Genomic DNA, 55347 nt, shown 5'->3' with positions numbered 1-55347 from the left:
GCCGGTCACGCTGCCGGTGCACTACGGCGGCGAGGAGGTCGGCGTGCTCACCGTCGACCGCACCGGCGTCACCAACGTTCCCGAGGAGCGCTCCCGGCTGCTGGACGACCTGGTCAGCCTGCTCGGTCCGGTGCTGCACAACAGCAGGCTCGGCATCGAGCTCGAACACCAGCTGCACACCGCGCTGCGCCACGCCGAGGAGATCGCCGCGTCCCGCCGCCGCGCCACCGCCGACATGGACAGCGAGCGGCGGACCCTGGAGCGCAACCTGCACGACGGCGCGCAGCACCACCTGGTCGCGCTGCGGATGACGATGGGGCTGGCCGAGCACGAGCTCACCCACGGCGCCGCCGAGTCGGCCAGGGAACGGCTCGGGCAGGTCATCGCCCAGGTCAACGGCACCCGCAAGGTGCTGGCCAGCACGGCGGCCGGGGTCTTCCCGGTGCTGCTGGCCGACCGCGGCCTGCTGCCCGCGCTGAGCGCCGAGCTCGCCGAGGCCGGGGCCGACGTCGTGATCGACATCGACGAGTCCGTCGGAGAGCGGCGCTTCCCGCTGGCCGTCGAGACCGCCGTCTACTTCACGTGCCTGGAAGCGGTCAACAACGCCTTCAAGCACGCGCCGGAGGCGACCGTGCGGGTGAAGGTCCGCAACGAGTACCTGGGGCTCGCCTTCACCGTGACCGACGACGGCCCCGGCTTCGACCCCGCTCGCAGCGAGGGCGCCGGGCGCGGACTGCACAACCTCGCCGACCGGGCCACCGCGGTGGGCGGCACCGTCACGGTTCGGTCGGCGCCGAACGAGGGCACGACCGTCGAGGGCTTCATCCCGCTCTGAGAGGCTTTCGTTGACCGCGCCTCGCGTGGCGGTGTGGGTGGCAGAACCTCAGTGCATGTTGACGCCGCTTCGAAGATCGAAGACAGGCTCTGACCCCCCGCAACCGCCTTCCGGTCACTGCATCCGCTCCGGCTCACCAGGCGCCGAGCATGCCCTCGCAGCTGCGCACCACGGCCAGGCACACCTCCCGGACGTCCCGCGTCGCCGCGGGGTTCTCGGCGCGCTCGCGCCACCACGCGAGCTGCTGCGCGGCGGCCCTGCGGACCTCCTCGGGCGCCGCGGCCGCGGGCAGCGCGAGCCGCACGTGCGGGTCGGTTCCCGACGCGCCGAGCAGCCGCTCGGCCATCACCCGCTCCTGCTCCCGCAGCGGGACGGCGACCCCGCGCAGCGTGTCGATGACGTCGACCTCGACGAACTCGTGCGCGCCACCGCGGATCCGGTCGAGCTCGTAGGACATCGCCTGCCGGTGCGGGTCGTCGGGCGCGACACCGTGCAGCACCTCCTCGACCGCCCGCAGCGCGGCGCGGGCCCGCCGCACCTCGCTCAGTTCCGCGAACCGCGAGCGCAGCAGGTCGCGCACGGGTTCGATGCCGCTCTCCCGCACCAGCGCCGCCGACAGCTCGGCGCAGCTCTCGGCCTCGCCGTCGCGGACCAGCCCGGCCGCCAGCCGCACCCCGAAGATCCCGAAGCGCCGCAGCAGCGCCGCCCGCTCGCCCGGGCCAGGTGCGCGCGGTGCCTCGGTGCGCGCGAAGTGCTCCGGTGAGCGCAGCAGGTCTGCGACCTCGGCCTCACCGAGCAGGCTCAGCCGGTGGAAGGACTGGTACTCCGGCTCGCGCAGCGTGGCTCCCGACGCCGCCAGCAGCCCGGCGACCGGCAGGATCGCCTGGCACGCCCGCCGCAGCCGCGGGTCGAGCAGGTACTCGGCGACCGTCACGCGCGCGGTGCGCATGGCATCCCCGCCGGCGCCGCCGAACCGGTCGGCCTGGGCGATGACCACCACGACCGGCGAATGCTCGCGGATGCGATCGAGCAGGTCCGGGTGCTCGCTGCCGAGCTCGTCGGCGAGCAGGAGCACGACGTCGGTGCTGCCGACGGAGGTGAGCAGGGCGCGGGCTCTGCCCGCCGCATCGGGTTCGGCGCTGTCCAGGGGCGGCAGGTCGATCAGCGTCAGGCCGCGCAACGCCGAGGACGGCGACTCCACCTCCAGGTGGTCCACCTGGCCGGCCGGCATCCCGGCCGGGTCGATCGCGTTCGCGGTCGGCAGCCTGTGCGGTTCCCCCTCGGTGGGATGGACGGTGACCCCCGGCCTGGTTCCGCCGCGGTAGAGGGTGACGGTCCTCGTCGGCCCCTCCTCGGCTAGGTTGCGCCCCACCAGGGCGTTGACCAGCGTGGTCTTGCCACAGCGGTGGTTACCCGCGACCGCCACCCGCAGCGGCTCGTCGAGGCGGGCGGCCGCCTCGGTCAGCTCCCGCCCGGCGGGCTCGCTCCCGTAGTGCTCCAGCGCGGTGGTGACCAGGGCGCGGACGCGGCCGCGCAGGGTGTCGGGTTCGCGAGCCTCCTCCGGGGCTCGCTCCTGTTCCTCCTCCGCGGGCAGCTCCTCGGTCGTGGCCAGCCCCTCGGGCTGTTCGGCCTCGGGATGCCTTGGCACCAGCGGTTCGAGCCGGTCGGGCAGCCACGCGGTCACCGTCACGCCGCTGGCGGTCTCCCGGCACCGCAGCCCGCCGCCGAGCGCGGCGAGGCGGTCCTGGTCGTCGGCCAGCGCCACCCGCGGATCCACCGCCCCGGGCTGCGGGTCCGGCTCCTCGACCCGCGCGGTGAGCCTGCCGTAGTCGTGGCCGATGCGCACCGCCAGCGGCTCCGCCGAGGGCTGCCCGCCGAACAGCCGCATCGCCGCCGCCGTGGCGAAGTAGATGCCGGACTCGGTCTCCCAGTCGACCCGGTCCCCGAAGTGACCGCTGAGCTGGACCGGCCGGGCCAGGTCACTGGCCAGCTCCTCCAGCGCCGCGCGCGGGCCGTCGTCGCGCAGCACCCCGGGGTACACGCCGCGGACCACCGTGCGGAAGCGGTCGATCACCTCGTCGAGCACCGGGCGCAGCCGCGCCAGGCTCCGCTCGGCGTCCTCGGGGTCGGTCGCGGCCAGCTCCCTGACCTGTTCCAGGCCGGCGCTGATCTCGGCCAGGCTGGCGGTGGTGACGTTGGCGATCTCGGTGACCAGCCGCCTGCGCTCGACGTCGCGCGCGTGCATCAGCCGCTGGCGGGACGCGGTCAGCTCCGCCCCGAGGTCCTCGGCCTGCCGCACCCGCGCCTCCAGCTCGGTGTTGAGCGCGACGCTGCGCAGCAGCAGTCCCGCGCCCCCGGCGATGTTGTGCATCACCCGCAGGTCGCGATCGGTGACCGGCTCCGGCTTGCCGATCGCCAGCGCGCCCCGGCTCAGGTGGGCGTCGACGACGGGAACGGCGTGGTCGACACCGGGCAGGGCGCGCAGACCGTCCAGGTCGGCCACCGCGTGCGTGGCACCGGCCCACGCCGCGGGCCAGGACGCCGCGCTCACCAGCCGGCCGCCCACGGTCAGCCACAGCGACGCGTGGTCGGCGCGGGTCTCCTCGGCGAGCATGCGGGCCATCGTCGGCAGCGCCTGCTCCAGCGACCCGACCGCCGTGAGCCCGCCGGCCACCTCGGTCAGCGCCGCGCAGGACTGCGACCGGTGCAGCCACGGCGTGATCCACCGCTGGAGGGGGAAGTGTCCGGCGGCGGCGATCCCGGCGGCGACGAACGACAGCGCGATCACCGCTTTGCCGTCCCAGCCGAATGGCGCTCCCAGGCCGCCGACCACCACGAGGAAGACCGTGGCGAGGTAGCCGGCGGCCCACAGCCGGCGTGCCGTCAGCACCACGTCGAGCCGCCGCATCACCCGCCCCCGCGCGCAGGGGAGGACCCGCGAGCCGCGCGGTCCGTCGCAACGCCCTCCCACGGATGAGGGAAACGCTAGGGCCGACTCGCCCAGATCACCAGAGGACAAACGTCAGCCGTGAGCCTCAGGTACGACCCGCGCACAGGATGCGTGTGAAAAGGATGACGGAGCCAGCGGGCGCCTGAGGTTCCACCGGAACCGCCACGCGAAGGTCGAAGACAGGCGCTCAGAGGTGCGGATCGCAGCGCCGGCCGTCGCGATCACTCCGCGGCACGGCCTCGGGGGAGGAGTCGGCTGCCGGTGGCCGCACCGTAGCCACCGGCCCGCTGCGCCATCGCGGTCTCAGGTCTCGACCCACCTGGCGCGCAGGTAGGTGAGCACCGCGAGCACCCGGCGGTGGTGGCCGGTGTCGTCGGGCGGGATCCCGAGCTTGGACAGGATGCTCGCCACGTGCTTCTCGACGGCCTTGGGGCTGATGTAGAGCTGACCGGCGATGCCGGGGTTCGAGCGCCCTTCGGCCATCAGCTTGAGCACCTCCTCCTCACGCTCGCTGAGCTCGGAGAGCGCCTTCTCCTCCCGGCCGCGCGGCCGCTCCACCAGCCGCTTGGCCAGCACGGGTTCGATGACGATCTCACCGGCGTGGATGCGCTCCAGGGTGTCGCCCAGCACGTCGACGCTGGCGATCTTCTCCTTGAGCCGGTAGCCGATCCGGTCGGTGCCGATGTCCAGGATGCGCATCAGGTAGTGGGTCTCGGCGTAGTGGGAGAGCAGCAGCAGTCCCATCTGCGGGTGGGCCGAGCGCAGCCGCTCGGCGGTGACCAGCCCGCCCTCGGGCTCCGGCGGCATCCGGATGTCCAGGATGGCCACGTCGGCCTCGGTGCCGTCGCCGAGGCTCTCGATCAGCTCGTCGCCGCCGCCCACGCACGAGACCACCTCGTGGCCAGCCGCGCCGAGCAGCATCACCAGGCCCTCCCGGAACAGCGCGCCGTCCTCGGCAATAGCTACTCGCATGGCATCCTCACCGTGATCACGTCGTCCGGTCCGCGCTCGGCCCCTTTCTTGCGTTCGGCGGCGATGTCGAGCACCAGCTCGTCGCCGACCCGGTCGATCACGACCTCGAGAGCCACCGCGTCGTCGGACAGCCTCGCCACGCTCTCGGCCACCTCGAAGTACGCGGCGGCCTCGACCTCGGCCGAGAACCGTTCGGCGGGTGCCCGCACCGACAGCGGCACCCCGAACCGCTCCGCCATCGCCTCCAGCGCGACCCCCAGTCCCGCCGTGGCCAGCACGGGCGGGTAGATCTGGCTGGCGACCTCGCGCAGCTCCTGCAGGACCGCGTGCAGCTCGTCCTGGGCGCCCGCGAGGCACTCGTGCACCAGCTGCTCGTCACGCGCCCGGTGGCTACACACCCCCAGCCTCAGCGACAGCGCGGCCAGCCGCAACGCAGGCCCGTCGTGCAGCTTGCGTTCCAGGCGGCGCCGGTGCAGCCATTCACTCGCCCCGGGCGAGGGCGCCGGGCACGTGCCCAGCTCGCCGCGTACCTCGCGCCGCTCGGTCATCTCGGAGGTCCCCTTCCAAAGCGGTACGCGCACCATCGTGGTCCGTCGTGGCCGTCGCGGAAATGGGGTGCACCCCCCACCGGGGGTAGGGACTGCCCACCCCGCCCGGGCAGGCCGGGGCCATTGGCCCTGTGGACCCCGCCGGTCAGGGGTTAGCGTGAGTGCGCCGGTGGGCATGCGCAAATGCCTTCAGGGAGCGTGTTCATGGGTTACAGCCTTGGCGTCGATCTCGGCACGACCTTCACCGCGGTCGCGGTGGACCGCACCGAGCGGATCGAGATGCTGACGCTGGGAGACCGCACCGTCGTGGCTCCCGCCGTCGTGTTCGCCCGCGACGACGGCGGGGTCGTGACGGGCGACGCCGCGGTGCGGCGGGCCATGAGCGAGCCGTACCGGACCGGCCGCGAGTTCAAGCGCAGGCTCGGCGACCCGACCCCGCTGATGCTGGGAGGCACGCCGTACTCGGCCGTGGCGCTGCTGGGGTACCTGCTGCGGGACGCCCTGCACAAGGTCACCGAGACCGAGGGCGAGGCACCGGACAACGTGGTGCTGACCCATCCGGCGAACTGGGGCCCCTACCGGCGGGAGCTGTTCGACGAGGTGCCCAGGCTGGGCGGCCTCGACGACGTGCGCAAGGTGACCGAGCCGGAGGCGGCCGCCGCCTACTACGCGGCCAAGCGCCGCCTCGACGACGGCGAGGTGGTCGCGGTCTACGACCTCGGCGGAGGCACGTTCGACGCGACCGTGGTGCGCAAGCTGCCCGACGGCATCGCCATCCTGGGCAGCCCGGAGGGCATCGAACGGCTCGGCGGCGTCGACTTCGACGAGGCGGTGCTCAACCACGTCGACCGCGAGCTCAACGGTGCGATCGGGGAGCTGCCCCCGCAGGACCCGCAGGCGGCGACCGCGCTGCGGCGGCTGCGCCAGGACTGCATCGAGGCCAAGGAAGCGCTGTCGGTGGACACCGAGACCACCATCCCGGTGTTCCTGCCGAACCGGCACTGCGAGGTGCGGCTGACCCGCGTGGAGTTCGAGGACATGATCCGCGTCCCGATCGAGTCGACCATCGAGGCGCTGCACCGCGCGCTGCGTTCGGCGCGCGTCGAGCCCGCCGATCTCGCGGCGGTGCTGCTGGTCGGCGGCTCGTCGCGGATCCCTCTGGTGGCCAGGATGGTCTCGGAGGAGCTGGGGCGGCCGACCGCGGTGGACGCGCACCCCAAGTACGCCGTCGCGCTGGGCGCCGCCGCGCTGGCCGGCGTCGAGACGGGGCCCGCCGGGGTGAGCCTGGAAACCGCGAAGGTCATCCCGGCCGCCCGCTCGAGCGGCAACGGCGGCCTGGCGCGGACCGAGCAGGCGGAGGAGCAGGGCCCGGCGGCCGGTGGCGGGGGCACACCCCCGCCCGAGACCGGCGGACGCGGTGGGGGAGGCGGGGAGCCGGAGGGCGAGCCGTCGGGCCGGCGCGGAGGTCGGGCGCGGGCCGCGGTGACCGGCGTGCTCGGCAAGCCGCGCAACATCATCATGCTCGCCGCCGCGGTGCTCGGCGTGCTGGTCCTGGTGGGGACGCTCAGCCTGTTCGGCGGTGGAGTGGGGCCCGACGTGCAGGCGCCGGGGCCGCGGGAGGCCGAGCCGATCGTGCCCGGCCCAGCGGTGCAGCCCAACGCGTTCGCCGAGAGCCTGCCGAACCCGACCCCGGCTCCCGACATCGGTGTCGCTGCCCCGCGCGGGGTCGCCGTGACCCCCGACGGCCGCTACGCCTTCGTCACCAGCCGGAACACCAGCCGGGTCTCGGTGATCGACGTCGCGAACGGCCAGGTGGTCGCCTCGGTGTTCCTCAAGGTGCCGCCGCAGTTCGTCGCGGTCGCCCCGGACGGCCGCCGCGCCTACGTCAGTGCCTACCCGCCCACGGGGCCGGAGAACCAGGTGGCAGTGATCGACGTCGCCAGCGCGACCGTGATCGCCGAGGTGCCGGTGGGCAAGCACCCCTACACGCTCGCGGTGTCCCCGGACGGCCGGCAGGTCTACGTGCCCGACCACGACTCGGCGGAGATCTCGATCATGTCGACCGAGACCAACGCCGTGGAGGGCGTCATCCGCGTCCCGCGCAACCCGCACTCGGTCTCGTTCAGCCCGGACGGCCAGACCGCCTACGTCGCCAACCACGAGTCCAACCTCGTCTCGGTGGTCGACACCGCGAGCCGCTCGGTGACCGACACCATCCCGGTGCCGCCCAGCCCGCACAGCACGACCATCACGCCGGACGGAACCGAGGTGCTGGTCGCCAGCTACGACGCGGGCACGGTCTCGACCATCGACACCGGCTCGAAGAAGGTCGTCGCGACCACCCGCGTCGGGATCAAGCCCTCCAGCGTCGCGATCGCCCCCGACGGCAGGCACGCCTACGTGGTCAACGAGGGCTCGAACTCGGTCTCGGTGATGGCCACCGGGACGGACCGGGTGACAGCCACCCTGCCGGTGGGAGTGGCGCCGGTCGCGGCAGCCGTCACGCCCGACGGCCGGCAGGCCTACGTCACCAACGTCAACTCGAACTCGGTCTCGGTGCTCAACACCGGCCGGTGATCTTCGCTGTCTCCGGCTCCACCGCTGCCGGCGTCTGCGCGGTGGGGCTTCCATGATCGTCTGACCAGCGATGATCTTGCTCGCGGTGAGTTGTCTCTCATCTCGCGCGCAACGGTTGTTCTTGTCGCCCGTTCGGGTGAGAGAGTGCTCCCGCAGACAGCGGGTCGGTGCGGCCGGGGCAGGGCCGCCGGGGAACTACCAGGTGGTGACGCGGAAGTGCGTTTGTCGTCGTTGGCGCGGTATCGGATGCGTCCGCGAGGGCGTCACAGCGCTGAGGGGAGCGGTGCGCCCCACGTGGCGACGCCGCCGCGGGTGATCGGGTACGCCGTGGTGGCGATCTGCAGCGTGCTGGTGGTGGGCGCGCTCGGCCCGGGTTCCGACGAGGCCGAGTCCGAGTACTCCACGGCTTCGCACCCCGAGCCCGGTGTCCCCTTCCAGGCGGAGGCGCTGGTCCCGGCGCCGCCGCGCTCACCGCAGCCCGGCGGGCCCGAGGCCGGCTCCGCCGCGGAGCGCGCGGGCGCGCCGGTCGCGGCGGCGGTCACCTCGGCGCCGGAAGTCGCGTCGACGCCGTCCCAGCGTTCGGGGCGCACCGAGGAGGAGTCGGCGACCGGGGCGGACAAGCCGGCCACGTCGCGGCCCACCGCCACCTCGAAGCCGAGCGCGCAGCCGGCGCAGACCTCCGCCCCCGGCGGCACCACGCAGCCCGGCGAGACCGGCGGGTCGACCCAGCCGTCGGAGACCTCGCAGCCGGAGGAGCCGACGCAGCCGACGCAGCCCGGCGAGAGCACGCAGCCCAGCGAGCCGACCCAGCCGTCGGAGCCCGAGCAGCCGGCCGACTCGGCGACGCCCTCGCAGCCGGAGCAGCCGCAGCCGGCGGAGCCCTCGGAGCCCTCCGAGCCCCGGCGCCCGGGCCTGCTCCCGGCCGTCGGCGACGCCGTCGGAGACATCCTCGGCGGTCGCTGACCATCCATCGCCGAACCCCGGCCCTGCGCAACGCCGCGCAGGGCCGGTTTTTCGTTCGGGCCACGGCCCCTGCCGCTGATACCGTCACCGGGGTCAGTCCCCGTCGAGCCCGGCGCTTCCGCCGCTCAGGCTCCGGGTGGCTGGTTCGGCGTTGCGCCCCGTTCGGTTCCCGGCGTGTTCCGCGCTCTCCGGCAGTTCCAAGAGCGGTCGTCGGGTGCGCCCGCGCAACGCATGTCCACGCGGCAGGGTCGGTTCGTCTCGATGGGTGTGATGTCGTTGGAGCACGGCTGTTTCGTGGTCCTCACCGGAGGGCCGGGGTCGGGCAAGAGCGCGTTGGCCGACGCACTGGGGGAGAGGGGCTTCGCGCGGACGCGGGAGGCCGGGCGGGCCGTGATCCGCGACCAGACGGCGATCGGCGGCACGGCGCTGCCGTGGGCGGATCGCGAGCTGTTCGCCGAGCTGATGCTGTGCTGGGAGATGCGCTCCCACCAGAGCGCTCCGCGCGACGGCGCGCCGGTCTTCTTCGACCGGGGCATCCCGGACGTCGCCGGGTATCTGCGGCTGGAAGGACGTGCCGTGCCCGCGCACGTGGACGCCGCCGCCCGGCGGTTCCGCTACCACCGCAGGGTGTTCGTCGCTCCGCCGTGGCCGCGGATCTACCGCCGGGACGCCGAGCGCAGGCAGTCGCTCGAGGTGGCCGAGCGGACCTACCAGGTCATGGTCGAGGTCTACGCCGGCTACGGCTACGAGCTGGTGACGCTGCCGCGCGCGTCGGTGGCCGAAAGGGTGCGCTTCGTCCTGGACGCGTTGGGTTGACGCAGATGTCCGATGTGGACGTTCGCTGCGGTTCTGCGGTGGGTTCCGCCGACGCGCTGCCACTCGTCGGCAACGCGGTGACCCCGCACCGCTCAGGGCTTGCGGCCCACGCCGCCGGGCCCGGTCCACAGCTTCTCGTCCCGCGGCTGCTGCTCGGGTGAGTCGGGACGCCATTCGGTCAGGTCGACGAGCCCGGGCTCGACCAGCGAGAGACCGGCGAAGAACTCGGCGATGCGCTCTGCCGGGCGCATGTGGAAGCCGCCGATCCGCCGGGAGTACAGCTCGGCGGCCTGCAGCGTCGACTCGTCCACGTGGTCGTTGCACGCGTGCGAGATCGCCACGTAGCTGCCCGGTGCGATCGCCTCGACGTAGCGGCCGACGATGGCGGCCGGCTCGTCCTCGTCGGCCACGAAGTGCAGGACCGCGAACATCAGTACCGCGATCGGCTGCCGCAGGTCCAGCATCGCGGCGACATCGGGGTGCCCCAGCACCTCGTCGGGGTGGCGCAGGTCGGCCCGGACTGCTTCGGCCCGGTCGTTGCCCTCAAGCAGCGACCGGCTGTGCGCGACGGCGATCAGGTCGTTGTCGACGTAGACGATCCGGCACTCGGGGTTCTCCCGCTGGGCGATCTCGTGCACGTTGCCCACCGTCGGGATGCCCGAACCCAGGTCGAGGAACTGCGTGATGCCCTGCCCGGCGAGGTAGCGGACGGCCCGGCGCAGGAAGGAGCGGTTGGCCCGCAGCACGGCGGGCAGCGTCGGCATCAGCCTGCTCGCCGCCTCGGCGACCTCGCGGTCGACCTCGAAGTTGTGGGAACCGCCCAGGTGCACGTCGTACACCCGGGCGGAACTCGGCTTGTTCAGGTCCACGCCGGCAGCCCACCACGGAGGCTTGTCCATCGTCCACCACCCATGCCGTTGGTCCGGTGCACACATGGTTCGCCGAAACCGCGGGAAAATCGAGGAGCCAGGCCGAACCGACGTCAACGGCTCCGGCGGCACCGGGATTCGAGCACCGCCGCGCCCGGGCGGGCCGTGGTCGGCCTCAGGCGAGTTTCGACAGCAGCGCCGCGAGGTCGGCGGGCCGCGAGAACATCGGCCAGTGCCCGGTCGGCAGGTGGTGCAGGTCGAGGTCGGCCATCGGCGCGAAGACGGGGTTGCCGCTGTCGGCCAGGGAACGGACCACCTCGGGCGGGAAGGTGCACATGATCGCGGACTTCGGCGTGTCGGGGGTCGTCTGCGGGCGGCGCAACGGCTGGCCGGCGGTGCCGAACGGCTGCGGGGTGCCCAGCTCGCGCATCCGGCGCAACTGCTTCTCGCCGAGACCGGCGAGGTTGTCGGCGTCGGTGGCGGGGTCGAAGGGCGGCACCGGGATCTTCCAGCCGCCGCCCTCGGACGAGACCTGCCGCTGGAGTTCCTGCCGGCTGTCGGTGTCGTGGAAGTCGATCTGCGCCATGCCGTCGGGCAGCGGGCCGCTGTCGACGTAGACGATCCTGGCCAGCCGCTCGGGGATGCGGTCCCCGACGCCGGTCACCGGGATGCTGCCGCCGCTGTGGCCGACCAGGACCACCTCGTGCAGGTCCTCGTCGCGGATGACGCTGATGATGTCGTCGATGTGGGTGTCGACGTCGACCTGCGGCGTGGCCTCCGAGGCCCGCTCGGCCAGGCCGGTGAGCGTGACCGGGTGGACGTCGTGTCCCGCCGCTCGCAGGTCGCGGGCGACGTCGTCCCACGCCCAGGCGCCGAGCCAGAATCCGGGAACCAGGACGAAAGTAGCCATCGGGACCTCATCGGTTGTGCGGAGACGTTGGCCCCGAGGATAGGCCCGGTGGCCGACAGCGGCCTTCGGCGCGAAGCCGGGCCGGGCCATCCGCTGGCGGTCCGGGCAGGAGCAGTCGGCACCATTCGGACTGCCGCCAGACGGCTCGGTGGCGTGCCCAGTCCGCCGCGTCGGCCTGAGCCAGCCCAAGCCCGGTGCGGCTGCCGGCGTCAGCCGACCGCCTCCGACCTGCGTGCCGCCAGCAGGCTCGCGTGTGTGGGCGCGTCGGGCACGTGAGCGGGCCGGCGCGCGGCGAACTCCTTGCGCAGCACGGGAACGACCTCCTCGCCGAGCAGGTCGAGCTGCTCCAGCACCGTCTTGAGCGGCAGTCCGGCGTGGTCCATCAGGAACAGCTGGCGCTGGTAGTCGCCGAAGTGCTCGCGGAAGCCCAGCGTCCGGTCGATCACCTGCTGCGGGCTGCCGACGGTGAGCGGCGTCTGCTCGGTGAACTCCTCCAGTGACGGGCCGTGGCCGTAGACGGGCGCGTCGTCGAAGTACGGGCGGAACTCCGCGACCGCGTCCTGCGACCTGCGGCGCATGAAGACCTGTCCGCCCAGCCCCACGATCGCCTGGTCCGCCGAGCCGTGCCCGTAGTGCTCGAACCGCGCCCGGTACAGCTCGATGAGCCGGATGAAGTGCTCCTTCGGCCAGAAGATGTTGTTGGCGAAGAAGCCGTCGCCGTAGTAGGCGGCCTGCTCGGCGATCTCGGGGCTGCGGATCGAGCCGTGCCAGACGAACGGCGGGACGCCGTCGAGCGGGCGCGGGGTGGAGGTGAAGCCCTGCAACGGGGTGCGGAACCGGCCTTCCCAGTCCACGACGTCCTCGCGCCACAACCGGTGCAGCAGGTGGTAGTTCTCGATGGCCAGCGGGATGCCCTGCCGGATGTCCTGGCCGAACCACGGGTACACCGGCGCGGTGTTGCCGCGGCCCATCATCAGGTCGACCCGGCCGTCGGCCAGGTGCTGGAGCATCGCGAAGTCCTCGGCGATCTTGACCGGGTCGTTGGTGGTGATCAGCGTCGTGGAGGTCGACAGCACGAGGCGCTCGGTGCGAGCGGCGACGTAGCCGAGCATCGTGGTGGGCGAGGACGGCACGAACGGCGGGTTGTGGTGCTCGCCGGTGGCGAAGACGTCCAGGCCCACCTCCTCGGCCTTGAGCGCGATGGTGACCATCGCCTTGATGCGCTCGGCCTCGGTCGGCGTCCGGCCGTTGGTCGGGTCGGGCGTGACGTCGCCGACGGTGAAGATCCCGAACTGCATGCCGGCCTCCGCTGGAAATTTGGTGCAACTTTCAAGTACCTCGAACCCTATCGGTCGGCCCCGGTATTCCCGGCCCGGGATGTGAGGCTCGCCGCTCACCTCCCGCTCCGGCGAGTCCTTACCCGGTCTCCCGGGCCGAGCGGCGCGCGTCTCTGCAGGTCGGCGTGGGCACGGACAGACCGGCTCCGGTCGGCTGCGGCCCGCCCGTCACCGGCGCCGCGCGGCTGGTGCAGGATCTCGGCCATGTCGATCGATCCACGGCGAACCGCCGTCCTCGCGCTGCACTGGCAGGTCAACGTCGTCGAACCGGAGGGCTTCTTCGGTCCGATGCTCGCCGAGCCCGTCGCCCGCAGCGGAGTCGTGGCCAGCGCGGCGCACTTCCACGACGCCGCCCGCGAGGCCGGTGCGGCGATCGTGTTCACCCGCTTCACCATTCCCGAGGACGAGGGCGGCCTGGTCCGCAACACGGGCTTCATGAGCGCCGTGGCCGAGGCCCAGGAGGCGTTCCGGCCGTCGGCTCGGGCAACCCGGTTGATCTCGGCGATGCACGTCGACGACGCGACCGACCTCGTGGTGGACAACCAGAAGCTCTCCGGCCTGGCCGGCAGCGACCTGCCGGATGTGCTCGCCGCGCGCGGCATCGACACCGTGCTCGTCACCGGCGTCGCGACCAACCTGACCGTCGAGCAGACCGCCCGGCACGCCACAGACCTCGGCTTCACCGCGCACGTGGTCAGCGACTGCGTGGCGGCGGCCGACGAGAGCGCGCACGCCGCCTCGCTGGCCAACCTCGCCCTCACCACGGCTGGCTGCCTGACCGCGGAGGAGGCGCTCGCCGAGCTGTCGTCAGCGCGGTGAGATGATCACATGGAGGGTGGCGGCAGCGGTCCGGACTTCGGCGTCGACGACGGACCGAACGGGTCGCCCTGCGCACCGGCTCCCACCGCGACGGCCAGCATGGCGCGGAACTGGGAGGTGATGTCGCGCCGGTTGCCCTCCAGCACCGGATCGGTGATCTCGGTCGAGTTCGCCGGGTCGAACCGCAGGATCGGCGTGTGCACGTGGCCGCCCGGGATGTCGGCACGCAGCGCGTCTCGCAGCAGCGTCGTGCGGTAGGCGATCTCGTTGGACAGGTAGCTCCCGCCGCCGCCGGCGCGGGCGACCGAGCCCGGCGTCGGTCCGTCCGGCCGGGTCACCGGCTGAGTCTGGCCCGCGGGGATCTCGGTGACCTCGGTGTTGTCGAACACCGGGAACCGCCCGGTGTCGGCGCCGACGATGGCGGCGTAGGGCTGGGTGGTCGGCACGAACTCCGGCGGCGGGTCGATCGTCGGGATGCCCGGTGCGACGGTGATCGTCTCGCCGCGGACCTCGGTGTTGTTGTCGGTGCCCTCGTGCCAGCGCCCGTTCCAGCGCTCGACGTCGAAGCGCTCCGGCCTGCCCTGGCTGACCGTGGCGAACAGGTCCACCTGCCCCGGTCCCGGCCGCAGGTGGGGCAGGAACGTGCGTTCCACCACGCCCTGCTCGAAGGGGCGCCACAGCACCGGGAACATGGCCGCCTCGACCCGCGCGGGTCCCGACGGGGTCTGCAACGTGACTCCGTCCAGCGCGAGCGCGATGGCCCCCGACGGGTTGCTGCGGCGGATGTCGGCGTCGAGCTGGAACGGGTCGAACCCGCTGATCAGGACTCGCTTGACGCCGCGAGGCAGCACCACGCCCGACTGGCCCCGGGAGTGCCGCTCGAAGGATTCGAGGAGCTCGGTCCGCTCGGACCCGCCGAGCGCGAACTCGGGTCGCCACTGCGTCAGCGCCCTGGTCATCCGCAACCGCGCCCAGTACAGCGGCCGGTCGTCCTCGGTGGACAGGTCGCCCGTGTCCGGGAGGCGGCCCTGCGCGCGTGCGACGGCACTGCGCCACAGCAGCCGGCCTTCCGCTTCCACGAAGCGGCGGGCCGCACCCGGGCTGTCGACATCGCACAGCTGCTGGTCGAAGTCGTCGGCGATCCGGTCGAAGCCGCTGCGGGCCAGGATCTCGCCAGGAGCCGCGTTGCCCAGGCGTCCCTGCTCGACGGTCACGGGGACCGCTTCGTCGAAGCAGGACCGGTCCGCGTGGGCGACCGACGGTGAACCAGCCAGCAGCAGCACGAGCACCGCGGTGGCGCAAACGCCACGTGCACCGATGCGCAAGACGACCTCCAGGGGCAGCAGGGCGTGGAGACTCTATGCCGCACCGCGGTCGTGGAGGGGAATTCGCGTTGGCGAGTTCACGACACTTGTTTTGGAGTTCGGTCGCTAATATGGCCGCGTGTCAAGTTCACCATTGCCGCCAGGGCAGTCCGAGGAGCCGATGCGCCGGTTCGGACTCCCGCAGTTCGCCCGGATCAGGCCCGTTGCGCCCGAACGCCCCGTGCTGGTGGTCGGCGGAACGGTGCGTCGGCCGGCGCAGATCGACGTGGCCGAGCTGTTCTCGTCGGCCCGCCGGGTGGAACAGGTGAGCGACCTGCACTGCGTGACCACGTGGAGCGCCACCGGCCTGCGCTGGTCGGGCCTGCGGTTCGGGGAGGTGCACGAACTGCTGGCGGAGCGCGTGCGGCCGCATCCGTCCTGCACGTGGGTCGTGTTCACCGGTCTCGACGGATTCCGTTCGTGCATGGCGCTGTCCGACGCGCTCGCCGACGACGTCCAGCTCGCGGACCGGCTCGGCGGCGAGCCGCTGACGGCAGACCACGGCGCACCCCTGCGGCTGGTCGCTCCGGGGCACTACGGCTACAAGAGCGTCCGGCACCTCTGCGCGGTGGAGTACCGCACGAGGTACGACCCCGGCTCGGCCCGCTGGGCCGCGCACCGGCGCGGACGGGTGGCGCGGGAGGAGCGGAGCGCGCTGTTGCCCGGGTGGGTGTGGCGCCGCATCTGGCGGCGTGCGGTTCCCCGTGTCCGCGCCGCGTACGACCGGGCGGTGGAGGGCTGAGGGCGGCTTCGCGCAGACGTTCAGTCCGAACAGGACGAATGCCGGACCGGCGGTCGGTTCTGGCGACGATAGTTTACGGCATTAAGAACTTCAGTGTCGACCGAAATCAATCCTCGTTGACCACAACACATCCAGGCCAGGACCGGGGACGACCGCCCGTCAGGGGGCGTCCAGCAGCAGCCGGTACCGGTCGCAGATGTCCTTGACCTCGTTCGGGTCCGGCGTCGGCCCGTCCTTGAACATCGCGACCTGCAGGGCGGGGCCGTAGGCGTTGAACCGCCGCATCTGCTTGCTGGTCACCGGCTGGACGACGAAGTGCAGGTGCCCCGGCACCCCGCCGGAGTGCGACCACTGGCACGCGTAGACCTGCTCCGCGCGGACGATCCGCGAGACCGCGGCGGAGACCCGTTGCAGCAGCGGTCCGAGCTCTGCGCTCTCCCGGTCGGTGAGCAGACCCATGCTCACCACGTGCCGGAACGGCTTGACCAGCAACGTGCCCACGCCGAGCGGGCCGATGCAGTGTTCGACCACCCAGAACAGGGTCTGGTGCACCCGGCCGCCCGGCAGCGGCGCCACCCCGGAGGTGAGGTCGCAGGCCAGGCAGTCCTCCTGACGAACGAGCGGTTCGGACACGAGCGACCTCCCAATGGTGCGTCCGGGGGCGTTTCGGGCCTGTCGATCGAAAGCCAACCACTACGCGCGCCCGCGCGCAGGTCCTGGGTTCTCCCGCGACGTTTCCCCGCCACGTGTGCGGGGTATCTGCTGACCTGCACCTCAACCGCAGGCGAGATGAGCGAGCACGTGATGGAACACATTCGCGCACCACACGAAATCGCCCGACCTCATGACATCGCGTTCCCGCCGGGAGACTCACTGAGCCCGGCGGACAAGCGCGAGCGCGCCGCGCGCACGCTCGCCCAGCACGCGGGCAGCTCCGAGGAACTCTCGGAATGGCTGGACATGCTCGGTCTCTCGGCGTTCGAGGGTCTCGCGGGAGCCGCCTCCGGAGCGCGCCACGCGTAGCGTTCACATCGGCGCACTCGGCAGCCGCATCAGGCGGTCACCGCTGGTAGAGGCCGACGAGATCGCCGTGCGCGAGTTCGTGCCCGTGCAGGGCGTCGCGCAGGTCATCCGAAGTGGACTCGGCGGTCAGGCGCAGGGACCGGGAAACCGCGTAGAGCAGGACAGCGCGGCTCGGCACCTGGGATGCCCGCGGCAGTTGCCGCCCGTGCCCAGGTCGAACACGTGCCCGGCGCTGCGCGGTGCACCCCGGGTTTCGGCGCCCCTCCTGGCGGGAACCACGGGGGTGTGGAACGGATGATGTTCAGACGAGAACTGGCACAGCAGCTCCGGGTCGACTCGGTGCGAGCCAGCGCGGCCGCCGGTTCGGGCCATCCGACGTCGTCGATGTCCGCCGCGGACCTGATGGCCGTGCTGCTCGACGGTCACCTGCGACTGGATTTCAACCGGCCGCACGAACCCGGCAACGACCACCTGGTGTTCTCCAAGGGACACGCCTCGCCGTTGCTGTACTCGTGCTTCAAGGCAGCCGGCGCGATCGACGACACCGAACTGCTCACCTTCCGGAAGTTCGGCAGCAGGCTCGAAGGGCACCCGACGCCGATCCTGCCCTGGGTCGACGTGGCGACCGGATCGCTCGGGCAGGGCCTGCCCGTGGGCGTCGGCCTCGCCCTGACCGGCAAGCGGCTCGACCAGCTGCCCTACCGGGTGTGGGTGTTGTGCGGCGACAGCGAGATGGCCGAGGGCTCGATCTGGGAGGCCTTCGAACACGCGGCCTACTCCGGGCTCGACAACCTGATCGCGATCGTCGACGTCAACCGCCTCGGCCAGACCGGCGAGACCATGCACGGCTGGGACCTCGACTACTACGCGGCCAAGGCCAAGGCGTGCGGGTGGCGCACGATCGAGATCGACGGTCACGACCTGGAGCAGATCGAGGCCGCCTACGACCAGGCGACCACGCCGTCGGACGCGCCGACGGTCATCCTCGCTCGGACGAAGAAGGGCAGGGGAGTCCGCGCGGTGGAGGACCTGCCCGACAAGCACGGCAAGCCGCTGGACGATTCCGACCAGGCGATCGAGGAGCTGGGCGGAGTCCGCGACCTGGCGGTGGAGGTCGCGAAGCCGGCCGTGGAAGGCTCGGCGCACGAGTTCACCGCCCCGGGAGGGGAACTGCCGCACTACGAACTCGGCACCGAGATCGCGACCCGCAAGGCTTACGGCGAAGGTCTGCGCGCGCTGGGCAACCGGCGCCCGGACGTCGTCGCGCTGGACGGCGAGGTGTCGAACTCGACGTTCTCGGCGTTGTTCCGCGACGCGCACCCGGAGCGGTACTTCGAGATGTACATCGCCGAGCAGCAGATGGTCGCGGCCGCCGTCGGCATGCAGGCCCGCAACTGGCGGCCCTTCGCCTCCACGTTCGCGGCCTTCCTGTCGCGTGCTTACGACTTCGTGCGGATGGCGGCGGTGAGCCGGGCCAACCTGTGCCTGATGGGCTCGCACGCCGGGGTCGCCATCGGTGAGGACGGGCCGTCGCAGATGGCGCTGGAGGACCTGGCGTCCATGCGCGCGGTGCACGGCAGCATCGTGCTGTACCCGTGCGACGGCAACCAGACCGCGCGGCTGCTGCCGCAGATGGCCGATGCGGACGGCATCAGCTACCTGCGAACGAGCCGGGGCGCTACGCCGGTCATCTACCCGCCGGAGGAGTCGTTCGAGATCGGCGGTTCCAAGGTCGTCCGCGACGGCGGCGACATCACGCTGATCGGCGCCGGGGTCACGCTGCACGAGGCGCTGCGCGCCGCCGAACTGCTCGCCGAGGAAGGCGTGCAGGCCAGGGTGATCGACCTGTACTCGGTCAAACCGGTCGACTCGGTGACGTTGCGCGAAGCGGCGTCGCAGACCGGCGGCATCGTCACGGTGGAGGACCACTGGCCCGAAGGCGGTCTGGGCGACGCGGTGCTCGACTCCCTCGCGGCGACCGACAGCCTGGTGCCGGTGCGCAAGCTCGCGGTCCACGCCCTGCCCGGCTCCGGCAAGCCCGCGGAGCTGTTGCAGCAGGCGGGCATCGACGCCGAGGCGATCGCCAAGGCGGCCCGGCAGGTCCTGCAGGGCGCCTGACGCGGCGGGCAGTCACCCGGACGCAACTGCACGCGCAGACCGGAGGTCGGCATTAGCTGACCTCCGGGCTTTTTTGGCTTGGGGGTGGAGCGCGGAGTTCTTGAGCAACTCACCCTGACATTGCGGGTCGCGGTAGGTGGGTTTCTGGGGCGCTCGCCGCCCCCAGGCCCCCGGCAGGTCTCCGGGATGAGCGGGTTTTCGAGGAACGCTGCTGTGAGTGAGTGGCTGTTCTCATCCCATCGACCTCCACGAGGGCTCGGGCTGGCGCCAGGTCGACGGGATGAGAACCACGGCACCGAACTGGGGGAGGGGTGCGACCCCTCAAGTCGCGTGACGTCGCGGCAGGTGTCAGCTTTGGAAGCCGGGGGAGGGCACCTGCTATGGCTGAACCGCGTTGGTGATGACCGCGTCGCGCGATCGGCGTCGGCGGTCGGACCGGGACCTGCTGGCCCGGGCCGCGCAGGTCGCGCGCAGGCAGGCTGCGCAGGGGCAGGCCGAGAGTGCCGTCGGGCGGGCGCCGATCGTCCCTTATGCCCGTTACGTGTTCGTCGGGCTCCTGGACGAGCTCGCGTTGTCGGCGGGCAGGGGAGAGCTGCCCGAGGGCGTCCGGCGGCTCGCGGTGGAACTGGCGGAGAAGGTCGTCGAGGAGGAGTGAGACTCCCCGCCGAGCAACGTTCGATGGTCCACTGTGGAGCAACGGGGTCGGTGACCGCGCGTGGGGAACCGCGTGGCGGAGTCGTCCGGTGAGCGGGCGAAGCCCGGTGGGAACGGCGCGATGCCGCGGAGCGCGGAGTGTCGGGGGTGTGCTCCACGATCCGGGCCATGATTTCCGATGTTGCACGATGGCCCGGCGTGGACTGGCCGGGGTGGCACGATGCGCGGCAGTTGAGAGCGCGACTGGACGCGGGTGCGGACCCGAACACCGGAGCGTCGTTCTGGCAGCGGCCGCTGCACTTCGCCGCGGAGCACGGCTCGTCAGACGTCGTGGCGGAACTGGCGCGGCGGGTGGATGACATCGAGGCCGAGACCGACGGCCACACGGCCCTGTGGCTGGCGGTCTACGCCAACCGCCCCGGCAACGCCCGTGCGCTGGCGGAGGCCGGTGCGGACCCGTGGCGTCCGATGATGTCGGGTTGGCCGCCGGGGCGCCTCGCCCTGGCTTCCCCGACGCCCGAGCTGTTCGGCGGCTCGGCCTCGCTCTCGCCGACCGAGTCCGCGGCGGCCGTGGAAGGCCGCCGCCTGACCGCGGCACTGGGCGAGTTCGAGTTCGAAGGCATGGGGCTGGCGTGCGTCGCGGGAATCGACGTGGCCGAAGCGGTGCGCCGGCTGGGTGCCGAGGTCGTCGATGCGGTCGACTCGTGGGAGGACGCCGTGTGGGGCGACCCGTTCGCGGACTGGGTCCTGCGAACGATGTGGGCCACCGACGTTCCCGGAGGGTGCGTCATCGCCCAGCCCTGGGGGTACGTCCCCTCGGACCGCCACGTGACCGAGCGGCTTTCCGAGGGGACCACCTGCTACGCCATGTACGCCAACCCCAAGAGCGGCAACCAGGGCAGCATCGTCGGCGACGGTGAGGTGGTCGATTCCGACCTGCATCCGGGCGGCGACCCCTTCGGCGGTGACCCGTCCGACGAGATCCTCGCCTCCTACCTCTACCGGTACAACAGCATCGCGTACTGCTGCGCCTATGTGGGACTGCGGCCGGCTGACAACCGCGCGTTCGCCGGGCCTCCGGATGCGTGGTTGCGGCTGCCCGAGCAGGGATAGCGCCATTCACCGGATGCGGGGAACCGCCCTGCGGTTCCCCGCAGCCCGCTCAGGACAGGGTCGCGTCCAGTCCGGCGCGGATGCCCTGGCCGATGAGGTCGATCTGCTCCGTCGTGATCGTCAGCGGCGGGGAGACCGCCAGCGCGCTGCCCAGCGGGCGGGTGATGACACCGGCGGTGCGGATCGCCTGGTGCGCGCGCAGGACCAGACCGGGGTCCTCGGCCAGCAGGCCGGCGTCGAGCTCCACCGCGCCCAGCAGGCCCACGCCGCCGCGGGCCTCGCTGACGGCCGGGTGGTCGGTGAGCGACCGCAGCACGTCGAACAGCGGTTGCTCCAGCTCGCGGGAGCGCCCCAGCAGGTTCTCCCGCTCCAGGATGTCGAGGTTAGCCAGCGCCGCGGCGGCCACCGTCGGGTGCCCGGAGTAGGTGGGGCCGTGCCGGAACGGCCTGCCGCCGTCGGCCCAGAACGGCTCGGCGACCGCGCCCGCCGCGATGACGCCGCCGAGCGGGAGATAACCGCTGGTGACGCCCTTGGCGAAGGTGATCAGGTCCGGGCGCAGGTCGAAGCGCTGCGAGCCGAACCAGTGCCCGAGGCGGCCGAAGCCGCAGATGACCTCGTCGGCCACGAACAGCACGTCGTACTCGCGGCAGATCTTGGCGACGGCCTCCAGGTACCCGGGCTTGGGCGGAATGAGCCCGCCCGCGCCGATCACCGGCTCGGCGAAGAAAGCGGCGACTCGGTCGGCGCCCAGGCGTTCGATCGTGTCGCGCAGGTCCTCGGGGTCCTCGTTGGAGACCCGGGTGGTGTCGGCGACCATCTCGCCGAAGCCGTCCCGGTTGGCCTGGATGCCCGCGATGCCGGTGCCCACGCCGTGGGTGCCGTGGTATGCCTGCCCGCGGCTGAGCAGGTGGGTGCGCTGCGGCTGCCCGCGGTTGACCCAGTACAGCCGGGCCAGCTTCGCGGCGGTCTCGATTGAGTCGGCGCCACCGGAGGTGAAGAACACCCGCGCGTCGTCCATCGGCGCCAGCGCGGCCAGGCGGGCGGCCAGCTCCTCGGCGGGCCGGTTGGTGTAGTCGTTGAAGACGTTGAACGCGTCGAGCCTGCTCATCTGGGCGGCGACGGCGTCGGCGATCTCGCGCCTGCCGTGTCCGATGTTGACGTACCAGAGGCTCGCGGTGGCGTCCAGGTACTGCCGTCCGTCCTGGTCGTAGACCCACACCCCCTCGGCGCGGTCCACCAGGAAGGCCCGGTTCTTCACGTCCGCCATGTTCGCGAACGGGTGCCACAGCCGGGTGCTGGTCGTTTCCGGACTGGCCGATGCCGACATGCTTGACCTCCTGCTCTCTCACCGGCCAGCCTGCCCGCCGGACGTGACGCCCGCTACTGGACGAAGTGGTACGCGGTCGTGCCCGAGATCGACAAAGCGTCCACCCGCATCAGCCCCAGGCGAAGACCGGCTGCTCCAGGTCGGCGACCCTGGTGTGCCGTCCGTGCAGGACGACCTCGGTGAACTGGTGCACCACCGCCGCGGTCGGCGCGTGCACCAGCACGCCCAGCAGCGGCAGCTGGATGACCGGCCGGTCGGACTCGGGGATGCTGACGAAGCGCGGTGCCACGTCCAGCTCGGGCAGCCCGATCCGGTGCACCCTGGCCACCTCGGCCGGGTTCGGTTCCAGGCGGTCCACTGAGCCGACCCAGAGCACCACCGGGGTGATGACGTAGCCGGAGCGGGTGGCGTAGTCGTCGAGCCGCCCGAGCACTGTCTCCGGACCGGCCCGCACTCCGAGCTCCTCGTGCAGTTCCCGCAGGGCTGCCTGCTCGGCGTCCTCGCCGGGGTCGATCCGCCCGCCGGGAAGGGCGAACTGCCCGGCGTGGGTGCGCAGCGTCGCCGCCCGCTCGGTCAGCCAGATGCCCGGTCCGTCGCCGTGGTCGACCAGGGCGACGGCGACCGCGGCGGCCCGCAGGCCCCGGGCGGGCAGGGATTCGGCCGGGAACCGCCGCAGCCGGTCCGCGATCTCGTCCCGCGTGGGAACCTGCGCCGACCCGGGCCGTGGTTCTTCTGGCATGGAGCGGTTCCTCCCGTCGCGGACACCGCGAAGACGCCACAGGAGTCTAAGCCGGTGTCAACACCTGCAACCTGAGAAGTCCACTTCGGACCGGCGTCAGCCGGCGAGCGCGTCGAGGATCTGCTGGCCGTACTTGGCCAGCTTGCTCTCGCCGACCCCGTTGACCGTGCCGAGCTCGGCCAGCGTCGTGGGGGCGGTGCTGGCGATCTGGCGCAGCGTCGCGTCGTGGAAGATGACGTAGGCGGGCACGCCCTGCTCCTTGGCGGTGGCCGCCCGCCAGGCGCGCAGCTGCTCGAACACCGGCGTCGCCTCGGCGGGCATCTCCACCTCGGCGCGCTTGGCCTGCTTGGCGGCCTTGGCCGGGCGCTCGGGCTCCCGGCGCAGCATGACCTCCCGCCGTCTGCCGAGCACATCGCCGCTGGCCTCGGTCAGCACCAGCGTGCCGTAGTCGCCCTCCACCGCCAGCAGGCCCTGCGCGAGCAGCTGGCGCACCACGCCCCGCCACTCGCCGTCGGACAGCTCGGTGCCGATGCCGAAGACGCTGAGCTGGTCGTGGCGGTGCTGGCGGATCTTGTCGGTCTCCTTGCCGAGCAGAATGTCGATCACCTGTCCGGCACCGAACTTCTGCCGCCGCTCGTTGAGCAGCCGGTACACCGCCGACAGCAGCTTCTGCGCCGGGATGGTGCCGTCCCACGTTCGCGGCGGGGACAGGCAGGTGTCGCAGTTGCCGCAGGGCTCGCCGCTCTGCCCGAAGTAGGCCAGCAGCTGCTCCCGGCGGCACTGCACGGTTTCGCAGAGCGCCAGCATCGCGTCGAGGTGGGTGGCCAGCCGCCGCTTGTGCGCGCTGTCGCCCTCGGAGGTGTCGATCATCTTGCGCTGCTGCACGACGTCCTGCAGGCCGTAGGCCAGCCAGGCCGTGGAGGGCAGCCCGTCCCGTCCGGCGCGGCCGGTCTCCTGGTAGTAGCCCTCCACCGACTTCGGCAGGTCGAGGTGGGCCACGAAGCGCACGTCGGGCTTGTCGATGCCCATGCCGAAGGCGATGGTGGCCACCACGACCAGCCCGTCCTCGCGCAGGAAACGCGCCTGGTTGGCCGCGCGCGTCGCCGCGTCCAGCCCGGCGTGGTAGGGCAGCGCCTCGATCCCGTTGTCGACCAGGAACTGCGCGGTCTTCTCCACCGACGCCCGCGACAGGCAGTAGACGATGCCCGACTCGCCCGCGTGCTCGCCGCGCAGCAGATCGAGGAGCTGCTTCCTGGGTTCGCGCTTGGCGACGATGCGGTACTGGATGTTGGGGCGGTCGAAGCTGGCCACGAAGTGGCGGGCCTGCTCCAGGTTCAGCCGGGTGGAGATCTCGGCGTGGGTGGCCTTGGTCGCGGTCGCGGTCAGCGCGATGCGCGGCACGTCCGGCCAGCGCTCGTGCAGTTCGGACAGGGCGAGGTAGTCGGGGCGGAAGTCGTGGCCCCACTGGGAGACGCAGTGCGCCTCGTCGATGGCGAACAGCGAGATGGCGGCCCGGTCGAGCAGCCGCGCCGTCGATTCCAGGCGCAGCCGCTCCGGGGCGAGGTAGAGCAGGTCGAGCTCACCTGCGAGCAGGGCGGTTTCGACCTCGCGGCGCTGCTCGGGGTCCTGCGTGGAGTTGAGGAACCCGGCGCGCACGCCCAGGACCCGCAGCGCGTCGACCTGGTCCTGCATGAGCGCGATGAGCGGGGAGATGACCACGCCGGTGCCTTCCCGCACGAGCGCGGGGATCTGGTAGCACAGGGACTTGCCGCCGCCGGTGGGCATGAGCACCAGCGCGTCGCCGCCTTCGACGAGGTGGTCGATGATCTGCTGCTGCTCACCGCGGAACGACTCGTAGCCGAAGACGCGGTGCAGGACGCTCAGCGCGTCGCGTGTCCCGTGGGCGGTGTCCGGCGATGCCACGCGGCGATCGTACGGGTGGCGCACGACAGCCACGCGTGCCGGTGCGAGTGCCACCTGCGTTGGCGGTGCCGGAGGTCGGCGGGAGCCGGCTTCGGCGCCCACAGGCAGCGGGTGGCCAGCGCCCCCGCCACTCCGAGCACGATCCCGCCGAGCACGTCGCTGGGCCAGTGCACCCCGGTGTGCAGGCGCGAGTAGGCCACCGCGGCGGCCAGCGGCGCGACCGCGAGCGCCAGCCCGGTGCTTTCCATCGACATCGCGGCGACCACCGCCGCGGCCGAGGCGGCGTGGCCGGAGGGGAACGAGGACGAACGTGGTGCGGGTGCGGTCCCGTGGATGCCGCGCGCCAGGACCGACCGCGGGCGGCGCCGGTGGCGAACCGGCTTCAGGCAGAAGTGGATCGCCAGGCTCGTCGTCGCGACCGAGAGCATCGCCCGCACGGCCGCGCGCCGCGACGCGCCCGCACGCGTTGCCAGGGCGCAGGACAGCGCCGTCCACAGCAGGCTGTCGTCGGCCGCGGCGCCGAGTGCGTCCAGCGCCCGGTTCGCGCGCGGCGATGCCGGCACCGCGACGCAGTGCCGCAGCAGCCGCCGGTCGACGTTGCCGAGCGCGCGACGCGGAGAAGGACGCCGTCTCATGACCGCCGCTCGCCCGCACCGGAGCCTCGCCGGGGCCGCCCGACATCGGCGCGTTCGGAGCGGACCCGGATCGTCGGTGGTCGCTGCGGTGGGACGTCGGAGGGCTGCGCACGGACGAGCGAACCGACCAGCAGGCGCAGCCCGGCGCGAAGGAGATCCACCGGCAGAGTCGTCACGCCGAGCTCGACTGTCGCGTGCACGTGCAGCGCGTCGGGTCCGCGTCCCGCCGTGACGACCAGACGTGACCCGCGCCGCCGGTCCGGAGATCGGGATGTCGCCATGACGTGCCTCCAACGGCCGGATGCAGCCGTTGGAAGAACTGTAGTCCCGCGGGGAGGTCGCCGGCACACCACTGCGTGGACGTGTGGACGACCTGGCAGGCCCATGACGTTTTCCGTTCCGGGGAGCGGTCCGCGGTGGGGGCCGCGGACCGTTCCAGCGGATCTCGTCGAATCCGGGTCGGCGGGGCGGCAGCGGAACGCCTTTCGTCCGCAATTGTCCCCCGAGGCGTCCGCTGCGTCCGCAATGCGAAGATCCCGCCTTTGGGAGAAACGCGGGTCACTGATATCAGTGCTCCACTATGCGTTCCGCGGCCCCTTTCGCCGACCCGTGCCGTGCACAGGCACTTTCGGACAGATGCGGAACGACTCCCGCTGTCGGTGCCGGTCGCAACCGATCAGGACGCGGCGAGCAGGTCCGCCCGCTCGCGCCAGCGGCGCGGCGGGTGGTTCAGCGCGGACGTGACCGGCGTTGCGTTGCAGCGGGAGTCGCTGCTCGGGAGCACGATCCGCGCGTCGGGCGACGGTTGCGCCTCCAAGTCGCGCAGCAGGTAGCCGGGTGTCGCCTCCTCCACGTACAGATCGTGGAAGTTGACGTGCTTGACCCGGTAGAACTCACCTCCGACGCCCCGCAGCATCCAATCTCCGACGAAATTGTGCTGAACGCCGTTGACGTTGACGTAGCGCACGGCGCACTGGCCCTGGACATAGGCCACTTCACCCGAACACCACGCCGCGACATCGACCACGTTCCATGTCGAGATCCGGACGGCCTCCACCGTGAGAGGCCGTTTGCGGTAGTACCTGACCTGCACAGTTCTCCTAGACGAGTATCCAACTCGAAGTGGGCACCAGGCGTGGCTGGAATTCACCCGATCGGGATGTCAAGAACTCAACTCCGCGAGGATGTGCCGTTGAGAAATGACTTCCCTCGGGTGCTATTTGTACGGCATCCCGGAAACGAGTTGACGGCCACCTGACCCGAACGCCCGCGGCGTGCGCTTTCGCCGCAATTACCCGCCATTCCGGTACCGGCCGGGCCTGTGCCGCGGCGGCCGCTCGCGCGCCGTCCTCAGCGGCGGACCACGGTGCCGCGGTCCATGATCCGCACGATGTTGGCCGGGTGCATGAAGTCCTCGACGTGCGTGCTGCCGGCGATGACGCCCGCCAGCTCGTCGGCGACGTCCTGCGTGCTGCCGATGGCGGGCACCAGCCGCGCCACGGCGCCGCCGAACGAGGCCGGGCACGCCTGTTCGCAGGTGAAGTCCAGCAGCGCCGCACGAGCGGCGTTGCGGCGTTCCTCGTAGCGGGCCAGCGCCCGCTCCATCGGGGTCAGCCCGGTCAGCCCGGCGTGCACGGCCGCGGCCAGCGCCTGGGCGTCGGTGAACGCCTCGGAGATGCCCCACGCGGTGATCGGGTCCTTGTGGTGTGCCGCGTCCCCCGCCAGCGCCCATCCCGGCCCGTGCGAACGCCGGGTGAAGTTGCGCAGGCTCGCCGCGGTGTGGAACCGGCCTTCCCGGTGCCCGGCCCGGATGCGTTCGGCGACCTCGGGCACGCCGCGGAGCGCGCGCAGGTAGTAGCGCTCCGCTTCACCGCGGTGCGCCGCGAACTCCGTTCGGGGGAAGCTCAGCGACACGACCGTCCGCGTGTCGTGCGTGGGCCACAGCGACACCGCCGCGCGGTTGCGGAAGTGGGCGTGCACGCCTTCGACCGGCACGTCCGACCAGTAGTCGTAGGAGATCGCCGCGAGCGCGCCGCGGTCCTCGACGAACGGGGCGCGCACGGCGCGAGCCACGGTGGAGCTGCGGCCGTCGGCGCCGATCACGAGACGTGAGCGCACCACGACGGCACGTCCGTCGCCGCTCTGGCCGACCACACCGCGCACGCGGCCGTCCTCCCGCAGCACGTCGCGCACGGCGAAGCCCTCGCGCAGTTCGGCGCCCGCGGCACGTGCGGCGCGGGTGAGCAGCGCGTCGAGAACGGTGCGTCGCGGCGCGAAGGTGGTGGCGGTGCCGCGCGGCGTGGTCGGCTCCCCGGAGAGCGTGGTGGAGCCGAAGCACAGTGAGATCCGCCGGATCGGCGGGCAGCCCGTGGCCATCAGGTCGGGCAGCAGCCCCCACTTCGACAGCAGTTCGACGCCGGGGCGCAGGATCCAGTGCGTCGACATGGTGTCGCTGGGGAAGTGCGCCCGGTCGAGCAGCAGGACCGAATGTCCCGCGCGGGCGAGCAGCATCGCCAGCGGTGCTCCGGCGCACCGCGCCCCGACCACGATCACGTCGTAGTGCTTCGATGCCGGCGAGGAATCGCCGTCCGCGTCGAGCTCACCCATCCGGCCACGGTAAGCGCACGCCTGCGAAACCGCTGACCGAGTGCTTTTCGGGCTCAGCAAAGGTTTGTCGCCGTCCACTTGGGACTCGTGGTCGATCGTGGGTTCGAAACCGACGTTGCGCGTCGAATCCGTCGTGTCGCCCCGGCGGTCGGCGAGCTCTGTGTCCCGCATCACCCTACCGATGAGTAACATATCGGCCGGGAACTGTGTAACGTGACCGCATGGAGATGTTCCAGGCCCCCGGGGCGACCGCCGACGTGAACGGCGCCGCGCACAGCCGCGTCGCCACCGCGACCTCCGAGCGCGGCGAGGTGGTGCTGCTGCGCCGTGGCGACGACGGTGCGCTGGAGCTGCGGGTCAACGGCGTTTTCGTGATGGACACGGTGCACACCGCCACCGAACGCCTGCTCGCGACAACGACGCTGACCGCCAGCCTGGCCGGTCGCACCCCCGGTGCGCCCGTACGGGTGCTGATCGGCGGACTGGGCCTCGGCTTCACCCTCCAGGAGGTCCTCGCCGACCGCCGCGTCACCGCGGCGCACGTCGTGGAGATCGAGCCCGCGGTCGTGCGGTGGCACCAGGAGGGGCTGGTCCCCGACACCGCCCGCGCCTTCGGCGACAAGCGGGTCGAGGTGTCGGTGGGAGACGTCCGCGAAGTCCTCGCACGGCTGGACCCGTCCTCGGTCGACGTGCTGCTGCTCGACGTCGACAACGGGCCGGGCTTCCTGGTCTACGACGACAACGCCGCGGTGTACCGCCGCGAGTTCCTCGAGCTGTGCCGGGAGAAGCTGGTCGCCGGCGGCTGTCTGGCGATCTGGTCGGCCAGTCCGTCGGCCGAGCTGGCGTCGATGCTGGGTGCGGTCTTCACCGACAGCCAGGAGGTCGCCATCCCGGTCGTGTTCGGCGAGCGCGCCACGACCTACCACCTCTTCATCGCCCGCCAGCACACCTGAGCGTGCTCCTACGGGGTGGGAATGCTCCCCGGAGCGCCGAGTTCGGTGTGCGGGTGCGGCACGAGCCGTGCCATGCTCGCCGCGGCGGTGATCTTCACAGGCGGGAGTGTTGTGGTGCGTGCGGCTGGCTTCGGTGCTGTGCTCCTGCTGACGACGACGGTCGTTGCCGCCGGAAGTCCCGCCCATGCGGCGGATCCCGCTCTCGCCAGGGCGACCGGTCCTGCCGCCGAAGCCGACCTCGGCGTGCTGTTCGTCGGTGCGCACCCCGACGACGAGGCGTCGCTGCTGTCGACCTTCGGGCTGTGGGGACACGAGCACGGCGTCCGCAGCGGCGTCGCGACCATCACGCGCGGCGAGGGTGGCGGCAACGCGGTCGGCCCGGAGGAAGGGCCCGCGCTGGGACTGCTGCGGGAGGCCGAGGAGCGGCGCGCGGTCGCCGGCGCGGGCGTCACCGACGTCTACAACCTCGACGAGCCCGACTTGTACTACACCGTGAGCGCGCCGCTGACCGAGCAGGCGTGGGGACACGACGACGTGCTCGGCAAGCTGGTGCGGGTGGTGCGCCAGACCCGGCCGGAGGTCGTGGTCACCATGGATCCGGCGCCCACGCCCGGAAACCACGGCAACCACCAGTACGCGGCGCGGCTGGCGCTGGAGGCCTACCGGCTGGCCGCCGATCCGGCCGCCTTCCCCGAGCAGATCGACCGCGAGGGCCTCGGTCCGTGGTCGGTGCGCAGGGTCCTGTCCAACGCGGCCGGGGCGGACGAGGAGTTTCGCGGGCCCGACTGCGAGAGCAGGACCGCCGCGGCGGGCTCGCCGGGCCCGGAGTACTTCGTCTGGGGTGGCCGCCGCGCTCCCGGCGGCATCACCTGGGAGCAGCGGGAAAGGCTGTCCGAGCGGGAGTACGCGACCCAGGGGTGGGCCTCGCGCCCGGACGTGCCGGACGACCCGGCCGAGATCGGCTGCGACCACTTCACCGAGCTCGCCAACCGCACCCCGCACGTGCCCGGCGCGCGCGGGCCGGAGGCGCCGCTGCTGGGCGCGCTGCTGCCCGCACCGGGCGGGCTTCCGCTCGGCACGGCGGTTTCGGCCACGGCCGAGCGCTCGCACGTCATCGCCGGGGAGCGCTTCGGCGTCCGGGTCGGGCTGTCGGCAGGTGGGGTCGCGCTGCCCGGCGGCACCGTCGCACTTGAGCTACCACCGGGGTGGCAGGTCCAGGGTGACGGGTCGTTCGCGGCGCTGCCGCCGGGTGCGAGCGCGGGCGTCGGCTTCACCGTCGCAGTCCCGGCGGACCAGCGCGCCGGACGAGTGCCGGTTCCGGTGCGCGTGGTCTCCGGCGCCCAGCAGGGGACCACTGAACTCCGGCTTGACGTCGTCCCACCGGTCGTCGCCGAGCAGGCGCCGCTGCCCGCCGTCGCGGACTTCCAGCGGTGGACCGGCGAACAGGGTCTGCCGGCCCTGCGCGACGCGGTGGCACCGGTCTGGACGATTCCCGCGGGTGGTGCTCGAGAGGTGCCCGTCATCATCCGGAACCACGCCCGCGGCCCGCAGTCGGGTGTCGTGCGCCTCGAACCGCCGGCGGGTTTCGCGGTCGGCGATCCCGAGCGGCGGTTCGACGCCCTCGCGCCCGGCGCCACCGAGAGCGCCGTCTTCGACGTGCGCAGCACCGACCCGCACGCGCCGACGGGCATGCGGGGCGGTGACCGTCCGTACGCGCTGACCGCACAGCCCGACGGCGGGCAGGCCGCGCGGACCGCGTCCGCGCTGGAAGTCGTCCCCGCCACCGCGATTCCCGCCACGACGACGCCACCGGCGGTCGACGGCCGGGCGGGTGCCGAGGAGTACCCCGGCCCGACGCTGGACCTCTCCGCTCGCTGGGAGGGCGACGAGTGCGCCTCACACGAGGACTGCTCGGCCACCGCGAAGCTCGCCCGGCACGGGGACGTGCTCCACGTGCTGGTCGACGTCGTGGACGACGTGCGCGGCCGGGCGCTCTCGGCGCGGGACTGCAAACGCCACTGGCGCACCGACGCGGTGGAGATCGCCATCGACCCGAAGGGCGGTTCGGAGAACACCTCCAGCACCCTCAAGCTCGCGGTGCTGCCCCGCACCGAAGCCGGCCCGCCCTGCCACTTCCGCGACGCCGACAACCACCAGGGACCGGGGCCGGAGACGGCGCCGGGCGTGCGCATCGCGTCAGTGGAGCGCCACGGCGGCTACACCGTCGAAGCGTCGATCCCGCTCTCGGCCCTGCCCGGCTCGGTCGACCCGGCGCGGATGGGACTCGACCTGCTCGTCTACGACTCCGACACCGACGACCTGACCGGCCAGACCCGCATCGGCTGGTCCGCCTGGGGCGGCGTGCAGGGCGACCCGTACCGCTGGGGCCGGGCGATGCTGGAGGGCCTGCCGGGTGGCGAGCAGGTACCGGCACCCGAGCCTCGGCTGCCGCTCGACGCGCTGGCGTCGGTCGACTCCCCGGGATCGCTCGCGCAGTCCGTCCGGCTGGGTACCGCACCCGGCGGGGCCCGCCCGGCCGGCGACTCGGCGGCGCGGCTCGTCGACGCCCGGACGGCACCCGGCGAGGTCCGCGCGAAGCTGGTGGCGAACGCTCCAGGGACGGTCCACGTCTTCGTCCTGGACGCCGCCGGCGTGGTCGTGGCCGACCAGGTCGTACCGGTGCAACCAGGCGAGCGCCAGGTCGTGCTGCCGGTGCCGCACGGCTCGGGTTCCCGGGTGCTGGCCGGATTCGCGACGCCCGACGGAGCCACCGCCGCATCCGCGGCCGACGTCCGCTGACCCGCTGCCGCGGGGGGAACGCTGCTCGACGAGCGGCAGAATGCTGGGTGGTCAGCGGTGGCTGAGCACGTTGACGACCCGGCCGTTGGGGTCGCGGACGAAGAACCGCCGCACGCCCCACTCCTCGTCCTGCAGGGGGTGGACGATCTCCGCGCCGCTGTCCCGCATCGCCGCGTAGGCCGCGTCCACGTCGTCGACCTCGACGCTCATGTCGGGGTTCACCGGTGCGGTCTTGTCGTGGCTCATGAAGCTGACTTGCGCCGCGGGAGTCGACGGGGAGGCCATCGTCACGATCCAGCCGTGGTTCATGACCTCTTCGAAGCCCAACAGGCCGTAGAACTCCTTGCTTTCCCGTGCGGTCTCCGATGATATGACGGGCATGACGCGGCGAACGGCCATCGCGGACTCCAGTTGGGAAGACGTGTTCTCAAGGCTTTCCAGGAGTACTACAGCACGCTCGTCGGCCGTACGACACATCTGGTCCGACAGCCGCGCCAGGAACACCTGGACGCCGGCGGGCGCCCTCCAGCCGGCGCTCAGCATCTGACCGGATGCAGTCAGCGCGAACCCACCGCCGATGAGGAACGTCGTGCCCTCGCGTGCTCCGGCTCCAGCGCGGCGAACCACCTGCCGTCGTGGTCGATGAGCCGGTGCAGCGCGAAACCGGCCGACTCGGCGAGCACGCCGATGGTGTCGGCGCCGACGATCGCCCAGCCGAACGCGCGGCTTCGACGGGTCGGGGTGACAAGGCGCGCGGTTCCCCTCCACGGTCCGGTGCCGGGCGGCTCGACCTCCACCCAGGCGCGGCCGTCCGGTCGCAGCAGCTCCCGGACGCGGTGCAGCAGCCGGGCCGGATCACCGCCGATGCCGATGTTGCCGTCGACCAGCAGCACCTCGCGCCACCTGCCCTGACCCGGCAGCCTGCCGTACACGTCCCGGCACAGCGCGAGGCCACCGCGCTCACGGGTGAGCCGCACCGCGACGGGGGAGACGTCCACGCCGAGCGCGACGACGCCGCGTCCCGCCAGCGCCGCCACCAGCCGGCCGGGTCCGCAACCGATGTCGAGGACCGGGCCCCGGCACTCGCCCAGCAGCACGTGGTCGGCTGCGCCGGCCGGGGCCGACCACCTGCGCGCGGTCAGCGGACGCGCGGCGCCGTCGCTGGTGAGCAGCGTGCAGTCGGTGTTGCCGAAGGCGGCCTCGAACGCGAGGCTCATCGCGCCGCCGCCCCGGCAGGCACGGACGCCGCGAAGCGCGAACCGGGCACCAGTCCGGCGACAGCGAGCAGATCGGCCATGTTGTCCACATCGGACAGCAGGGGCAGCTCCGCCGGATCGAGTCCCGCCGAACGCATCGCCGCGAGCGTCCGCGACCCGGTGTCGTCCCGGGAAGTCGGGATTCCGCCGAGCAGCGCCGCGAACGCCGGATCGCGGAACCCCGCGGCCCACCACCCGCCGTCCTCCGCCATTCCGATCACGGAGTCCGCGGTGGACAGCAGTTCGCACGCATGGCTCAGCAGCTCCGGGTTCACCTGCGGTGTGTCCATCCCGATCTGGAGCACGGGCGATCCGGGATGAGCGGCGGCGGTGTCGGCGTGGGCCGCGGCCAGCCGTTCGCCGAAGTCGCTTCCGCGCTGGCGCAGCACGGTCCACCCGTCCAGCGCCGCGCGCAGCTCATCGGCCCGCGCTGCCGCGTCGAGGTCGCCGGTCATGGCGATCACGGGCCGAACCCCGGGCGTGGCGACGACCGCGTCCATCGTGTCGAGCAGGCTCGCCGCGGCGACCCCGGCCGCCTGCTCCGCGCTGAGGTCCGGGGTGAGCCGGGTCTTGGCCAGGCCGGGGACCGGTGCCTTGGCGACCACGAGCAGTGCGGTCGGCGTCATCGCAGCACTCCCGCCATGTCGCGAACGGCTCGCACGGTTCCGCGGACCGAGCCGGACACCTTGGAGGTCGTGCCCGTGGCCCGGGGCCGGTAGGCGACCGGCACCTCCTCCACGCGCCATCCCGCGTCGGCGGCCCTGAGCAGCAACTCCAGCGGGTAGCCGAAACCGCGGTCGGTGACACCGAGCGCGAGCAGGTCGGCCCGCCGGGCCACCCGGATCGGGGCGATGTCGTGGACCGGCAGGCCGCGCCGCCGCAGCAGGCCCGCGATCACGGCGTTGCCCGCTCGCGCGTGCCACGGCCACGCCGAGGCCGAGGTGGGCACGCGCCGTCCCGCGACCAGGTCGGCGTGGCCGGCGCGCAACCGCTCGACGAACTCCGGCAGCACCCCGGGATCCAGCGATCCGTCGGCGTCGAGCACGCACACCACTTCGGATTCGGCGGCCTCCAGACCGCGGTGCGCGGCGGCGCCGTAACCGCGCCGGGTTTCGGCCACCACGACCGCACCGTGCGCGGAGGCGATCTCCGGCGATCCGTCGTCGGAGCCGTTGTCGACCACCACCGGCCGGAACCCGGTGGGCATCGCGGCCAGCACGGAGGGCAACGCCGCGGCTTCGTTGAGGCACGGGAGCACCACGTCTATCGGTGTCATGGGTGCAGTGAAGCCCACTGTGGAACGGGCGGAAAGCACTGCGGTGCTTAAGAAATCATGACGTCTGCGCAAGTCTTACGAAGTTCTGACGGTTGCCCGCGCGACGTTGGCACGCCCCGGCGGCGGGACTAGGTTCGCGCGAGTGCCATCCCCACAACTCCGCGGTGACCTCGTCGCCTTCGCCGCCGCGCTCTGCGTGATCGCCGCCGCCGCCGTGACCGGCCACCTCCTCAACCGCGCGGGCGCTCCGCTCTTCGCCGACAGCGCCCCGATCTTCGGCTTCTGGTCACCGCACGCGGGTCCGGGGACGCTGCCCGCGCTGGTGACGGCGGTCGCGGTCGTCGTGTTCGGCCCGGCCCTGGCCGAACGCCTGAGCTGGCCGCTCCTGCTCGCGGCGGGCTATGCGGGCTCGCTGTGCTGGACGCTCTTCCTGGCGCTGGTGGAGGGCTGGCGCGACGGCATCGCCCTGCGCCTGACCCACGAGCCGGAGTACCTGCACGACGTGCCGCGCGTGACCGACATCCCGGCGATGCTCAGCGGGTTCACCGACCACATCCTGGCCTTCCAGCCGGACTCGTGGACCGTGCACGTCTCGGGTCATCCGCCTGGCGTCCTGCTGCTGTACGTGTGGCTGGACCGCATCGGCCTCGGCGGCGGGACGGAGGCCGGTGTCCTGTCGCTGCTGGTGGGCTCGCTGGCCGCGGTCGCGGTGGCGGTGACCGTCCGCGCGCTGGCCGGCGGCGACGCCGCGCGGGCGGCGGTGCCGTTCCTGGTGCTCTTCCCCGGCGCGGTGTGGGTGGGCGTCTCGGCGGACGGCGTGTTCATGGGCGTGGTCGCGACCGGTGTCGCGCTGTTCACCCTGGGTGCCACGGGCCGGGGGGTCCGTGCCGACGCCGCTGCCGTGGCCGGTGGCGTGCTGCTGGGCTGGGGGATCTTCCTCAACTACGGGCTGGTCCTCATGGCCCCGTTCGTCATCGGCGTGGCGCTGCTGACCAGGCGGGTCCGGCCGCTGGTGCTGGGCGCCGCGGGTGCCGTGGCGGTCGTGGCGGCCTTCGCCGTGGCGGGGTTCTGGTGGCTCGACGGCTACCACCTGGTGGTCGAGCGCTACTACCAGGGAGAATTCGCCCTGCGCCCCTACAGCTACTGGGTGTGGGGCAACGTGGGAGCCCTGCTGCTGTCGGCGGGGCCGGTGGCCGCCGTGATCGCACGGCGCGCGGCGGTCACGCGCACGGCGGTGGCCGTGCCGGTCGCCGCCGCGGCCGTGGCGGTGCTGGCGGCCGACATCTCCGGGCTGAGCAAGGCCGAGGTGGAGCGGATCTGGCTGCCGTTCGCGGTCTGGTTCTGCGCCGGGGCCGCACTGCTCCCGCGCGCCCACCGCCGGGGCTGGCTGGCGGTGCAGGCGGTGACCGCGCTCGCGGTCAACCACCTCGTGGTGACGAACTGGTGAGGTCGATGGTCATGGACGGGGAGGCGGCGCCGCGGGTGCTCGTCGTCGACGACGACACCTCGGTGCGCGACGTCGTGCGGCGCTACCTGCAACGCGCCGGTTACGCGGTGGAGCTGGCCGGTGATGGCGAGACCGCCCTGCGGCTGCACGCCGAGCGGAAGCCGGACCTGGTCGTGCTCGACCTGATGCTGCCCGGCGTCGGCGGGCTGGAGGTGTGCAGGCGGCTGCGGGAGCGCGGCGAGGTGCCGGTGGTGATGCTCACCGCGCTGGGCGAGGAGTCCGACCGCGTGGTCGGCCTGGAGCAGGGGGCCGACGACTACGTCGTCAAGCCGTTCAGCCCGCGCGAGCTGGTGCTGCGGGTCGCCTCCATCCTGCGGCGGGCGCGCACCGCCCGCCCGGTCGAGGGCGAGGTCATCGCCGACGGTGCGCTGCGGCTGGACCTCGACGCCAGGCGCGGCACGCTCGACGGCACCGAACTGGCGCTGACCGGCAGGGAGTTCGACCTGCTGGTCTTCCTGCTGCGCCATCCCGGCCGCGCGTTCTCCCGCGCCGAGCTGCTGGAGCAGGTGTGGGGCTGGAGCTTCGGCGACCACTCCACCGTCACCGTCCACATGAGACGACTGCGGGAGAAGATCGAGCCCGACCCCGCGCGCCCGGTGCGCATCAACACCGTGTGGGGCGTCGGCTACCGCTACGACCCGGTGAGGTGAGGGATGGACGTCGACATGCCGGGCATGCTCACCGAGCTGACCCACGTCGTCCCCTACGCGATCGGCCTGTCCCTGCCCGTCGCGCTGCTCGGCGCGGCCGTGCTCTACGTGCTGCGGGGGCGGTCGCTGGCCACCGCGCTGACCGTGCTGGTCCTGGTGCCCCTGGCGGCCACGCTGAGCGGAGTCCTGGGCGTCACCGGCTTCATGTTCAGCCCGATGATGACCACCGTCGTCGTGGTGTGCACGGCGGTGGCCGTGGTGACCGTGCCACTGGCGGTGCTGCTGGGGCGCAGCATCGCCCGCCGAAGCGTCTGGGAGCGGGAGGCCCGTGCGCGGGAACGCGCGGCCGAGGCATCGCGCCGCGAACTGGTCGCGTGGATCAGCCACGACCTGCGCACCCCGCTGGCGGGCATCCGCGCGATGGCCGAGGCGCTCTCCGACGGCGTGGTGGCCGAACCCGGGGAGGTGTGCGAGTACGCCGGCCGCATCCACGGGGAGGCGCAGCGGCTCGCGGGCATGGTCGACGACCTGTTCGAGCTGTCGCGCATCAACGCGGGCGCGCTGCAGCTCAGCTTCTCGGCAGTGCCGCTGCACGACGTGGTCGGCGAGGCCGTGGCGGCGGAGAACCCGGCCGCCCGGAACCGGGGCGTCCTGCTCAGCACCGAGGACAGCGACTGGCCGGTGGTCTCCGGCAGCGACGCGGAGCTCGCGCGGGTCGTGCGCAACGTGCTCTCCAACGCCATCCGCCACACACCCGCGGACGGCGCGGTGGTCCTGGCCGCCGGGCACGACGGTGCCCACGGCTGGCTGCGGGTCGACGACGCCTGCGGCGGGATCCCGGCCGGGGACATAGAGCGCGTCTTCGACGTGGCCTTCCGCGGCACCACGTCCCGGTCGCAGGCGGGCGGCCAGACCGGAGCCGGGATCGGGCTGGCCATCGCCCAGGGGCTCGTGCAGGCCCACCACGGCACGATCACCGCCCGCAACCACGGTCCCGGCTGCCGCTTCGAGATCCGGCTACCGCTGGCCCAAGCCGCTCACGGGAGCCCTTAGCGGGGCGTCGGCGAAAGCCGTCATCCCCTCGCGGAAGCCGGTCTCGGCCCGGAAGCCCAGCACCCGGCGCGCCTTGGCCGGATCGGCCACCACGTGGCGCACGTCGTTGGGCCTCGCCCCGCCGACGACGCGGGGCCGCGGGCCGCCGCAGGCGCGGGACAGCTCCTCGGCCATGTCGCCGATCGTGTGCGGCTGCCCGGAGCAGACGTTGACCGCCTCCAGCGCGCCCGCCGGGGGCGCCGCCTCGACGGCCAGCGCGTTGGCCGTGGCCACGTCGTGGACGTGGACGAAGTCGCGCCGCTGGCGACCGTCCTCCAGCACCAGCGGTGCCTCTCCGCGTTGCAGAGCCGAGCGGAACAGCGACGCCACACCCGCGTAAGGCGTCCCGCTGGGCATTCTCGGCCCGTAGACGTTGTGGTAGCGCAGCGCCCACACGCCGCCGCCCGTCTGCCGCGCCCACGCGGCGGCGAGGTGCTCCTGCGCGAGCTTGGTCGCGGCGTAGGTGCTCCGCGGATCGAGCGGAGCGTCCTCGGGCACCAGGTCCGGGTCCAGGAGCGAGCCGCAGGACGGACAGCGGGGGTCGTAGCGTCCGGCATCGAGATCGTCCTGCCTGCGCGCCGAGGGCCGCACCACGCCGTGCTCCGGGCACCGGTAGCGCCCCTCGCCGTAGACGACCATGGACGAGGCCAGCACGAGCCGCCCGACGCCGGTGGCGTGCATCGCCGAGAGCAAAACGGCGGTCGCGTAGTCGTTGTGCGAGGCGTAGTCGGGCATGTCCGACGGGTCCACCCCGTGACCCACCATCGCCGCCTGGTGGCACACCACGTCCACACCGGAGAGCAGGTCGCGCACCAGGCCGGCGTCGCGCACGTCGCCGTGCACCAGGCGGTGGCCCATGTCGGGAGCGGTGGAATGGGCCTGCGGCAGCAACGCGTCGAGCAGCACGACGTCGTGGCCGCGTCCGGCCAGCGCGTCGGCGACGTGTGAGCCGATGAATCCGGCGGCGCCGGTGACGAGAATTCGCACGGCCCGACCGTAGGAGCCAGGCGGCCGCTCCGGCAGGGGGTGGGCGCTCACGTCACCGAATGGTCATGGCTCTTACGCGTCCCTTACGGGCACCGCCGCGGAGTGGACGCACGGCGGCCCACGGCATTCGAATGGAGTCATGACTGCACCTGTTCCCCGGTCTCGCGCCGCTTTCGCCGGCGTGGCCGGCGCGGGATCCGCCCTGGCGGCGGGACATCTCGTGGCCGGACTGGACGGCCTGCCCACCTCCTCGCCGATGGTGGCGGTCGGCAACAGCGCGATCGACCTGGCCCCGACACCGGTGAAGGAGTTCGCCGTCCGCGCGTTCGGCACCGCCGACAAGGTGGTGCTGCTGACCGGCATGAGCGTCGTGATCGCGGTGCTGGCCGTGGTGGCCGGTCTGATCTCCCGGCGGAGCCGGTGGCCGGGGTCGGTGCTGATCGGTGCGTTCGGAGTTCTCGGGATGGTCGCGGTGGCGGCCCGCCCGGACTTCACGGCCCCGGCGCTGGCCGCGCCGGTCGTGTCGCTGATCGTCGGGGTCGTCGTGTTCGGCCTGTTGATCGCTCGCGGCGGGCAGGCGGTCGACGGCGAGCCATCGCAGGACCGGCGCCGGTTCCTCACCACCTCGGCGGCGGTGGTGGCCGGTGCCGGTGTCGCGGGTGCGGCGGGCACCCTGCTCGGCCAAGGCGGCGGCACCGACACCTCGCGGCGACTGGTCGGCGCGCGGATCCCCGGCGTCGCCGCGCCACCGCCCGGTGCCGACTTCGCGGTGTCGGGCACGCCGTCGTTCCTCACGCCCAACCCGAACTTCTACCGCATCGACACCGCCCTGACCGTCCCGCAGCTTCGCGTCGAGGACTGGCAGCTGCGCCTGCACGGCATGGTGGACCGGGAACTGGTGCTGAGCTTCGACGACCTGCTTCGCCGGCCGCTCGTCACCCGGCCGATCACCTTGGCCTGCGTGTCCAACGAGGTCGGCGGCCCCTACATCTCGACCGCCGAGTTCCACGGCGTCCGAGTCCGTGACCTGCTCCTGGAGGCGGGCGTCCGCCCCGGCGCCCAGCAGCTCTTCACCACCAGCGCCGACGGGTTCGACACCGGCACACCACTGGACGTCCTGCTCGAACCCGACCGCGACGCTCTACTCGCGGTGGGCATGAACGGCGAGCCGCTGCCCGCCGAACACGGCTTTCCGGTACGGATGGTCGTGCCGGGCCTCTACGGCTACGTCTCGGCGACGAAGTGGCTGGTCGACGCCGAGGTCACGACCTTCGACCGGCAGCACTACTGGGAGAAGCGGGGATGGGCGAAGCAGGGCCCGATCAAGACCCAGTCCCGCATCGACCGCCCCAGGAATCGCGACTCGCTGCCCGCCGGACCGGTGACCATGGCCGGGATCGCGTGGGCCCAGCACACCGGGATCGACCGCGTGGAGGTGCGCGTCGACGGCGGTCCGTGGCGGACCGCGGAGCTGGCCACCGACGTCAGCCGCGACACCTGGCGGATGTGGCGCACCACCTTCCACCTCAAACCGGGGGAGCACACCGTGGAGTGCCGAGCCACCGACCGTGCCGGTCACACCCAGACCGAACAGCGCCGACCGGTCATCCCCGACGGCGCGACCGGCTGGCACTCGGTGACGTTCTCCTGCGCCGGTTGACGGCGGCTCAGCGCAGGCTGCGGACAAAGTCCGCCCAGCGGGCGGGGGAGAAGGCCAGCACCCCGCCCTCGGGCCGCTTGGAGTCCCGAACGCCCACCGCCGCCCCGGCGAAAGCCACCTCGACGCAGTTGGCGTTGAGGCCGCTGCGGGTGCTCTTGCGCCACCGGGCGTTGCTCAGGTCTTGCGTGGGCATCGCGTTCCTCTCACGAGTCGTGCTCGGTGGCGATGGTTTCGATCAGTTCGGCCGATGCACCCGGTGCAAGGGCTGCGTTCAGGATATTCCGCAAGGCTAGCCGGTAGGACGCCAAGTCCTGATCTTCCTCCAGGAACAGCTCGGTGTAGTGGTTGCCGACGTAGACGATGTCCGGTTCGTCTTCGAAGTCCATCAAGAGGAAGGGGCCGTGCAGACCCGCGTGCGCACCTGCGGATATGGGCACGATCCGCAGCGTGATATGGGGAGCGTCGGTGGCCGTCAGCAGGTGTCGCAACTGGCGCTTCATCACCCCCTTCTCGCCAACGGGCCGACGGAGAACCGTCTCGTCGATCACTGCGAGGAACTGAGGTGCGTAGAACCTGCTGAGAACGATCTGCCGGGCCATGCGTGCAGCTACTAGCGTGTCCAGCTCGACTTCGCTGAGGGTGTTGTCGATTCCCTCGACGATGGCCCGAAGGTACTCGGCTGTTTGCAACAAGCCTGGGATGAACATGTTCTCGAAGTTCTGGAGTCGCTTGGCCTTCGCTTCGAACTCGATGAGATTCTTCCAGTTCTGGGGGAGTCCGGTCTGCCGCTCCCACCAGCCCTTCTCGTCCGACTTCTTCGCCAGCTCCACGATCGCCCGGCGTTCCGCCGCTGGGACGTGGTAGAGGCCCAGTAGAGCCGCCACGTCCTCGATCTGGAAGCCCGACGCGCCGGTCTCGATCCGGCTGATCTTGCTGCCCGACACACCGAGCTTCGCTCCGGCGTCGCTGCAGCTGAGCCCGGCTGTTTCGCGGTAGCGTCGGAGCTCGTTGGCGATCTGCCGGGAACGGACGGACGTGTGGCGGTTTCCTGGCACGGCGGCATCTCCTGGATTTCGCGCAGTGGGATGTTCCATGGTCCCGCGCTCGCACATCGGTCCACAATGACCAGATCGGATGAGTGCGTGCAGGTATTGCATCGTGCGAGGTTCGCGGTGTCAGGCCCGCTTACCAGGGTGCAGTCCGAAAGATCGGGACGTCTGCTTTGAAATCCGACATCGAGCGCCAGCGCGAGGAATGGGAATCCCGGTATATGACAGAAGTTCCGTCCGAACGGACGTGGCGCGTTCCGGCCTACGCGGACAAGGGGCCGGTGACGATCACGTTGCGGTACCCGGAAGTCCGCATCGTCGACTCCGAAGGCCGCGAGATCGCGATCACGCCGCAGCAGGCCGACCTGGTCGGCTCGAAGCTGGGCGGGATCAGCGACTGGCTGCAGTTCGGCCACGGGGACTGGGTTGCCGAAGACTGAGTCCTGGTAACGAAACCACCGCAGTGGTTCAGTTACCGTGTCCGGAATTCCAGTCCTCGTACGACTTCCACGCGCCGAGTGCGAGCCCGCTCTCGAACCTGCGGTGCAGGCCGCTGACCGGGTCGGTGAACTCCAGCACCTTCGCCAGCAGTTGCAGCGGTCGGCTGAAGTCGTCTGGCGCGGGGTCGTTGACCACCGGGTAGGTGTCGTCGCCGAGAATGGGAATTCCGATGCTGTTGAGGTGCACGCGGAGCTGGTGGGTCCGGCCGGTCTTCGGCAGCAGCCGGTACCGGCCGAGCCCGTCACGGTGTTCCAGCAGCTCGACAAGCGTCTCGGCGTTCGGCGGTCCGGGTACCTCCTGGGCCGCCAGCACGCCGCGTTCCTTGACGATCCGGCTCCGCACGGTCCGGGGCAGCTCCAGGCCGGGGTCGAACGGAGCGATCGCCTCGTACTCCTTGTGCACCAGGCGGTTCTGGAACATTTCCTGGTAGCTCTTGCGCAGTTCTGGGCGGATCACGAACATCACCAGCCCCGCCGTCGTGCGGTCCAGGCGGTGCGCGGGACTGAGGTCCGGGAGGCCGAGTTCGCGGCGCAGTCGCACCAGCGCGGTCTGGGCGACGTGCCTGCCGCGCGGAGTCGTTGCCAGGAAATGCGGTTTGTCGACCACGAGCAGGTCGTCGTCGCGGTGGACGATGCCGATCTCGAACGGCACCGGCACCTCGTCGGGCAGGTCGCGGTGGAACCAGACGAACGAGCCGGGCACGAACGGCGCGTCCGCGGCCACCGGACCGTTCAGGTCGACAACGGCCTGTTCCCGGAACATCCGGTCCACGCGCTCGGCGCCGACCGGCAGGCGGTCGACGAGGTGGTCTCGCACTGTCTCCCACGGCCCCTCGGCGGGCAGCCGCAGCCGGACGGCGTCGAGACCGTCGCGTTGGGGCAGCGGAGACCGGAGCTTGCGTCGCATCAGCACTCAGCGTAACGGCACGTCGAAGCGCTTCCGGTGCGTCATCGGTCGCCGCTCGACCTGCCCAGCAGCACGTCCGCGACCTGCTCGAAGTAGGGCTCGATGGTCTCGGTGTCGGCCTCGACGAGCGCCGAGGTGCGCACGATCGACCGCGAGACGCTGATGCCCAGCAGCAGGGCGCTCAGCAGTTCGGCGCGGAGTTCGCGGTCCGGGCCGTCGACGAGTCCGGTGAGGTTGCCGATGTAGTGCTCGCAGACCTGCTCGTGCAGCCGGTCACGCGACTCCTCCCGGTTGGCCGACCGCAGCAGCGCGATGAGCGGGTGCTCGCCCGCGGACTCCGGCCAGTCGTGGGCGACCGCCGACCGCAGCAGCCGCGCGGGCAGCTCGTCCGCGTCGCCGTCTTCGGTCCAGGGTTCTCCGGTCGCGTTCACGGCCTCGTCGAACAGCTCCTGCTTCGAGCCGAAGTAGCGGAAGATCAGCGTCGGGTCGACCCCGGCGTCGGCCGCGATGTCGCGGACGCTGGTGCCGTCGAAGCCGGAGGCCGCGAAGCGGGCGCGGGCCGCGGCCAGCAGTGCCGCCCGCGTGGCCGCGCGGTCGCGTTTGCGGGGTAGCGTCACCTGGCCTCCTCGGTAGTCATCAGTTGTTGACATCTTACCCGCCAGGTGCGTAGCTTCGAATCAAGTCATCACATGATGACTTGTGGCGAGATGAGGTGCTCGATGCGGACGATCGTGGTCTCGGGTGGTACGGACGGGATCGGGCGGGGGATCGCGGATTTCTGCCTGCGGCGCGGTGACACCGTGGTGGTCGTCGGTCGCAACGCCGCGAAGGGAGAGGCGTTCCTCACTCACGCGTCGGACCGCGGGGCGGCCGCGCGGGCTCGCTTCATCCGGGCCGATCTGAGCCTGGTGCGCGACAACGAGCGAGTCGTGGCCGAAATCAGGTCGGAGTTTCCCGCCGTCGATGCGCTGGTGCTGTGCGCTCAGCACTTCCGCTCGACGCGCCTGGAGACCGACGAGGGCTTCGAGAACACCTTCGCGCTGTACTACCTGAGCCGCTTCCTGCTCGGCCACGGTCTGGTCGAGGTGCTGGAGCGCGGCGAGAACCCGGTGGTGGTCAACGTGTGCGCCCCTGGGGTGGAGACCGGTGAGATCCGCTGGGACGACCTCCAGCTCCGTGCCGACTACGACGGGATGGCTGCGATCGCCCAGGCCAGCAGGGCCAACGACCTGCTCGGGGTCTCCTTCGCCAACGTCCACGGCGCGAGCCGCGTCCGCTACGTTCTGTTCAACCCCGGCGGCGTGGCCACCAGCTTCTCCGGGGAGTACGACGTTGCGATGGCGACCGCGGTCGAACGGGCCCGCGCGCAGGCCACCCCGGTCGCGGAGGCGATCGTGCCGATCCTCGCGGTGCTCGACGACCCGCCCGCCGAACAGGTCAGCGCGTTCGCCCGCGGGGAGTCGATCCCGTTGCGGGGAAAGGCGTTCGACGCTTCGGACGCCGACCGGCTGCGGGAGGAGACGCTCGCCCGACTCACCGGCACGCGTCGGTGACCTCCGGTCTCGGCAGGGGCTCGTGATACGTCTTACCGGTGGACACGGGCAGTGAGCCGGGTGTGATGAGCCCGAAGCGGAGCGCGCCGAACGGGCATCCAGGCGCGCCCGCCCGCGGCGCGGTGCTCGAAGGCACGCTGGAGCGCATCACCTTCGCCAACGAGGAGACCGGCTACACGGTCGCCCGGGTCGACACCGGGCGCGGCGGCGACCTCGTGACGGTCGTCGGCGCGCTGCTGGGCGCCCAGCCCGGCGAAGCGCTGCGGATGCGCGGGCGGTGGGGTTCGCACCCGCAGTACGGCCGCCAGTTCCACGTCGACGACTACGCCACCGTGCTGCCGGCCACCGTGCAGGGCATCCGCCGTTACCTGGGGTCCGGGCTGATCAAGGGCATCGGTCCCCGGCTCGCCGAGAAGATCGTCGAGCACTTCGGCACCGCCGCGCTCGAGGTGATCGAGCAGGAGCCGCAGCGCCTCATCGAGGTTCCCAAGCTCGGCCCCAAGCGCACCAGGCTGATCGCCGAGGCGTGGGAGGAGCAGAAGGCGATCAAGGAGGTGATGGTCTTCCTCCAGGGCGTCGGCGTGTCGACCTCGCTGGCCGTCAAGATCTACAAGCAGTACACCGACGACGCGATCCGGGTCGTGAAGGAGGAGCCTTACCGCCTGGCCGGTGACGTGTGGGGGATCGGGTTCAAGACCGCCGACACGATCGCCAAGGCGGTCGGCATCCCGCACGACTCGCCGCAGCGGGTCAAGGCGGGACTGCAGTTCACGCTCTCGGAGTCCACCGGCGAGGGCAACTGCTTCCTGCCCGAGACCGAGCTGATCGCCGAGGCGGTGAAGATCCTGACCGTCGACACCGGGCTGGTGATCGAATGCCTCGCCGAGCTCGTCGAGGAGGAGGGCGTGGTCCGGGAGGAGATTCCGGGCGAGGACGCCGAGGTGCCGGCCACGGCGATCTACCTGGTCCCCTTCCACCGCGCCGAAGTGGCGCTGGCCGCCCAGCTGACGCGGCTGCTGCGCACCAGCGCCGACCGGATGCCCGCCTTCGCCACGGTCGACTGGGACAAGGCGCTCGGCTGGCTGCGCCGCACCACCGGCGCCGAACTGGCCGAGGGCCAGGAACGGGCGGTGCGCCTGGCGCTGACCGAGAAGGTCGCGGTGCTGACCGGCGGTCCGGGCTGCGGCAAGAGCTTCACCGTGCGCTCGATCGTCGAGCTGGCCAAGGCCAAGCGGGCGAAGGTGGTGCTGGCGGCGCCGACCGGCCGGGCCGCCAAGCGCCTGACCGAGCTGACCGGCCACGAGGCCGCCACCGTGCACCGGCTCCTGCAGCTCCAGCCGGGCGGGGACGCCGCGTTCGACCGCGACAACCCGCTCGACGCCGACCTGGTCGTGGTCGACGAGGCGTCCATGCTCGACCTGCTGCTGGCCAACAAGCTCGCCAAGGCGGTCCCCGCCGGAGCGCACCTGCTGCTGGTCGGCGACGTCGACCAGCTCCCGTCCGTCGGCGCGGGAGAGGTGCTGCGCGACCTGCTCGCCGAGGGGACGCCGATCCCGCACGTGCGGCTGAACGAGGTGTTCCGCCAGGCCGCGGAGTCCGGCGTGGTCACCAACGCGCACCGGATCAACGCCGGCGAGCACCCGCGCACGCACGGCCTCGACGACTTCTTCCTGTTCCAGGTCGACGAGCCCGACGTCACCGCCGAGCTGACCGTCGACGTCGTAGCGCGGCGCATCCCGCGCAAGTTCGGTCTCAACCCCCGCACCGACGTGCAGGTCCTGGCGCCGATGCACCGCGGGCCTGCCGGGGCGGGCGCACTGAACCAGCTGCTGCAAGACGCGATCACACCCGGCAGGCCGGGTCTGCCCGAACGCAGGTTCGGCGGCCGGGTGTTCCGGGTCGGCGACAAGGTCACCCAGATCCGCAACAACTACGACAAGGGCGCCAACGGCGTCTTCAACGGCACGCAAGGTGTGGTGACCGCGCTGGACGAAGAGGCCCAGACGCTCACGGTGCGCACCGACGAGGAAGAGGACGTCGACTACGACTTCGCCGAGCTGGACGAGCTCGTGCACGCCTACGCCGTCACGATCCACCGCTCGCAGGGCAGCGAGTACCCGTGCGTGGTGATCCCGCTGACCACCAGCGCCTGGATGATGTTGCAGCGCAACCTGCTCTACACGGCGGTGACCAGGGCGAAGAAGCTGGTGGTGCTGGTCGGGTCGAAGAAGGCGCTGGGCCAGGCGGTGCGCGCGGTCGGCTCCGGCCGCCGCCACACCGCGCTGGACCACCGGCTGCGGACGGCGTGACCCCTCGCCGCGCGGCGGCGGGGGAGGTATGAACGTGGCCTGGAACCGGTTGTGAGAACAAGGAGGGATGTCGTGGCCGGAAACGACGGCAACGCCGTGTGGCATGGGCGGCTGGAGCACGTCAAGGGCGGAGGTCTGGTCTCCGACACCGCCCAGACCTCGGGCATGCGGCGCTTCGAGGCGATCTCGGGCAAGACCGTCGGCTCGGAGAAGCTGTGGATGGGACGCACCCACGTGAGTCCGGCGACCAACTCCGGCGACCACCACCACGGCGAGGCCGAGACGGCGATCTACGTGGTGTCCGGGCATCCGGTGTTCGTCTTCGCCGACGGGGACGAACAGGTGCGGGTGGAGACCGAGCCGGGCGACTACATCTTCGTCCCGCCGTACCTGCCGCACCGCGAGGAGAACCCCTCGCCGGACGAGGAGGCGGTGGTGGTGATCGCCCGCAGCACCCAGGAGGGGATCGTGGTGAACCTGCCCAGCCTGTGGGCGGAGGTCGACCGCGGCGACACCTGACCCCGGTGCCCGTCGTCCGGGCGTCGTCTTCGGACCGTTGACGGTGTCCGAGGCCATCGGCGCTGAAGGAGCTACGAGCCGTACCGGCGGGCCACCTCGTGGTAGGCGTTCTTGGGCTCCCACAGCGACGGGTCGTCGGGCCCCACCTTCACCACGCCGAAGCCCGCCATGTCCAGGTCGCGCGAGGGGTCGTCGTGGTGCGGGAAGTCCCGCATGGCGAAGGTGTAGACGAAGCAGCCGTGAACGCCGCGCGCGGCGTAGAGGTCGATCAGCTCACCGAGGTAGGCCGCCTGCACACGTTCATCGCGCACGTGACCCGGTCTGATGCGGGGCGGGACGGCCAGCCACCGGACGATCCGGAACGAACCGGGACCCCGGCGCTGCGCTCCTTCGAAGGCACCGCAGCCGAACTCCGTGACGACCACCGGCTTGCCCGCCTCGTCCGCTTCCCGCACCAGGGCGTCCAAGCGCCGCTCGTAGGCCGCCGGGTCGTCGCCGAAGCGGTAGAGGTTGACGCCGACGACGTCGAAGCCGGACCAGTCGACCTCCTCCCAGTGGCCCGCGGCGTAGGTGATCGGCCCGGAGAACCGGCAGCGGGCAGCGGCCAGGGCGTCGGTGAGCAGCCCGCGCAGCTTGCGGGTGATGCGGCGGTCGAAGAAGCGCCGCCACCGCACCAGGACCTGCAGGCGCAGGAACACCCGGGGGCCGGGGAGCATGCCCGGCTGCGTCAGCGAGAACTCGCTGCCGACCAGCAGCGTCACCCGTCCCGGATAGCGCAGGCGCAGCTCTTCCGCCCCCGCGGCCGTCTCCGCGAGATGGGCCAGCAGTTCCGCGCGCGAGCGGTCGGCGAGATACGGCCGGACGTAGACCTCGAGCCCCGCGTCGAGGGCGACCTCGGCGGCCTCGAGCTGGGGTCCGACATCGGTGCCGATCAGCATGACCGCGGTGCAGTGCAGCTCGTCGCGGATCGAGAGCAGGTCGCCGCGCAGGTCTTCGGCGTCGGTTTCCCCGGTGACGTAGGAGATCCCCTTGATCGTGAGGCTCATGGCCCCATGTCTAGCAGGAGGAAGCTCCCCAAGGGCCGGGCTCGCGACCGGTTGAGCGGTCTTCTGCCGATTCCCGCGGTGTGTTCAGTCCTGTGCGGCGGACCCGCGGTCGCCGCCCGCGTCGTCGGAGGCGTCCTCGGCTTCGGTGGCGGGGCGGGTTTCGTCCTGCTGGCTCTGCTCCGCCGAAGGGGCCTGCTGCTGCGTCTCCGCTTCGGCCACGGACGCCGGCGGACGCCCTGCGAGGGCACGTTCGAGGTCGGCGACCGCGGCGCGTAACGCGCTGGGGTGACGGCTCATGGCGCCCAGCGTGCCGCATCCGGATAACGCTGGGGACACGATGGCGGGAAGCTGCCCGGCCCGTTGCGTCCGGGCCGGGCAGCCGCGTCAGCGCGCGATGCCCATGTCGGAGGTGGTGCGCAGCCAGGTCAGCGCCTGCTCGGCGATCTCGTCGGGGGAGTGCACGAGGTCGACGGTGATCCCGTTCTCGTCGGCCGCCAGTGGCTCCAGGTCGCGGATCTGGGACTCCAGCAGCGCCGGCGGCATGAAGTGACCCTTGCGGCTGGTCATCCGCTCGCGGATCAGCTCGGGGGAGCCGTGCAGGTGCACGAACCTCAGCGCAGGGGCGTGGCTGCGCAGGATGTCCCGGTAGGAGCGCTTCAGCGCGGAGCAGGCCAGCACGGTGGGCACGCCGGCCTCCCGTCGCTCGCGCATCCACTCCGACAGCCGCTGAAGCCACGGCTGCCGGTCCTCGTCGGTGAGCGGCGTCCCGGAGCTCATCTTCGCGATGTTCTCCGGGGAGTGGAACCGGTCGGCCTCCACGTACTCCAGCCCGGCCCGCTGCGCGAGCAGCTCGGCGACCGTGGTCTTGCCCGATCCGGCCACGCCCATGACCACCACCTGGGTCGTCACACCGTTCTCCCTTCTAGGATCGGGTGCTCGGCGAGGCGCACCGCCCGCGACGGCTCCCGATGGTTTTCAATAGTCATACGAATTGAGGTGCGGGTGGCCGTCGCGCCTGGGGGCGCGGCGGGCTCCCGGCCAGGAGGTGGACGTCGGACATGACCGTCTCGGCGAGGCAGCAGACGCTGCACGACCGCGTGCTCGGGGTGCTCGGGCCGGCGATCGCGGGCGGCGAGTACGCCCCCGGCGACGTCCTGACCCTGGAGCGCATCGAGCAGCAGTTCGGCGTCTCCCGCACGGTGGCCCGCGAGGCGGTGCGGGTGCTGGAGTCGATCCAGCTCGTGGTCACCAGGCCCCGGACCGGCGTCACCGTCACCCCCACCGAGCGCTGGAACGTCTTCGACCCGCAGCTCATCCGGTGGCGCCTGGCGGGCAAGGGCCGCGACGCGCAGCTCAGGTCGCTGACCGCGCTCCGCGCCGCCGTGGAACCCGCGGCCGCGGCGCTGGCGGCCACGAACGCCACCCCGGAGCACCGCGCCCGCCTCGCCGAGCTGGGCCCGCTGATGCGCACCACCGGCCGGGCCGGTGACCTGGACACCTTCCTCGACCTCGACATCGAGTTCCACGGCCTGGTCCTGCTGGCCTCGGGCAACGAGATGTTCGCCGGGCTCTCCGACGTCGTGGCCGAGGTGCTCACCGGCCGCACCGTGCACCACCTCATGCCCCACCGCCCCGAGGAGAAGGCGCTGCGCCTGCACGCGCTGGTCGCCTCCTCCATCGTGGCAGGTGACGCCGACGTGGCCGAGGTGGCGATGCGCGGCATCGTCGCCGAGGTGGTCGAAGCCGTCACCGATCCGGAGCCGCGTCACTAGGCCACCGCGGTCAACAGCAGGACGATCAGGAAGCCGATCCCGCCCAGCAGCGTCTCCAGCACCGTCCAGGTCTTGAGCGTGGTCTTGAGGTCCATGCCCAGGAAGCGGCCGACGAGCCAGAAGCCGGAGTCGTTGACGTGCGACAGGACGGTCGCACCGCAGGCGATGGCGATCACCAGCAGCGCACGGTAGAGCGGGGAGAGCCCCTCGGTCGCCGCGACGGTCGGCGCGATGAGCCCGGCGGTCGTGGTGATCGCGACGGTGGCCGAGCCCTGCGCGACCCGCAGCGCGGTGGAGATGACGAAGGCGGCCACGATGAGCGGCAGCCCGATGGCACTGAGGCTCTCCGACAGCGCGCCGCCGATGCCGCTGGAGCGCAGCACCCCGCCGAACATGCCGCCCGCGCCGGTGATCAGGATGATCGCGCAGACCGGCGCCAGCGCGCCGTTGACGATCTGCTCGACGTTGGCCTTGGAGCGTCCCCTGCCGAGGACGATGACGCTGACGATCGCGGTGGCCAGCAGCGCGACCGGGGTCTCGCCGACCATCTGCAGCACCTGCACCCAGGTCTGGTCGGCGTCGACGACGCCGGCGGTGCTGAGGGTTTCCAGCCCGGTGTTGAGGAAGATCAGCACCAGCGGGAGCAGCAGGACGCCGATGACGGTGCCGAACTTCGGCAGCGGTGCCTGCGAGGTGTTCTCGGAGCCCTCGGCCTCGGAGCCGGAGTCGGTCAGGTCCGGGACCGGCACGTCGATCCGGCGGCCGGTGAACTTGGCGAACAGGTAGGCGCCGAGGTACCAGGACGGGATCGCCACGGCCAGGCCGACCAGCATCACCACGCCCATGTCCGCGCCGACCAGCTCGGCGGCGGCGACCGGACCCGGGTGCGGCGGGACGAAGGCGTGCATCGCGGCGAAACCGCCCGCGGCAGGCAGCGCGTACAGCAGCACCGAACCGCCGAAGCGCCTGGCCACGCTGAAGATGATCGGCAGGAACACCACGAAGGCGGCGTCGAAGAAGATCGGGAAGCCGAAGATCAGCGAGGCGACCCCGAGCGCCAGTGGCGCCCGGCCCGGCCCGAAGCGGTTGATCAGGGTGTTGGCCAGCACCTGGGCGCCGCCGGTGACCTCCAGCAGTCGTCCGATCATGGCGCCGAGGCCGACCAGCAGGCCGACTGTCCCGAGCGTGCTGCCGAAGCCGTCGAGCAGGGTGTCGACCAGCTCGTCCAGCGGAATCCTGGTGGCCAGCCCCACCAGCAGGCTCACCAGCACGAGCGAGATGAAGGCGTGCAGGCGGAACTTCATGATCAGCAGGAGAAGCAGGCCGACCGCACCGGCGGCGATGAGAAGCAGCGGGCCCACGCCGTAGGCCGGTTGCATCGTTTCCACGTTGAGGCTCCTCGTCTTTGAGGGGGCTGGACGGCGGTTGCCGGTACTTTGCCTCAATGGTCATACGATTACAACACCGGGTCCTCTGTGACGTGGGGCACCCGGGGCGTTGATCAACTCCAGTCCGGAGCTTCCGAGGGTGCAGGCGGAACCGCTTGGTGTTGTGCACGCGGGTCCGCGACTCGGGCGGTCGCGAAGTCTGCTGCCCCGGCGGCGCGGAACCGACCGCCAGTGAGCAGCGCTCGGTCTACGGGTCGACCGTGCCGCCGTGGCCGCTGTTCCGGTGAACGAGGGCACGGGCACCGGCGCACTGGTTACCGAGAGTGCGTATATGATCACAAACTGTTTGGGCCTGCTCGTCGATTTGACTAATCCTGCCGGTGACTACGACTTTCGCGCTGCTGCGCGGTTCGAGGAGAAAGAAACATGACAGGGCAATGGTTCGCCCGCTACGTGGCGCTCGGTGACAGCCAGACCGAGGGGCTCCACGACGGCGACGAGTGCGCCGGCTACCGGGGCTGGGCGGACCGGCTCGCCGAGCACCTGAGCGAGCTGAACCCGCGGCTGCGCTACGCGAACCTCGCGGTGCGGGGCAGCGTGGCCCGTCAGGTCCGGGCCGGCCAGCTGCCCGCGGCCCTGGAACTGGGGCCCGACCTGGTCACCGTGTGCGCGGGGATGAACGACGTGATCCGGCCCTGCTTCGACGCCGGCCGCGTGTGCGGTGAACTGGACGGTGTGGTGGCCGCCCTGACCGGGCACGGGGTGCGGGTGGTCATCACGACGTTCCCCGACATCGGCAAGCTCATGCCGATCGCGCGGCGGCTGGTGCCACGGGTCATCGCGCTCAACGCCGGGATCCGGGAGTCCGCCGCCCGCCACGGCGCCACGCTGGTCGATGCGTTCCCGCATGCCGCGATCGCCGACCAGCGGCTCTACAGCGCCGACCGCCTGCACGCCAACGCCGAGGGGCACGCGCGGATCGCGGCGGCCGTGGCGCACGCGCTGGAACTGCCCGGCTTCGACGACGGCTGGACCGCCCCGCTGGCTCCCGCGCCACCGACGCCGTGGTGGACGACCGCGCGGACGGAGGTGACCTGGCTCGGCGGGTGCGTCGGCCCGTGGATCGGGCGCGGGCTGCTCGGTGCGTCGTCGGGCAACCGCCGGACCGCGAAGCGGCCGCTGCTCGCCCCGGTTGCCGTCAGCGGGGACCGCGCCGGAGAGCTCAGCGGGCGGTGAGGGCGGCGTACATCGGTGCCATGGCGTCGAGGAGCGCGTCCGGCACGACGGGTTCGGCGCCCTCCGGCCAGGATGCCTCGAACTCGCCGATCTCGAGTCCGACCAGCTCACCCTCGGCCACGACCTCCGAGACCGCGTGCAGGTCCGCCAGCGACAGCCCGCCGGGTACGCGGTAGTCGGTCGGCACGATCCCGGGTTCGAGCACGTCGCAGTCGAGGTGGAAGTACACCGGCCGGCTCGCGATCGCGGACCGCAGCGCGTCGGCGAGGTCCGGTCCCTGCGGCACGGACCGGACCGCCCCGCCGTCGATCAGCGCCTGCTCCGGTGGGTCGACGTCACGCGCTCCACCGAGCACGATGCCGTCCAGCCGGAGATCGCCGCCGAGCCCGGAGTCCCACAGCCCGGCCGCGCCCGAGAGCGCCATGCCCCCGAGGTATCCGGTCGTCGTGTTGTCCGGGGTGTTGAGGTCGGCGTGCGCGTCGAACCAGACCACGCAGGCATCCGGCCGGTGCCGGGCGACGACGGGCAGCGTCGCGAGCGCGACGCTGCACCGGCTCAGCGCGGTCAGCGGCGCGAGCCCGCCTGACATCAGCCGCTCGTAGGCGCTGGACATCTCGCGCAGCGCGGGCAGGGCGGCGTCGAGCTCGGTGCGCCAGTCGGTGTTCAGCGCGGGCTCCGGCGAGCCGATGTGGCCGGCCGGCAGTCCGAACCGTTCGGACAGCCCGCGAGCGACCGCCACCGAACCGCGCATGGCCAGGTCGTTGTGGTCACCGGCGCGGCTCGGAACACCGTCAGCGCCACCCGGTCATGTCCGGCCTGCGGCACCGGCTTCTCAGGATCGCGGGTGAGCACTTCGGACGTCCTCCACTGGTTCGGTGTGTTCGGCGGACATGCCGCGACGAGCCGGAAAGTAACACCGGACGCCGAGCGACCACCAACGGATTTCGCCGCCCTAGCGCCGGATCAGCGGTGCGACCACCTCGGCCCGGTTGGTCCACACGTAGCCGGTGAAGTCCTCCGGCACGCGCCGCAGCGACTCCTGCGTGTCGAAACCTTCGGAGAAGCCGCCGGAACCCGCGACCAGCACCACCCGGCTGCCGACGGACTCCATGCGTTCGGTGAACTTCGACGGCCAGCCCCACAGCCACGGGGCGTAGCCTTCGGGGACGTGCAGTTCGGTGTTCGCGCACGCGCCGGGAGTGGCTCCGGTCCAGCCGACCGCCTCGTAGCTCAGCAGGCAGTCCTTCATGATCGCCTTCGACATCGTCCGCACCCGCGGCAGCCGTTCCCGCACGACCCGCACCGGGGCGTCCCCGCCGTAGACGGCGATCTCGGCCAGGCGCGGTGGGTCCAGCGCCGACAGGCGCCGGGCCAGCTCCTCGCCTTCGGCGGGGTCGTCGCTCTTGACGTGGATCAGCAGCGGCTCGCGCGGGAACTCGGCGAGAACCTCGTCCAGCGACGGCATCAGCCCCTTGCCCTTGCCCCGGAACGGGAAGGTCCGCCCGCCGTCGGCGGTGTAGCCGTACCCGACGTCGATACCGCGCAGCTCGGCCATGGTGAAGTCGCGCGTGGTACCGGTGGCCTCGGTGCGGCAGTCCACTTCCCAGTCGTGGAACACCGCGAACTGGCCGTCCCTGGTGATGTGCACGTCGAGCTCGACCAGGTCCGCTCCCGCGTCGAAAGCCGCGCGCATGCTGGGGATCGTGTTCTCCAGGTAGCCGTGCGACGGCGGCGCGATCCGCTCGGCGGTGCACGTGTCGTTCTCGACGCCCTCCGTGCTGAACGTCTGCGCGAGACCCCGGTGCGCCAGCACGCGCGGCTGCCTGTCGGACGGCGTGGCGAACATGGACGTGTTGTTGAGGTAGGTGAATCCGGCCAGGAGCACCAGGATGGCTGCGAGCGCGTAGCGCTTCTTGTGCCGGCGCGGGCGGGTTTCGGGCATGGGGGCCATTGTCGTGGTCACATCAGACGCGCCAGCACCCGGAGCGGCAGGAACCGCATGAGAACGGAGAACGCCGACCAGGGCCACGGCGGGACGCACGCCCGGACCGGTTCGCGGTCGATCGCGCGAACAAGCGACCGGCAACCCTTCTCCAGCGGCGCCACCATGAATCCACCCCCGGCCTTGACGTTCATCTCCGTGCGGATGTAACCGGGGTAGATGGTGCTGACCTTGACCCGGCGCAGAGGCCCGCGCAGCGTCTCGGCGCGCACACCCTCGCCGAGCGCGGCCAGTCCCGCCTTGGTCGCGGCGTAGGTGGTGACGTTGCGCGGCATACCGCGCCAGGCGCTCATCGACGAGATCAGCACCAGGTGCCCGGCGCGCTGCTCGCGGAACACCTCCATCGCGGCCTCCACCTGGGCCAGCGCGGCGACGAAGTTCGTCTCGGCGGTCTGGCGGTTGGCCTGGAAGTAGCCGGTGCCCAGCGGTTTGCCCTTCCCCAGCCCGGCGTTGACGATGACGCGGTCGAGCGAACCGAGCCGGTCGCGGAAGTCGCGGAAGGCGGCGAAGACGTCGTCGTGGTCGTTGACGTCGAGTCGGCGGGTCACCACGTTGATCCGCGGGTGGCGGGCGGTGAGCTCGTCGCGCAGCCGGTCCAGCGGCTCGGTGCGGCGGGCGCACAGCGCGAGGTCGTGCCCCTTGGCCGCGTACTCCCGCGCCATGCCCATGCCCAGCCCCGCGCTGGCTCCGGTGATCACGATGTTCTTGCGCATCCTCGGCCCTCCGAACCACGAACCTACTGGGCGGTAGCAAAGCATGGCATGGTCGTCGCTGCGCGGCCAGCCCTGCGCTGCCGCAGGTCCCGAAGTTCGTGGCCGATTCTCAGCCGGGTTGGCCACGGTCCGGCCGAGCTGGTGATCGTCGAGCAGGCGTCAGTCGTTGGCGAGGACGGCGTACAGATCCGAGTCGCGCCAGCCATCTCGAATGTGGGCGGTGCCACGCATCCGGCCCTCATATCGCATGCCGATCTTGCGCAACACCGCCGCCGAGGCGAGGTTGCGCGGGTCGCACGTGCCGAATATGCGGTGGCGCCCATGCTCGCTGA

Annotated in this window: 56 protein-coding genes (2 of these 56 running past the window's edge); 23 read left to right on the top strand and 33 right to left on the bottom strand. The window is 72.0% G+C overall.

The window, feature by feature from the left end; all coding sequences use genetic code 11:
• Positions 1-835, top strand: the 3' portion of a protein-coding gene (locus tag HUO13_RS22375) for a sensor histidine kinase (protein ID WP_211897063.1). The gene continues 1421 nt to the left of window position 1, outside the view; the window shows 835 of its 2256 coding nt (coding positions 1422-2256); its start codon lies beyond the left edge, outside the window; its stop codon occupies positions 833-835.
• 133 nt (positions 836-968) lie between these two features.
• Here HUO13_RS22375 and HUO13_RS22370 read toward each other — a convergent pair whose 3' ends face one another.
• From HUO13_RS22370 to HUO13_RS22360, 3 genes are all read right to left on the bottom strand, one after another.
• Positions 969-3743 carry a GTPase gene (locus HUO13_RS22370; RefSeq protein ID WP_211897062.1) on the bottom strand — a complete coding sequence of 925 codons (2775 nt, stop codon included), beginning with the start codon at positions 3741-3743 and terminating at the stop codon, positions 969-971.
• Between the two features lie 345 nt (positions 3744-4088).
• A complete protein-coding gene (locus HUO13_RS22365; RefSeq protein ID WP_211897061.1) occupies positions 4089-4757 on the bottom strand; it encodes a response regulator transcription factor in 669 nt (222 codons plus the stop codon).
• A complete protein-coding gene (locus HUO13_RS22360; protein ID WP_211897060.1) occupies positions 4748-5305 on the bottom strand; it encodes a histidine kinase in 558 nt (185 codons plus the stop codon). The genes HUO13_RS22365 and HUO13_RS22360 overlap by 10 nt, the downstream gene beginning before the upstream one ends.
• 204 nt (positions 5306-5509) lie before the next feature.
• Between HUO13_RS22360 and HUO13_RS22355 the strand changes: the two genes are divergently transcribed.
• The 3 genes from HUO13_RS22355 (at position 5510) to HUO13_RS22345 (ending at position 9661) form a co-directional block, all read left to right on the top strand.
• Positions 5510-7882, top strand: coding sequence for an Hsp70 family protein (locus HUO13_RS22355; RefSeq protein WP_211897059.1), 2373 nt, complete (start codon positions 5510-5512; stop codon positions 7880-7882).
• A gap of 294 nt (positions 7883-8176) precedes the next feature.
• Entirely contained in the window at positions 8177-8845 is a 669-nt protein-coding gene (locus tag HUO13_RS22350; protein ID WP_211897058.1) for a hypothetical protein, read from the top strand.
• Positions 8846-9076: 231 nt separating this feature from the next.
• Positions 9077-9661: an AAA family ATPase gene (locus tag HUO13_RS22345; protein WP_211897057.1), complete on the top strand. Its 585-nt coding sequence runs from the start codon at positions 9077-9079 to the stop codon at positions 9659-9661.
• A 92-nt stretch (positions 9662-9753) separates the two neighbouring features.
• Here the strand turns inward: HUO13_RS22345 and HUO13_RS22340 are convergent, their stop codons facing one another.
• The 3 genes from HUO13_RS22340 to HUO13_RS22330 form a co-directional block, all read right to left on the bottom strand.
• On the bottom strand, positions 9754-10560 hold the full coding sequence (locus HUO13_RS22340; protein WP_211897056.1) for an SAM-dependent methyltransferase: 807 nt from the start codon (positions 10558-10560) through the stop codon (positions 9754-9756).
• Between the two features lie 145 nt (positions 10561-10705).
• On the bottom strand, positions 10706-11440 hold the full coding sequence (locus tag HUO13_RS22335) for an alpha/beta fold hydrolase (RefSeq protein WP_211897055.1): 735 nt from the start codon (positions 11438-11440) through the stop codon (positions 10706-10708).
• A 209-nt stretch (positions 11441-11649) separates the two neighbouring features.
• A complete protein-coding gene (locus HUO13_RS22330; RefSeq protein WP_211897054.1) occupies positions 11650-12738 on the bottom strand; it encodes an LLM class flavin-dependent oxidoreductase in 1089 nt (362 codons plus the stop codon).
• A 243-nt stretch (positions 12739-12981) separates the two neighbouring features.
• On the opposite strand from HUO13_RS22330, the gene HUO13_RS22325 reads away from it, so the two are divergent.
• Positions 12982-13596 (top strand): cysteine hydrolase, encoded by a 615-nt coding sequence (locus tag HUO13_RS22325; protein WP_211897053.1) that lies wholly within the window; start codon positions 12982-12984, stop codon positions 13594-13596.
• A 5-nt stretch (positions 13597-13601) separates the two neighbouring features.
• On the opposite strand, the gene HUO13_RS22320 is transcribed toward HUO13_RS22325, so the two are convergent.
• Positions 13602-14921 carry a pyroglutamyl peptidase gene (locus HUO13_RS22320; protein ID WP_211897052.1) on the bottom strand — a complete coding sequence of 440 codons (1320 nt, stop codon included), beginning with the start codon at positions 14919-14921 and terminating at the stop codon, positions 13602-13604.
• 118 nt (positions 14922-15039) lie between these two features.
• Here HUO13_RS22320 and HUO13_RS22315 point away from each other — a divergent pair, with 118 nt between their 5' ends.
• Entirely contained in the window at positions 15040-15702 is a 663-nt protein-coding gene (locus HUO13_RS22315) for a molybdopterin-dependent oxidoreductase (protein WP_249123944.1), read from the top strand.
• Positions 15703-15861: 159 nt separating this feature from the next.
• Here the strand turns inward: HUO13_RS22315 and HUO13_RS22310 are convergent, their stop codons facing one another.
• Positions 15862-16335, bottom strand: a complete 474-nt coding sequence (locus HUO13_RS22310) for an HIT family protein (RefSeq protein WP_211897051.1) — start codon at positions 16333-16335, stop codon at positions 15862-15864.
• Positions 16336-16491: 156 nt separating this feature from the next.
• Between HUO13_RS22310 and HUO13_RS22305 the strand changes: the two genes are divergently transcribed.
• Positions 16492-16725, top strand: a complete 234-nt coding sequence (locus HUO13_RS22305) for a hypothetical protein (protein WP_211897050.1) — start codon at positions 16492-16494, stop codon at positions 16723-16725.
• Between the two features lie 37 nt (positions 16726-16762).
• On the opposite strand, the gene HUO13_RS22300 is transcribed toward HUO13_RS22305, so the two are convergent.
• The gene (locus HUO13_RS22300) at positions 16763-16903 is read right to left on the bottom strand and encodes a hypothetical protein (protein WP_211897049.1); all 141 of its coding nucleotides are present in this window, start codon (positions 16901-16903) and stop codon (positions 16763-16765) included.
• 116 nt (positions 16904-17019) lie between these two features.
• On the opposite strand from HUO13_RS22300, the gene HUO13_RS22295 reads away from it, so the two are divergent.
• From HUO13_RS22295 to HUO13_RS22285, 3 genes are all read left to right on the top strand, one after another.
• Positions 17020-18843, top strand: coding sequence for a transketolase (locus HUO13_RS22295; RefSeq protein WP_211897048.1), 1824 nt, complete (start codon positions 17020-17022; stop codon positions 18841-18843).
• A 400-nt stretch (positions 18844-19243) separates the two neighbouring features.
• Positions 19244-19498, top strand: coding sequence for a hypothetical protein (locus tag HUO13_RS22290; protein ID WP_211897047.1), 255 nt, complete (start codon positions 19244-19246; stop codon positions 19496-19498).
• A 230-nt stretch (positions 19499-19728) separates the two neighbouring features.
• Entirely contained in the window at positions 19729-20610 is an 882-nt protein-coding gene (locus HUO13_RS22285) for an ankyrin repeat domain-containing protein (RefSeq protein ID WP_211897046.1), read from the top strand.
• Positions 20611-20659: 49 nt separating this feature from the next.
• Here the strand turns inward: HUO13_RS22285 and HUO13_RS22280 are convergent, their stop codons facing one another.
• From HUO13_RS22280 to HUO13_RS22250, 7 genes are all read right to left on the bottom strand, one after another.
• Positions 20660-21937 (bottom strand): aspartate aminotransferase family protein, encoded by a 1278-nt coding sequence (locus HUO13_RS22280; protein WP_211897045.1) that lies wholly within the window; start codon positions 21935-21937, stop codon positions 20660-20662.
• 109 nt (positions 21938-22046) lie between these two features.
• Positions 22047-22676 carry an NUDIX hydrolase gene (locus HUO13_RS22275; protein WP_211897044.1) on the bottom strand — a complete coding sequence of 210 codons (630 nt, stop codon included), beginning with the start codon at positions 22674-22676 and terminating at the stop codon, positions 22047-22049.
• A gap of 96 nt (positions 22677-22772) precedes the next feature.
• Complete coding sequence (gene recQ / locus HUO13_RS22270; protein ID WP_211897043.1) at positions 22773-24599, bottom strand: DNA helicase RecQ; 1827 nt, start codon at positions 24597-24599, stop codon at positions 22773-22775.
• Entirely contained in the window at positions 24557-25234 is a 678-nt protein-coding gene (locus HUO13_RS22265) for a phosphatase PAP2 family protein (RefSeq protein ID WP_211897042.1), read from the bottom strand. The genes recQ and HUO13_RS22265 overlap by 43 nt, the downstream gene beginning before the upstream one ends.
• Positions 25231-25515, bottom strand: a complete 285-nt coding sequence (locus tag HUO13_RS22260) for a hypothetical protein (protein ID WP_211897041.1) — start codon at positions 25513-25515, stop codon at positions 25231-25233. Before HUO13_RS22260 ends, HUO13_RS22265 begins: the two co-directional genes overlap by 4 nt.
• Positions 25516-25910: 395 nt before the next feature.
• A complete protein-coding gene (locus HUO13_RS22255) occupies positions 25911-26291 on the bottom strand; it encodes a hypothetical protein (RefSeq protein ID WP_211897040.1) in 381 nt (126 codons plus the stop codon).
• 293 nt (positions 26292-26584) lie between these two features.
• Positions 26585-27841 carry an NAD(P)/FAD-dependent oxidoreductase gene (locus HUO13_RS22250; RefSeq protein WP_211897039.1) on the bottom strand — a complete coding sequence of 419 codons (1257 nt, stop codon included), beginning with the start codon at positions 27839-27841 and terminating at the stop codon, positions 26585-26587.
• A gap of 221 nt (positions 27842-28062) precedes the next feature.
• On the opposite strand from HUO13_RS22250, the gene HUO13_RS22245 reads away from it, so the two are divergent.
• Together HUO13_RS22245 and HUO13_RS22240 are read left to right on the top strand one after the other, a co-directional pair.
• On the top strand, positions 28063-28794 hold the full coding sequence (locus HUO13_RS22245; RefSeq protein ID WP_211897038.1) for a spermidine synthase: 732 nt from the start codon (positions 28063-28065) through the stop codon (positions 28792-28794).
• Between the two features lie 114 nt (positions 28795-28908).
• Entirely contained in the window at positions 28909-31593 is a 2685-nt protein-coding gene (locus tag HUO13_RS22240) for a sugar-binding protein (RefSeq protein ID WP_211897037.1), read from the top strand.
• A 51-nt stretch (positions 31594-31644) separates the two neighbouring features.
• Here HUO13_RS22240 and HUO13_RS22235 read toward each other — a convergent pair whose 3' ends face one another.
• The 4 genes from HUO13_RS22235 to HUO13_RS22220 form a co-directional block, all read right to left on the bottom strand.
• Entirely contained in the window at positions 31645-31992 is a 348-nt protein-coding gene (locus tag HUO13_RS22235; protein ID WP_211897036.1) for a VOC family protein, read from the bottom strand.
• Positions 31993-32150: 158 nt separating this feature from the next.
• Complete coding sequence (locus tag HUO13_RS22230) at positions 32151-32810, bottom strand: class I SAM-dependent methyltransferase (protein WP_211897035.1); 660 nt, start codon at positions 32808-32810, stop codon at positions 32151-32153.
• Positions 32807-33475: a TIGR04282 family arsenosugar biosynthesis glycosyltransferase gene (locus HUO13_RS22225; protein ID WP_211897034.1), complete on the bottom strand. Its 669-nt coding sequence runs from the start codon at positions 33473-33475 to the stop codon at positions 32807-32809. The genes HUO13_RS22230 and HUO13_RS22225 overlap by 4 nt, the downstream gene beginning before the upstream one ends.
• A complete protein-coding gene (locus tag HUO13_RS22220) occupies positions 33472-34125 on the bottom strand; it encodes a glycosyltransferase family 2 protein (protein ID WP_211897033.1) in 654 nt (217 codons plus the stop codon). Before HUO13_RS22220 ends, HUO13_RS22225 begins: the two co-directional genes overlap by 4 nt.
• A 142-nt stretch (positions 34126-34267) precedes the next feature.
• Between HUO13_RS22220 and HUO13_RS22215 the strand changes: the two genes are divergently transcribed.
• Genes HUO13_RS22215 through HUO13_RS22205 form a run of 3 tightly spaced genes read left to right on the top strand, consistent with a single transcriptional unit; the run spans position 34268 to position 37335 of the window.
• The gene (locus HUO13_RS22215) at positions 34268-35572 is read left to right on the top strand and encodes a hypothetical protein (RefSeq protein WP_211897032.1); all 1305 of its coding nucleotides are present in this window, start codon (positions 34268-34270) and stop codon (positions 35570-35572) included.
• A gap of 5 nt (positions 35573-35577) precedes the next feature.
• The gene (locus HUO13_RS22210) at positions 35578-36282 is read left to right on the top strand and encodes a response regulator transcription factor (RefSeq protein WP_249125158.1); all 705 of its coding nucleotides are present in this window, start codon (positions 35578-35580) and stop codon (positions 36280-36282) included.
• A gap of 3 nt (positions 36283-36285) precedes the next feature.
• On the top strand, positions 36286-37335 hold the full coding sequence (locus tag HUO13_RS22205) for a sensor histidine kinase (protein ID WP_211897031.1): 1050 nt from the start codon (positions 36286-36288) through the stop codon (positions 37333-37335).
• Here the strand turns inward: HUO13_RS22205 and HUO13_RS22200 are convergent.
• Complete coding sequence (locus HUO13_RS22200; RefSeq protein ID WP_211897030.1) at positions 37300-38361, bottom strand: NAD-dependent epimerase/dehydratase family protein; 1062 nt, start codon at positions 38359-38361, stop codon at positions 37300-37302. The genes HUO13_RS22205 and HUO13_RS22200 overlap by 36 nt on opposite strands.
• A 139-nt stretch (positions 38362-38500) precedes the next feature.
• On the opposite strand from HUO13_RS22200, the gene HUO13_RS22195 reads away from it, so the two are divergent.
• Complete coding sequence (locus HUO13_RS22195) at positions 38501-40021, top strand: molybdopterin-dependent oxidoreductase (protein ID WP_211897029.1); 1521 nt, start codon at positions 38501-38503, stop codon at positions 40019-40021.
• 7 nt (positions 40022-40028) lie between these two features.
• Here HUO13_RS22195 and HUO13_RS22190 read toward each other — a convergent pair whose 3' ends face one another.
• Both HUO13_RS22190 and HUO13_RS22185 read right to left on the bottom strand, forming a co-directional pair.
• Positions 40029-40214: a DUF397 domain-containing protein gene (locus HUO13_RS22190; RefSeq protein ID WP_211897028.1), complete on the bottom strand. Its 186-nt coding sequence runs from the start codon at positions 40212-40214 to the stop codon at positions 40029-40031.
• A gap of 10 nt (positions 40215-40224) precedes the next feature.
• Complete coding sequence (locus tag HUO13_RS22185; RefSeq protein ID WP_211897027.1) at positions 40225-41076, bottom strand: helix-turn-helix domain-containing protein; 852 nt, start codon at positions 41074-41076, stop codon at positions 40225-40227.
• Between the two features lie 215 nt (positions 41077-41291).
• On the opposite strand from HUO13_RS22185, the gene HUO13_RS22180 reads away from it, so the two are divergent.
• A complete protein-coding gene (locus HUO13_RS22180) occupies positions 41292-41510 on the top strand; it encodes a hypothetical protein (RefSeq protein WP_249123943.1) in 219 nt (72 codons plus the stop codon).
• A 28-nt stretch (positions 41511-41538) separates the two neighbouring features.
• On the opposite strand, the gene HUO13_RS22175 is transcribed toward HUO13_RS22180, so the two are convergent.
• Together HUO13_RS22175 and HUO13_RS22170 are read right to left on the bottom strand one after the other, a co-directional pair.
• A complete protein-coding gene (locus HUO13_RS22175) occupies positions 41539-42477 on the bottom strand; it encodes an RluA family pseudouridine synthase (RefSeq protein ID WP_211897025.1) in 939 nt (312 codons plus the stop codon).
• Positions 42478-42518: 41 nt separating this feature from the next.
• The gene (locus tag HUO13_RS22170; protein ID WP_211897024.1) at positions 42519-43094 is read right to left on the bottom strand and encodes a TetR family transcriptional regulator; all 576 of its coding nucleotides are present in this window, start codon (positions 43092-43094) and stop codon (positions 42519-42521) included.
• 102 nt (positions 43095-43196) lie between these two features.
• Between HUO13_RS22170 and HUO13_RS22165 the strand changes: the two genes are divergently transcribed.
• The 3 genes from HUO13_RS22165 (at position 43197) to HUO13_RS22155 (ending at position 46858) form a co-directional block, all read left to right on the top strand.
• Positions 43197-44030 carry an SDR family NAD(P)-dependent oxidoreductase gene (locus tag HUO13_RS22165; protein WP_211897023.1) on the top strand — a complete coding sequence of 278 codons (834 nt, stop codon included), beginning with the start codon at positions 43197-43199 and terminating at the stop codon, positions 44028-44030.
• A gap of 65 nt (positions 44031-44095) precedes the next feature.
• Positions 44096-46339, top strand: coding sequence for an SF1B family DNA helicase RecD2 (gene recD2, locus HUO13_RS22160; protein ID WP_211897022.1), 2244 nt, complete (start codon positions 44096-44098; stop codon positions 46337-46339).
• A 72-nt stretch (positions 46340-46411) separates the two neighbouring features.
• Positions 46412-46858 (top strand): cupin domain-containing protein, encoded by a 447-nt coding sequence (locus HUO13_RS22155; RefSeq protein WP_211897021.1) that lies wholly within the window; start codon positions 46412-46414, stop codon positions 46856-46858.
• A gap of 71 nt (positions 46859-46929) precedes the next feature.
• Here HUO13_RS22155 and HUO13_RS22150 read toward each other — a convergent pair whose 3' ends face one another.
• The 3 genes from HUO13_RS22150 to HUO13_RS22140 form a co-directional block, all read right to left on the bottom strand.
• A complete protein-coding gene (locus HUO13_RS22150) occupies positions 46930-47904 on the bottom strand; it encodes a hypothetical protein (RefSeq protein WP_211897020.1) in 975 nt (324 codons plus the stop codon).
• Positions 47905-47988: 84 nt separating this feature from the next.
• The gene (locus HUO13_RS22145; RefSeq protein WP_211897019.1) at positions 47989-48201 is read right to left on the bottom strand and encodes a hypothetical protein; all 213 of its coding nucleotides are present in this window, start codon (positions 48199-48201) and stop codon (positions 47989-47991) included.
• A gap of 87 nt (positions 48202-48288) precedes the next feature.
• Complete coding sequence (locus tag HUO13_RS22140; protein WP_249123942.1) at positions 48289-48813, bottom strand: gluconokinase; 525 nt, start codon at positions 48811-48813, stop codon at positions 48289-48291.
• A 149-nt stretch (positions 48814-48962) separates the two neighbouring features.
• On the opposite strand from HUO13_RS22140, the gene HUO13_RS22135 reads away from it, so the two are divergent.
• Positions 48963-49676 (top strand): FadR/GntR family transcriptional regulator, encoded by a 714-nt coding sequence (locus tag HUO13_RS22135; protein WP_211897018.1) that lies wholly within the window; start codon positions 48963-48965, stop codon positions 49674-49676.
• Here the strand turns inward: HUO13_RS22135 and HUO13_RS22130 are convergent.
• On the bottom strand, positions 49673-51064 hold the full coding sequence (locus HUO13_RS22130; protein WP_432757762.1) for a GntP family permease: 1392 nt from the start codon (positions 51062-51064) through the stop codon (positions 49673-49675). The genes HUO13_RS22135 and HUO13_RS22130 overlap by 4 nt on opposite strands.
• 268 nt (positions 51065-51332) lie before the next feature.
• Here HUO13_RS22130 and HUO13_RS22125 point away from each other — a divergent pair, with 268 nt between their 5' ends.
• Together HUO13_RS22125 and HUO13_RS22120 are read left to right on the top strand one after the other, a co-directional pair.
• Entirely contained in the window at positions 51333-51494 is a 162-nt protein-coding gene (locus HUO13_RS22125; protein ID WP_211897017.1) for a hypothetical protein, read from the top strand.
• A complete protein-coding gene (locus tag HUO13_RS22120; RefSeq protein WP_211897016.1) occupies positions 51491-52300 on the top strand; it encodes an SGNH/GDSL hydrolase family protein in 810 nt (269 codons plus the stop codon). Before HUO13_RS22125 ends, HUO13_RS22120 begins: the two co-directional genes overlap by 4 nt.
• Here the strand turns inward: HUO13_RS22120 and HUO13_RS22115 are convergent.
• The 4 genes from HUO13_RS22115 to HUO13_RS22100 all read right to left on the bottom strand — a co-directional run.
• Entirely contained in the window at positions 52287-53051 is a 765-nt protein-coding gene (locus HUO13_RS22115) for an arginase family protein (RefSeq protein WP_249123941.1), read from the bottom strand. The two genes, HUO13_RS22120 and HUO13_RS22115, sit on opposite strands and share 14 nt — an antisense overlap.
• 201 nt (positions 53052-53252) lie before the next feature.
• The gene (locus HUO13_RS22110; protein ID WP_211897015.1) at positions 53253-54242 is read right to left on the bottom strand and encodes a glycerophosphodiester phosphodiesterase family protein; all 990 of its coding nucleotides are present in this window, start codon (positions 54240-54242) and stop codon (positions 53253-53255) included.
• Positions 54243-54259: 17 nt separating this feature from the next.
• Complete coding sequence (locus HUO13_RS22105; RefSeq protein WP_211897014.1) at positions 54260-55015, bottom strand: SDR family oxidoreductase; 756 nt, start codon at positions 55013-55015, stop codon at positions 54260-54262.
• A gap of 159 nt (positions 55016-55174) precedes the next feature.
• Positions 55175-55347, bottom strand: the end of a protein-coding gene (locus HUO13_RS22100; RefSeq protein WP_211897013.1) for a GNAT family N-acetyltransferase. It continues 316 nt past the right edge of the window; 173 of the gene's 489 nt are visible here — the last part of the coding sequence; the start codon falls outside the window, past its right edge; it ends in the stop codon at positions 55175-55177.

Origin of the sequence: Saccharopolyspora erythraea, from assembly GCF_018141105.1 — a bacterium.
Taxonomy (GTDB): domain Bacteria; phylum Actinomycetota; class Actinomycetes; order Mycobacteriales; family Pseudonocardiaceae; genus Saccharopolyspora_D; species Saccharopolyspora_D erythraea_A.
This window is presented reverse-complemented; position numbering and strand designations above follow the sequence as displayed.

Bases quoted from the DNA above. Each gene is read 5' to 3' on its own strand.
- HUO13_RS22225 (WP_211897034.1), bottom strand. From the start codon at position 33,475: ATGACGCCGACCGCACTGCTCGTGGTCGCCAAGGCACCGGTCCCCGGC.
- HUO13_RS22245 (WP_211897038.1), top strand. From the start codon at position 28,063: ATGGAGATGTTCCAGGCCCCCGGGGCGACCGCCGACGTGAACGGCGCC.
- HUO13_RS22235 (WP_211897036.1), bottom strand. From the start codon at position 31,992: ATGGCCGTTCGCCGCGTCATGCCCGTCATATCATCGGAGACCGCACGG.
- HUO13_RS22195 (WP_211897029.1), top strand. From the start codon at position 38,501: ATGACTGCACCTGTTCCCCGGTCTCGCGCCGCTTTCGCCGGCGTGGCC.
- HUO13_RS22295 (WP_211897048.1), top strand. From the start codon at position 17,020: ATGATGTTCAGACGAGAACTGGCACAGCAGCTCCGGGTCGACTCGGTG.
- HUO13_RS22145 (WP_211897019.1), bottom strand. From the start codon at position 48,201: ATGAGCCGTCACCCCAGCGCGTTACGCGCCGCGGTCGCCGACCTCGAA.
- HUO13_RS22220 (WP_211897033.1), bottom strand. From the start codon at position 34,125: ATGACACCGATAGACGTGGTGCTCCCGTGCCTCAACGAAGCCGCGGCG.
- HUO13_RS22355 (WP_211897059.1), top strand. From the start codon at position 5,510: ATGGGTTACAGCCTTGGCGTCGATCTCGGCACGACCTTCACCGCGGTC.
- HUO13_RS22265 (WP_211897042.1), bottom strand. From the start codon at position 25,234: ATGAGACGGCGTCCTTCTCCGCGTCGCGCGCTCGGCAACGTCGACCGG.
- HUO13_RS22110 (WP_211897015.1), bottom strand. From the start codon at position 54,242: ATGCCCGAAACCCGCCCGCGCCGGCACAAGAAGCGCTACGCGCTCGCA.
- HUO13_RS22305 (WP_211897050.1), top strand. From the start codon at position 16,492: ATGAGCGAGCACGTGATGGAACACATTCGCGCACCACACGAAATCGCC.
- HUO13_RS22345 (WP_211897057.1), top strand. From the start codon at position 9,077: ATGTCCACGCGGCAGGGTCGGTTCGTCTCGATGGGTGTGATGTCGTTG.
- HUO13_RS22150 (WP_211897020.1), bottom strand. From the start codon at position 47,904: ATGAGCCTCACGATCAAGGGGATCTCCTACGTCACCGGGGAAACCGAC.
- HUO13_RS22210 (WP_249125158.1), top strand. From the start codon at position 35,578: ATGGTCATGGACGGGGAGGCGGCGCCGCGGGTGCTCGTCGTCGACGAC.
- HUO13_RS22230 (WP_211897035.1), bottom strand. From the start codon at position 32,810: ATGAGCCTCGCGTTCGAGGCCGCCTTCGGCAACACCGACTGCACGCTG.
- HUO13_RS22325 (WP_211897053.1), top strand. From the start codon at position 12,982: ATGTCGATCGATCCACGGCGAACCGCCGTCCTCGCGCTGCACTGGCAG.
- HUO13_RS22330 (WP_211897054.1), bottom strand. From the start codon at position 12,738: ATGCAGTTCGGGATCTTCACCGTCGGCGACGTCACGCCCGACCCGACC.
- recD2 (WP_211897022.1), top strand. From the start codon at position 44,096: ATGAGCCCGAAGCGGAGCGCGCCGAACGGGCATCCAGGCGCGCCCGCC.
- HUO13_RS22335 (WP_211897055.1), bottom strand. From the start codon at position 11,440: ATGGCTACTTTCGTCCTGGTTCCCGGATTCTGGCTCGGCGCCTGGGCG.
- HUO13_RS22205 (WP_211897031.1), top strand. From the start codon at position 36,286: ATGGACGTCGACATGCCGGGCATGCTCACCGAGCTGACCCACGTCGTC.
- HUO13_RS22340 (WP_211897056.1), bottom strand. From the start codon at position 10,560: ATGGACAAGCCTCCGTGGTGGGCTGCCGGCGTGGACCTGAACAAGCCG.
- HUO13_RS22260 (WP_211897041.1), bottom strand. From the start codon at position 25,515: ATGGCGACATCCCGATCTCCGGACCGGCGGCGCGGGTCACGTCTGGTC.
- HUO13_RS22370 (WP_211897062.1), bottom strand. From the start codon at position 3,743: ATGCGGCGGCTCGACGTGGTGCTGACGGCACGCCGGCTGTGGGCCGCC.
- HUO13_RS22120 (WP_211897016.1), top strand. From the start codon at position 51,491: ATGACAGGGCAATGGTTCGCCCGCTACGTGGCGCTCGGTGACAGCCAG.
- HUO13_RS22290 (WP_211897047.1), top strand. From the start codon at position 19,244: ATGACCGCGTCGCGCGATCGGCGTCGGCGGTCGGACCGGGACCTGCTG.
- HUO13_RS22105 (WP_211897014.1), bottom strand. From the start codon at position 55,015: ATGCGCAAGAACATCGTGATCACCGGAGCCAGCGCGGGGCTGGGCATG.
- HUO13_RS22190 (WP_211897028.1), bottom strand. From the start codon at position 40,214: ATGCCCACGCAAGACCTGAGCAACGCCCGGTGGCGCAAGAGCACCCGC.
- HUO13_RS22365 (WP_211897061.1), bottom strand. From the start codon at position 4,757: ATGCGAGTAGCTATTGCCGAGGACGGCGCGCTGTTCCGGGAGGGCCTG.
- HUO13_RS22280 (WP_211897045.1), bottom strand. From the start codon at position 21,937: ATGTCGGCATCGGCCAGTCCGGAAACGACCAGCACCCGGCTGTGGCAC.
- HUO13_RS22115 (WP_249123941.1), bottom strand. From the start codon at position 53,051: ATGCGCGGTTCGGTGGCGGTCGCTCGCGGGCTGTCCGAACGGTTCGGA.
- HUO13_RS22165 (WP_211897023.1), top strand. From the start codon at position 43,197: ATGCGGACGATCGTGGTCTCGGGTGGTACGGACGGGATCGGGCGGGGG.
- HUO13_RS22360 (WP_211897060.1), bottom strand. From the start codon at position 5,305: ATGACCGAGCGGCGCGAGGTACGCGGCGAGCTGGGCACGTGCCCGGCG.
- HUO13_RS22275 (WP_211897044.1), bottom strand. From the start codon at position 22,676: ATGCCAGAAGAACCACGGCCCGGGTCGGCGCAGGTTCCCACGCGGGAC.
- HUO13_RS22135 (WP_211897018.1), top strand. From the start codon at position 48,963: ATGACCGTCTCGGCGAGGCAGCAGACGCTGCACGACCGCGTGCTCGGG.
- HUO13_RS22180 (WP_249123943.1), top strand. From the start codon at position 41,292: ATGACAGAAGTTCCGTCCGAACGGACGTGGCGCGTTCCGGCCTACGCG.
- HUO13_RS22175 (WP_211897025.1), bottom strand. From the start codon at position 42,477: ATGCGACGCAAGCTCCGGTCTCCGCTGCCCCAACGCGACGGTCTCGAC.
- HUO13_RS22250 (WP_211897039.1), bottom strand. From the start codon at position 27,841: ATGGGTGAGCTCGACGCGGACGGCGATTCCTCGCCGGCATCGAAGCAC.